General features: G+C 36.5%; 59 protein-coding genes (1 of these 59 running past the window's edge). 6 read left to right on the top strand and 53 right to left on the bottom strand.

Annotated elements, in window-relative coordinates; all coding sequences use genetic code 11:
* A protein-coding gene (locus G611_RS0108555; protein ID WP_036948773.1) for an amylo-alpha-1,6-glucosidase crosses the window boundary here: on the bottom strand, positions 1–621 show its start. Its footprint begins 1,485 nt before the window's first position; 621 of the gene's 2,106 nt are visible here — the first part of the coding sequence; the start codon lies at positions 619–621; the stop codon falls past the left edge of the window.
* Between the two features lie 156 nt (positions 622–777).
* The gene (locus G611_RS0108550; RefSeq protein ID WP_028243268.1) at positions 778–1,320 is read right to left on the bottom strand and encodes a glutathione peroxidase; all 543 of its coding nucleotides are present in this window, start codon (positions 1,318–1,320) and stop codon (positions 778–780) included.
* A gap of 185 nt (positions 1,321–1,505) precedes the next feature.
* Here G611_RS0108550 and G611_RS14425 point away from each other — a divergent pair, with 185 nt between their 5' ends.
* Entirely contained in the window at positions 1,506–2,639 is a 1,134-nt protein-coding gene (locus G611_RS14425; RefSeq protein ID WP_051195177.1) for a D-alanyl-D-alanine carboxypeptidase family protein, read from the top strand.
* Between the two features lie 47 nt (positions 2,640–2,686).
* Here the strand turns inward: G611_RS14425 and G611_RS0108540 are convergent, their stop codons facing one another.
* From G611_RS0108540 to G611_RS0108460, 17 genes are all read right to left on the bottom strand, one after another.
* The gene (locus G611_RS0108540; RefSeq protein ID WP_028243267.1) at positions 2,687–4,381 is read right to left on the bottom strand and encodes a phospho-sugar mutase; all 1,695 of its coding nucleotides are present in this window, start codon (positions 4,379–4,381) and stop codon (positions 2,687–2,689) included.
* A gap of 17 nt (positions 4,382–4,398) precedes the next feature.
* Positions 4,399–5,505: a cation diffusion facilitator family transporter gene (locus G611_RS0108535; protein WP_028243266.1), complete on the bottom strand. Its 1,107-nt coding sequence runs from the start codon at positions 5,503–5,505 to the stop codon at positions 4,399–4,401.
* Between the two features lie 6 nt (positions 5,506–5,511).
* Positions 5,512–5,856, bottom strand: coding sequence for a helix-turn-helix domain-containing protein (locus G611_RS0108530; protein ID WP_028243265.1), 345 nt, complete (start codon positions 5,854–5,856; stop codon positions 5,512–5,514).
* 76 nt (positions 5,857–5,932) lie between these two features.
* Positions 5,933–7,084, bottom strand: coding sequence for a GGDEF domain-containing protein (locus tag G611_RS0108525; protein ID WP_081657016.1), 1,152 nt, complete (start codon positions 7,082–7,084; stop codon positions 5,933–5,935).
* A gap of 128 nt (positions 7,085–7,212) precedes the next feature.
* Complete coding sequence (locus G611_RS0108520; protein ID WP_036948770.1) at positions 7,213–8,088, bottom strand: aldose 1-epimerase family protein; 876 nt, start codon at positions 8,086–8,088, stop codon at positions 7,213–7,215.
* Positions 8,089–8,477: 389 nt separating this feature from the next.
* Positions 8,478–10,337: a DNA helicase RecQ gene (gene recQ, locus G611_RS0108515; RefSeq protein WP_028243262.1), complete on the bottom strand. Its 1,860-nt coding sequence runs from the start codon at positions 10,335–10,337 to the stop codon at positions 8,478–8,480.
* Positions 10,338–10,349: 12 nt separating this feature from the next.
* Positions 10,350–11,147, bottom strand: coding sequence for a hypothetical protein (locus tag G611_RS15360; protein WP_051195175.1), 798 nt, complete (start codon positions 11,145–11,147; stop codon positions 10,350–10,352).
* Between the two features lie 619 nt (positions 11,148–11,766).
* Positions 11,767–13,077 carry a hypothetical protein gene (locus tag G611_RS0108505; protein ID WP_028243261.1) on the bottom strand — a complete coding sequence of 437 codons (1,311 nt, stop codon included), beginning with the start codon at positions 13,075–13,077 and terminating at the stop codon, positions 11,767–11,769.
* A 67-nt stretch (positions 13,078–13,144) separates the two neighbouring features.
* Complete coding sequence (locus tag G611_RS0108500; RefSeq protein ID WP_028243260.1) at positions 13,145–13,762, bottom strand: flavodoxin family protein; 618 nt, start codon at positions 13,760–13,762, stop codon at positions 13,145–13,147.
* Between the two features lie 24 nt (positions 13,763–13,786).
* On the bottom strand, positions 13,787–14,617 hold the full coding sequence (locus G611_RS0108495) for a deoxyribonuclease IV (protein ID WP_028243259.1): 831 nt from the start codon (positions 14,615–14,617) through the stop codon (positions 13,787–13,789).
* Between the two features lie 144 nt (positions 14,618–14,761).
* Complete coding sequence (locus tag G611_RS0108490) at positions 14,762–15,064, bottom strand: Dabb family protein (protein ID WP_028243258.1); 303 nt, start codon at positions 15,062–15,064, stop codon at positions 14,762–14,764.
* Between the two features lie 81 nt (positions 15,065–15,145).
* A complete protein-coding gene (locus G611_RS0108485) occupies positions 15,146–15,757 on the bottom strand; it encodes a sugar O-acetyltransferase (RefSeq protein WP_028243257.1) in 612 nt (203 codons plus the stop codon).
* A gap of 8 nt (positions 15,758–15,765) precedes the next feature.
* Entirely contained in the window at positions 15,766–16,608 is an 843-nt protein-coding gene (locus G611_RS0108480; protein WP_028243256.1) for an LD-carboxypeptidase, read from the bottom strand.
* Positions 16,609–16,620: 12 nt separating this feature from the next.
* Entirely contained in the window at positions 16,621–17,544 is a 924-nt protein-coding gene (locus G611_RS0108475) for a DMT family transporter (RefSeq protein ID WP_036948766.1), read from the bottom strand.
* Positions 17,545–17,591: 47 nt separating this feature from the next.
* Positions 17,592–18,140: a GNAT family N-acetyltransferase gene (locus G611_RS0108470; protein ID WP_028243254.1), complete on the bottom strand. Its 549-nt coding sequence runs from the start codon at positions 18,138–18,140 to the stop codon at positions 17,592–17,594.
* Positions 18,141–18,204: 64 nt separating this feature from the next.
* On the bottom strand, positions 18,205–18,981 hold the full coding sequence (locus G611_RS0108465; protein ID WP_028243253.1) for a methyltransferase: 777 nt from the start codon (positions 18,979–18,981) through the stop codon (positions 18,205–18,207).
* Positions 18,982–19,198: 217 nt separating this feature from the next.
* Positions 19,199–19,552: an arsenate reductase family protein gene (locus G611_RS0108460; protein ID WP_028243252.1), complete on the bottom strand. Its 354-nt coding sequence runs from the start codon at positions 19,550–19,552 to the stop codon at positions 19,199–19,201.
* Between the two features lie 157 nt (positions 19,553–19,709).
* On the opposite strand from G611_RS0108460, the gene G611_RS14415 reads away from it, so the two are divergent.
* A complete protein-coding gene (locus G611_RS14415) occupies positions 19,710–20,327 on the top strand; it encodes an HAD family hydrolase (protein WP_051195174.1) in 618 nt (205 codons plus the stop codon).
* Between the two features lie 15 nt (positions 20,328–20,342).
* Positions 20,343–21,164, top strand: coding sequence for a peptidoglycan editing factor PgeF (gene pgeF, locus G611_RS0108450; RefSeq protein ID WP_028243251.1), 822 nt, complete (start codon positions 20,343–20,345; stop codon positions 21,162–21,164).
* Between the two features lie 612 nt (positions 21,165–21,776).
* Here the strand turns inward: pgeF and G611_RS0108445 are convergent.
* The 12 genes from G611_RS0108445 to G611_RS0108385 all read right to left on the bottom strand — a co-directional run bounded on the left by G611_RS0108445 (position 21,777) and on the right by G611_RS0108385 (position 32,025).
* On the bottom strand, positions 21,777–22,562 hold the full coding sequence (locus G611_RS0108445; protein WP_028243250.1) for a class I SAM-dependent methyltransferase: 786 nt from the start codon (positions 22,560–22,562) through the stop codon (positions 21,777–21,779).
* A 12-nt stretch (positions 22,563–22,574) separates the two neighbouring features.
* Positions 22,575–23,756 (bottom strand): MerR family transcriptional regulator, encoded by a 1,182-nt coding sequence (locus G611_RS0108440; protein WP_028243249.1) that lies wholly within the window; start codon positions 23,754–23,756, stop codon positions 22,575–22,577.
* A gap of 78 nt (positions 23,757–23,834) precedes the next feature.
* Positions 23,835–24,341 (bottom strand): AI-2E family transporter, encoded by a 507-nt coding sequence (locus G611_RS14410; protein WP_028243248.1) that lies wholly within the window; start codon positions 24,339–24,341, stop codon positions 23,835–23,837.
* Complete coding sequence (locus G611_RS0108430; RefSeq protein ID WP_028243247.1) at positions 24,322–24,951, bottom strand: methylated-DNA--[protein]-cysteine S-methyltransferase; 630 nt, start codon at positions 24,949–24,951, stop codon at positions 24,322–24,324. Before G611_RS0108430 ends, G611_RS14410 begins: the two co-directional genes overlap by 20 nt.
* A gap of 11 nt (positions 24,952–24,962) precedes the next feature.
* Positions 24,963–25,643: a methyltransferase family protein gene (locus tag G611_RS0108425; RefSeq protein ID WP_036948763.1), complete on the bottom strand. Its 681-nt coding sequence runs from the start codon at positions 25,641–25,643 to the stop codon at positions 24,963–24,965.
* Between the two features lie 39 nt (positions 25,644–25,682).
* The gene (locus tag G611_RS0108420; RefSeq protein ID WP_028243245.1) at positions 25,683–26,561 is read right to left on the bottom strand and encodes an SPL family radical SAM protein; all 879 of its coding nucleotides are present in this window, start codon (positions 26,559–26,561) and stop codon (positions 25,683–25,685) included.
* Positions 26,562–27,047 carry a GNAT family N-acetyltransferase gene (locus G611_RS0108415; RefSeq protein WP_036948802.1) on the bottom strand — a complete coding sequence of 162 codons (486 nt, stop codon included), beginning with the start codon at positions 27,045–27,047 and terminating at the stop codon, positions 26,562–26,564. It lies immediately after the preceding gene.
* A 388-nt stretch (positions 27,048–27,435) separates the two neighbouring features.
* On the bottom strand, positions 27,436–28,248 hold the full coding sequence (locus tag G611_RS14405) for a hypothetical protein (RefSeq protein ID WP_051195173.1): 813 nt from the start codon (positions 28,246–28,248) through the stop codon (positions 27,436–27,438).
* Between the two features lie 65 nt (positions 28,249–28,313).
* Positions 28,314–28,967: a dihydrofolate reductase family protein gene (locus G611_RS0108400; RefSeq protein WP_036948796.1), complete on the bottom strand. Its 654-nt coding sequence runs from the start codon at positions 28,965–28,967 to the stop codon at positions 28,314–28,316.
* Positions 28,968–29,079: 112 nt separating this feature from the next.
* Positions 29,080–29,562: a GNAT family N-acetyltransferase gene (locus tag G611_RS0108395; protein WP_028243241.1), complete on the bottom strand. Its 483-nt coding sequence runs from the start codon at positions 29,560–29,562 to the stop codon at positions 29,080–29,082.
* Positions 29,563–29,703: 141 nt separating this feature from the next.
* Positions 29,704–30,501, bottom strand: a complete 798-nt coding sequence (locus tag G611_RS0108390; RefSeq protein ID WP_155942273.1) for a hypothetical protein — start codon at positions 30,499–30,501, stop codon at positions 29,704–29,706.
* A gap of 531 nt (positions 30,502–31,032) precedes the next feature.
* Positions 31,033–32,025: an HD domain-containing phosphohydrolase gene (locus G611_RS0108385; protein ID WP_036948761.1), complete on the bottom strand. Its 993-nt coding sequence runs from the start codon at positions 32,023–32,025 to the stop codon at positions 31,033–31,035.
* A 96-nt stretch (positions 32,026–32,121) separates the two neighbouring features.
* Here G611_RS0108385 and G611_RS0108380 point away from each other — a divergent pair, with 96 nt between their 5' ends.
* Positions 32,122–32,703: an Hpt domain-containing protein gene (locus tag G611_RS0108380; protein WP_028243238.1), complete on the top strand. Its 582-nt coding sequence runs from the start codon at positions 32,122–32,124 to the stop codon at positions 32,701–32,703.
* A gap of 6 nt (positions 32,704–32,709) precedes the next feature.
* Here G611_RS0108380 and G611_RS0108375 read toward each other — a convergent pair whose 3' ends face one another.
* The 16 genes from G611_RS0108375 to G611_RS0108300 form a co-directional block, all read right to left on the bottom strand.
* The gene (locus G611_RS0108375) at positions 32,710–34,059 is read right to left on the bottom strand and encodes an ABC transporter substrate-binding protein (RefSeq protein WP_028243237.1); all 1,350 of its coding nucleotides are present in this window, start codon (positions 34,057–34,059) and stop codon (positions 32,710–32,712) included.
* Positions 34,052–36,466, bottom strand: a complete 2,415-nt coding sequence (locus G611_RS15355) for a response regulator (RefSeq protein WP_028243236.1) — start codon at positions 36,464–36,466, stop codon at positions 34,052–34,054. The genes G611_RS0108375 and G611_RS15355 overlap by 8 nt, the downstream gene beginning before the upstream one ends.
* A 577-nt stretch (positions 36,467–37,043) precedes the next feature.
* Complete coding sequence (locus tag G611_RS15900) at positions 37,044–37,847, bottom strand: helix-turn-helix domain-containing protein (protein WP_207636291.1); 804 nt, start codon at positions 37,845–37,847, stop codon at positions 37,044–37,046.
* A gap of 22 nt (positions 37,848–37,869) precedes the next feature.
* A complete protein-coding gene (locus tag G611_RS14390; RefSeq protein ID WP_051195172.1) occupies positions 37,870–38,694 on the bottom strand; it encodes a hypothetical protein in 825 nt (274 codons plus the stop codon).
* Positions 38,695–38,708: 14 nt separating this feature from the next.
* Positions 38,709–39,644: a YqaJ viral recombinase family protein gene (locus G611_RS0108355; RefSeq protein WP_028243235.1), complete on the bottom strand. Its 936-nt coding sequence runs from the start codon at positions 39,642–39,644 to the stop codon at positions 38,709–38,711.
* Positions 39,645–39,647: 3 nt separating this feature from the next.
* Positions 39,648–40,511, bottom strand: a complete 864-nt coding sequence (locus G611_RS14385) for an ArdC-like ssDNA-binding domain-containing protein (protein WP_051195171.1) — start codon at positions 40,509–40,511, stop codon at positions 39,648–39,650.
* Between the two features lie 229 nt (positions 40,512–40,740).
* Positions 40,741–41,448 carry a DUF5688 family protein gene (locus G611_RS0108345; RefSeq protein ID WP_028243234.1) on the bottom strand — a complete coding sequence of 236 codons (708 nt, stop codon included), beginning with the start codon at positions 41,446–41,448 and terminating at the stop codon, positions 40,741–40,743.
* Between the two features lie 348 nt (positions 41,449–41,796).
* Positions 41,797–42,612, bottom strand: a complete 816-nt coding sequence (locus G611_RS0108340; protein WP_028243233.1) for a hypothetical protein — start codon at positions 42,610–42,612, stop codon at positions 41,797–41,799.
* 90 nt (positions 42,613–42,702) lie between these two features.
* The gene (locus G611_RS0108335) at positions 42,703–44,403 is read right to left on the bottom strand and encodes a J domain-containing protein (protein ID WP_028243232.1); all 1,701 of its coding nucleotides are present in this window, start codon (positions 44,401–44,403) and stop codon (positions 42,703–42,705) included.
* 17 nt (positions 44,404–44,420) lie between these two features.
* On the bottom strand, positions 44,421–46,145 hold the full coding sequence (locus G611_RS0108330; protein WP_028243231.1) for an Hsp70 family protein: 1,725 nt from the start codon (positions 46,143–46,145) through the stop codon (positions 44,421–44,423).
* Between the two features lie 14 nt (positions 46,146–46,159).
* Positions 46,160–46,699, bottom strand: coding sequence for a nucleotide exchange factor GrpE (locus G611_RS0108325; protein ID WP_028243230.1), 540 nt, complete (start codon positions 46,697–46,699; stop codon positions 46,160–46,162).
* 6 nt (positions 46,700–46,705) lie between these two features.
* Entirely contained in the window at positions 46,706–47,050 is a 345-nt protein-coding gene (locus tag G611_RS0108320; RefSeq protein ID WP_028243229.1) for a hypothetical protein, read from the bottom strand.
* Complete coding sequence (locus tag G611_RS14375) at positions 47,051–47,827, bottom strand: M48 family metallopeptidase (protein ID WP_051195170.1); 777 nt, start codon at positions 47,825–47,827, stop codon at positions 47,051–47,053.
* 12 nt (positions 47,828–47,839) lie between these two features.
* The gene (locus tag G611_RS0108310) at positions 47,840–48,478 is read right to left on the bottom strand and encodes a tetratricopeptide repeat protein (protein WP_028243228.1); all 639 of its coding nucleotides are present in this window, start codon (positions 48,476–48,478) and stop codon (positions 47,840–47,842) included.
* Entirely contained in the window at positions 48,475–49,539 is a 1,065-nt protein-coding gene (locus G611_RS14370; RefSeq protein WP_051195169.1) for an ATP-binding protein, read from the bottom strand. Before G611_RS14370 ends, G611_RS0108310 begins: the two co-directional genes overlap by 4 nt.
* A 20-nt stretch (positions 49,540–49,559) precedes the next feature.
* Positions 49,560–49,796, bottom strand: coding sequence for a hypothetical protein (locus G611_RS0108300; protein WP_028243227.1), 237 nt, complete (start codon positions 49,794–49,796; stop codon positions 49,560–49,562).
* Positions 49,797–49,934: 138 nt separating this feature from the next.
* On the opposite strand from G611_RS0108300, the gene G611_RS0108295 reads away from it, so the two are divergent.
* Positions 49,935–50,363, top strand: coding sequence for a helix-turn-helix transcriptional regulator (locus tag G611_RS0108295; RefSeq protein WP_028243226.1), 429 nt, complete (start codon positions 49,935–49,937; stop codon positions 50,361–50,363).
* A gap of 79 nt (positions 50,364–50,442) precedes the next feature.
* Here G611_RS0108295 and G611_RS0108290 read toward each other — a convergent pair whose 3' ends face one another.
* Positions 50,443–50,724 carry a type II toxin-antitoxin system YafQ family toxin gene (locus tag G611_RS0108290; RefSeq protein WP_028243225.1) on the bottom strand — a complete coding sequence of 94 codons (282 nt, stop codon included), beginning with the start codon at positions 50,722–50,724 and terminating at the stop codon, positions 50,443–50,445.
* Positions 50,721–51,017 carry a type II toxin-antitoxin system RelB/DinJ family antitoxin gene (locus G611_RS0108285; protein ID WP_028243224.1) on the bottom strand — a complete coding sequence of 99 codons (297 nt, stop codon included), beginning with the start codon at positions 51,015–51,017 and terminating at the stop codon, positions 50,721–50,723. Before G611_RS0108285 ends, G611_RS0108290 begins: the two co-directional genes overlap by 4 nt.
* Positions 51,018–51,309: 292 nt before the next feature.
* Here G611_RS0108285 and G611_RS0108280 point away from each other — a divergent pair, with 292 nt between their 5' ends.
* Positions 51,310–52,545 carry a hypothetical protein gene (locus G611_RS0108280; RefSeq protein WP_028243223.1) on the top strand — a complete coding sequence of 412 codons (1,236 nt, stop codon included), beginning with the start codon at positions 51,310–51,312 and terminating at the stop codon, positions 52,543–52,545.
* A gap of 27 nt (positions 52,546–52,572) precedes the next feature.
* On the opposite strand, the gene G611_RS0108275 is transcribed toward G611_RS0108280, so the two are convergent.
* Genes G611_RS0108275 through G611_RS0108260 form a run of 4 tightly spaced genes read right to left on the bottom strand, consistent with a single transcriptional unit; the run spans position 52,573 to position 57,370 of the window.
* On the bottom strand, positions 52,573–53,982 hold the full coding sequence (locus G611_RS0108275; RefSeq protein ID WP_196801554.1) for a TniQ family protein: 1,410 nt from the start codon (positions 53,980–53,982) through the stop codon (positions 52,573–52,575).
* On the bottom strand, positions 53,982–55,211 hold the full coding sequence (locus G611_RS0108270; protein WP_028243221.1) for a TniB family NTP-binding protein: 1,230 nt from the start codon (positions 55,209–55,211) through the stop codon (positions 53,982–53,984). The genes G611_RS0108275 and G611_RS0108270 overlap by 1 nt, the downstream gene beginning before the upstream one ends.
* Entirely contained in the window at positions 55,204–57,036 is a 1,833-nt protein-coding gene (locus G611_RS0108265; RefSeq protein WP_028243220.1) for an integrase catalytic domain-containing protein, read from the bottom strand. The genes G611_RS0108270 and G611_RS0108265 overlap by 8 nt, the downstream gene beginning before the upstream one ends.
* The gene (locus tag G611_RS0108260; RefSeq protein ID WP_028243219.1) at positions 57,023–57,370 is read right to left on the bottom strand and encodes a hypothetical protein; all 348 of its coding nucleotides are present in this window, start codon (positions 57,368–57,370) and stop codon (positions 57,023–57,025) included. Before G611_RS0108260 ends, G611_RS0108265 begins: the two co-directional genes overlap by 14 nt.
* Positions 57,371–57,671 lie beyond the last annotated feature (301 nt).

The raw sequence follows: 57,671 nt of genomic DNA, 5'->3' as shown, positions 1-57,671 counted from the left end.
TTCACATCCTGCAGCAATAAGGGATATTCTAACCTTTGAATTGCTAACAGGTGTGTAGTAAAAGCCTACATTGCCTGCATCTTCATTTCTGTATTCCTTGAAGATTTCCACTGGAAGCTCCCAGCGCAAATCATCTATTGTCATATGTTCACCATGGTCACGATAATTCATAAGAGGTGTTATAACCACACCTGCTGCTGGACCATTGTTTTCTAACGTATATGCGATAGTACATTGATTCTTTCCCTGTACCAATGAAATTGTCTTAGTAAGTCGCATTCCACCTGCTTCGTATACGTATGTGATGTTGCCATCGTATTTAAAGCTTTTCAAATGCATGTTGCCCTGATTAAATTCGCTTGTATATGGCCCCTTGTGCTGAGCAGTAGTTAAATCGTATATACGGCTTCCACACACTAATCTTTCATTTGTTTTTGAAAATACAAGAAATCGTTCCACTGGCGGATGTAGACTTGCAATTAGATATCCATGATGCATTCTGGAATGTGCTCCGATTATAGAAGAACCAGCATATCCTCCGATTCCATTTGTAAGCACCCATTCCTTACTTAAACTAGTTTTATAATTATTTAACTTGTCAAAAACAATCTCAAAACCCATTTTTATTCTCCATCTTTATTCTTCACTATTTCCTATTATACACAATATGTCTAAATTATAAAAACTAATAAAGAAAAAACTTGCCACTATTTCTTACAATAAAAAGGGGATTAGGCCATAAGCCTAATCCCAAATATAGGAGTAAAATATAATGAATTAAATAAGAGAAGCAACGCAGTCCTCAACATCCTTCATGCTGGCTGTTGGCTCGAATCTGGCAACCACGTTACCCTGACGGTCAACGATGAATTTTGTGAAGTTCCATTTGATTTCTGAGTTGTTCTTATAGTCTTTGTCTATCTTCTTAAGCATTGCGCTCATAGCAAGAGCCTTAGGTCCCTTACCAAAGCCTTCGAAGGTCTTCTGTGACTTAAGATACTTGAAAAGTTCAATAGCTGTATCACCGTTTACATCAGCCTTCTTCATCTGTGGGAACTGTGTATTGTAGTGAAGTGAGCAGAACTCGTGAATCTCCTCATCTGTTCCAGGTGTCTGTCCCGCAAACTGGTTACATGGAACATCTACAATCTCAAGACCCTTGTCATGATATGCTTCGTAGATGCTTTCGATATCCTTGTACTGAGGTGTGAAGCCGCAGCCTGTAGCTGTGTTAACAACCATGACTACCTTGCCTTCATAATCCTTCATAGCCTGCTGCTCGCCATTTGTTTTCTCTACTGTTAAATCATAAAATCCCATCTCAATTCCTCCTTGATAATTTACTTAATAATTTATAATTCAATTGTGTGCAATCTATTTTATATTTTGATTGTACGCAATTGAATTTTGTTTGTCAATACCTAATTTTTATTTTTTTATATTTTTTTTGGACTTACTATTTGATAAAATCTTAAGTGAATCAATTTAGGGGGAGGGGGTTCTTAATGAAATCAATATTTATTCGGCGAATTCTTGTTAATTCTATGATGGTATTTTCCGTCACATCAGCTCTGTTATTATCATCTACAACTGCAAAGGCCGCTGCTTATTCTGTCACACCAGAATCAGGGGTACTGCTATCCTGCGTAGGAACCGAGGTTTTTTCGGATGCAGACCCAGCCACTTATGTTACTACCATTAAATCAAACACACCTGTTAATGTTATTGGTCGTACAACTAATGGATTTTGGCAGGTAGATGTAAATGGCACGCCTTATTATATTTCTCAGCAGGCATTGTCCACATCGCCAAACACCACTGCCTACAAGCTAACATCCTTTGACGCAAAGGCAGCGCTGGTGGCAAACGCTTCAAATGGAAAGCTGATATACACTCAGGGTGCTTTGGACAAACTGGAGCCAGCCAGCACCACCAAAATAATGACTGCTCTTTTAGTAATTGAAGCTATCGAATCGGGCCAGATATCCCTTGAAACACCAGTAATGGTTTCAAACACTGCTCTTGCATCTTTGCCATCAGATGCCAGTCACGTTAAGCCAAGACTTGCTGCGGGAGAAGTTTTAAACGTAGACCAGCTGCTTACAGCCATGATGGTTAGCTCGGACTGTCAGGCTTGCAATGTTTTAGCTGAACTTGTTGCAGGCTCTGTTCCAAACTTTGTTGCTATGATGAATACCAAGGCTGCTGCAATAGGTTGCGTAGACACTAATTTCACAAATCCATCTGGTTATCCTGATGAAAAAATGTATACAAATGCTTATTCACTATATGCCATTACACTTAATGCAATAGCTCATCCATTGTTTAACCAGTATTTTAATAAGGGGACCGCAGTGCTTCCTGCAACAAACCTTTGTGCAACACCTAGAGTCCTGACAAACACCGATTCTCTTATGGACGTAACTAGCAGCTACTATAATCCTACTGTAATCGGCGGCAAAACAGGTTCTGCAAATCGTGCAGGACAATGTCTAGTATCTGTAGCCCAGGCACAAGGCAAAACAGTTATATCTGTTGTTCTTGGAGCTACCAACCGAACCATGTTTGACGGTTATAGAGTATCCATGCGCTATGCAGAAACCAATCGACTAATTAACTTAGGCTTCGCAAATTACTAAAAATAAAAGCACTTACAGACAAATGCCTGTAAGTGCTATTTTTTTGCTTATTCTACAGAATTGATTAATGCGAAAATCTCTTCTTTGATAGCTTTGTTTGTTGCAAGTGCGTTCTCGCGTGAATCACGGTTTGAATAGAAGTAGAACTTAATCTTAGGTTCTGTTCCTGAAGGTCTGATTGCAAACCATGAGCCGTTGTCTAAGAATAGGCGGATTGCATTCTGTGCTGGGATATCTTCATATCCGTTAATGTAATCAATAACCTTTTCAACCTTTGCGCCAGCAACCTCTGTTGGAAGGTTCTCTCTGAACCACTTCATCATACGCTGAATACGCTGTGCCCCAGGAATTCCCTCTAAAATGATGTTTGGCTCGTCCTCTGCGAAGAAACCGTACTTAGCGTAGATTTCCTGAAGAACATCCCAAAGTGTCTTTCCCTGCTTGCGATAATATGCAGCTGCCTCAGCAACCATCATACCTGCTGAAATACCATCCTTGTCACGGATGTCTTCGCAGATAGCATATCCAACTGACTCCTCATATCCGAAGAGATATGTGTAACCATTCTCGTGAAGATATGGGATTTTTCCACAAATGTTCTTAAATCCTGTAAGAGTTTCAAACATTTCCACACCATAAGCCTTTGCCATGATTGTAGAAAGTGTAGATGTAACGATAGACTTAACCATTGCACCCTTAGCAGGAAGTGTGCCAGCATCCTTGTGTCCTTCAAGTACATAGTTTACAAGAAGGTAGCCTGTCTGGTTACCGTTAAGAGGTACGTAGTTACCCTCGCTATCGCGAATCTCAATAGCAAATCTGTCTGAATCTGGGTCAGTAGCCATAAGAAGCTCTGCACCAAACTTGCGTCCATATTCCTCAGAAAGCTTGAATGCCTTAGGGTCCTCTGGATTAGGATATCCTACAGTCTTAAAATCTGGGTCTGGATTCTCCTGCTCAGGTACGATTGTCCAGTTAGAGAAGCCTCTGTCTGTAAGCATCTGTCTAAATGGGATAGAACCGCAGCCGTTAAGTGGTGTGTAAACAAGAGGAATGCTAAGGTCAAGCTCGTCTCCTTCGTGAATTGCAAGAGACTCAATCTTATCTAAGTATTCTCTGTCATATTCTGCACCAAGAACTGTGATTTTGCCAGCCTTTACGCACTCATCAAAATCAGCCTTCTTAACGCCATTCCACATATCAACTGCGTTAATGCAATCTGTCATACCATCTGCGATTTCAGATGAAACCTGGCATCCGTCATCCCAGTATGCCTTGTAGCCGTTGTATTCCTTTGGATTGTGGCTGGCTGTGATGTTGATACCTGAAACTGTTCCAAGTCTTCTAATCATGTATGCAAGCTCAGGTGTTGGTCTTAAATCTGGGAACACATAAACCTTAATTCCATTTGCTGCAAAAATGCCTGCTGCAAGCTGTGAGAATTCCTTTGAGAAATGTCTTGGATCGTGAGCGATTACAACACCCTTATCCATGGCATCCTGTCCCTTTGAAACGATGAAATCAGCAACACCCTGTGTAGCCTTTCCAACTGTAAAGAAATTCATACGGTTAGTACCAGCACCAACCTTACCACGTAAGCCTGCTGTACCAAATGAAAGGTCCTGATAAAATCTATCTTCTATATCCTTTTCGTCGTTTTTAATTGCCTCAAGCTCTGCCTTTAATGGGTCATTGCTCTCAAGCTTTTCAAGCCATTCGTTGTATCTTGCTTTGTAGTCCATTACTACCTCCTAAAACTTTAATCTGATAAATCAATATCCATGTTAATATGGAATGTATATTGTGGATATTCTTTTTTGAACTCATCAACAATTGTGTTAAATAGCGACTTTCTATTTTTAGCATCAAAGCTGATAACTAAATCAAAGCTAACTATCTGTTCTACATTATCATAATAAAATCCATGGATTTGTTTAACATACTCATGCTTTTTGGCAAACTTAGAAAATTCTTTTCTAAGCTTGTCTGCTTCGGAATCCTTTTTGTTTTTGCAATAAATGCCGATTCCCTCAAGACCTACTCCAGTTTCTTCCAATACCTTGAAAGCAATTGCTCGCTGAAGTTGGTCAAGTTGGGACATATTCATGTCTTCATCAACTTCTATATGAACCGAGCCAACATAACGCTCTGGTCCGTAATTATGAAGGCTTAAATCGTAAGCACCAAGTACCTCGTCAAAGCCCACTATTACTCTTTTTACATCGTGGCTTAGCTGCATTTCAATTCTTTCGCCCAAAATATGGGAAATTGTATCAGTAATCATTTCATAACCAGATTTGATAATGACTATGGAAATGATAGCACCAAGCCATGCCTCTAAACTAAGTCCCGAAACCAAAAAGATAATAGCAGCAAGAAGTGTTGATGCTGAAATAATAGAATCAAGTTTAGCATCCTCACCAGAGGCAACTAACGAATCTGAATTAACCTCAGTTCCAACCTTTTTGACATAGGTTCCAAGAATAATCTTTACGATAACTGCAACTGCCACAATAATAAGGCTGGTTAAATTGTATTCAGGAGTCACTGGGTTAAAAATCTTTTTAACAGATTCAACCAATGATGTAATACCTGCATAAGAAACGATGATTGCTATCATGGCAGCACTGATATATTCAACTCTTCCATGACCTAATGGATGCTTTTTATCTGGCTCCTTGCCAGCAATCTTTGTTCCTATTATCGTAATTACGGATGACAAGGCATCGCTTAAGTTGTTAACGGCATCAAGTACGATAGCAATAGAGCCTGTTACCGTTCCAACAAAAGCTTTGAAACCTGCCAGTAAAACGTTAGCGCCGATACCAATAATACTTGTCTGAATTATCTTTTTACCACGTTCCATAACAAACTATTTTTTGTTCTTAAGATTCTTAACGTAAGTCTTAAGCTCCTCCTTTGTTTTCTTATTAAGCTTCTCCATTTTCTTAAGCACATCGTATTCTGCGGTGCCTTCGCTTGCGATAAGAAAATCTATCTCTCCTGCCCCCTTAGAAGGAATAGTATCCTGCAAGACCTCAAATGGTGAAACGTCTAAAACATCACAGATTGACATAATCTTGTCTGCTGAAGGATTGGTCTTTTTTCTTTTCCAATCACTGATTGTGCTTTGAGCAATCCCTGTACGTTCAGCCAATTCAAGCTGTGTAACCCCTTTTTCTTCCATTAACATGAAAATTCTCTCACTAATAATCATAAACTGCACCCCCTCCATATTTGCATCAATATTGCATATACGATAATTATACCTAACTTTAACTCATGTCACAAGTTCAGTCATACTTTAAGCTTTTGTTATGATGTTTTTGCTTTTCTATATACATCAATCTATCGATGGTCTGCTGGAATTCCATAAGATCAAGACCGCTTCCATGATTGTATTCTTCATAACCACAGCTTACACCCACATTCTTTGGCCAGTTATATCTTCTTTTAGCCTTCGTTATGCTACCCTTGAAGGTTTCTACCTTTTTGGAAACCTCAGCTTTAGTCATGTCTTCCACTACAACACAGAATTCATCTCCACCAAATCGGCCAATATAACTGTCAGCACCAAAAATATCCACCAAATTATCTGCGACCACTTTAATAGCCTTATCGCCTGCAGCATGGCCCAAGCTGTCATTGATATCTTTGAAATTATCAATATCTATCATTACTGCGCAAAAATCTTTTCCTAAAGCTATCGAATTCTTTACCATCTGTTGCAGCTTAATATCAAGTCCGCGCCTATTAAGCACGCCTGAAAGATAATCAATATTAACATCCTTGCTTTGGTAGAAGAAAAACAGTATCAGGCATCCTAAAGATATACCGGCATAGGTAGTATCAAGATTGGCTAAAAATACCTGTAGTACAGAACCAACAAATGACAGCCCCGGCAAGAATAGTATCATCTGCTTATATTCGCTCTCAAAATTATTTCTAAAGACAACCGCATATACCAATAAAAGGCAAATAAAAATCATCAAAAAAATTGCCCTTTGATAAAACAGGCTTCCGCGGTAGTAAATACCATCCTCAAAATAAAAGAACCACCTCTTTTTCCATATAGCTGCAATAGCTACTAATACAATATTTGTAATTGCAAAAAGCTCAAAAGATATTCTAAAGATTACTCTGGCCCTTTTATTTCCATCATCCATCCAACCATCCATATAGTAGATTGCATACAAGATATCTAATGGGTCTAATAAGAAAATCAAAAAGTATCCAATTTGAGCCAGGAATAAATATTTATTGGGGTATTGTTCTCCAATTCGTCCGATGGACTCTGAAAGTAACAAAATAAGGGTGCATTTAAGAATAGCAGAATAGTTCTTGCCTTTTTGCAACCTGGAAGATTTATTCTGAAATATTAATAGTAGTATTAAAAGTATTGATGTGAAGAAATTAAGCGTTACCCAGCTTTCGACTTCTATCATAAGCTTCCCTCAATCTACATACTAATTTTGTGAACAATAATACATTTTAAAGCATATCATAAAAAATGTTCAAAATTGTGAAAAGGCGCAGGAAATATTGAATTTCTTGCGCCTTTGTTATTAGTTTATTAGCAAACTGTTATTTCGTAAACACTATTGAATTCATCCTTTGGATTTAGGCTGTTACCGTACTCTCTCTCCTCAAGCATCTGGTTGAAGCCTACTCTATCACATCTTCCATACCATGGCTCGATGCATACAAATGGTGCATGCTTGCCCACTGGTGACCAAACACCAAATAATGGAGTTGGGCATGTAACTTTGACAAATGGCTTCTTATCGCTATCAAGTATTGTAACCATATCAGCCTGCTTATCTTCTATTACAAGGGCATCCTTGGAAAATACCTCATCAGACATCTTTAAGACACCATCCTCTAGTTTGTATATATCCTGCCCATCTGAAAGACATCCGCTGCCATCGTTTGCAATAACATTTGCAGTAATTGCCTCTACAGGCTTGCCAGCCTTTTCGAATAATAAATAATCTGTATCCAGGCTGCAGTTAAATGCAGGGTGAGCTCCAATTGAAAAATGAATTCTTCTATAATCAGTATTTTCCACCTTCCAGCATACCTTAACTGTAGAATCCTCTAATATATAGCTGATTGTAAGCTTGAAATCGAATGGATACTTCTCGTGAGTCTCCTCATTTGAGGTCAACTCATAGGTAAGCTTGTTATCCTCTTTTGCAACAAATGTGAAATCCATATCTCTTGCAAATCCATGCTGGCCCATCTCATATATGTTGCCCTCATAAATTGACTTTTTCTGATAGTAGCAGCCTACCACTGGAAACAACACTGGCGATGTTCTTCCCCAAAACGCAGCATCCGCCTGCCACATCATCTCTCTATCATCGCTTTTACGCACTAATGACTTTATCTCAGCTCCATGATCTGAAACAGTTAGCTTTAGCTTCTGGTTTTCAATTATTTGGTTCATTTTGCGCTCCTTCTTTATCTTCCTCTTGTCTGTCATCCTAATGTATTATACCAAACATTAGATGTTATGGCATATTTCATCTTAAATCTGGAAGTTTGTCCCAGCATTTTGGTTAATGTTACGGTAAATCTGTTAAATTCCCTATTTTTAACGTATCACATTTTTTTCTATTCTCGTCTACATACATAAAATCTAGAATAGCATCACATTTTTCCGTAAATTCTTATATATCCAGATTATTGCTGTTACATAAGAATTATAAGCTTTATTTGTTTTACCGTAGTATTCAATTTGGTCAAAGCAAATCACTACGGCATTTTTCTTTAGGGAAGGCTTTTTTATGTATTTTTTAGTCCTTAATGTTTTTGCTCTTACGGTAAATCTATTAATTAGCAGTCATTTTCATGTAAATTCATATTCTTAGAGCTGTTTCTGCTATATTCAACTATTGCGCCTATGAACTCATCTCCATATTTTTCTGCTTTCGCTTGGCCAACACCTGATACATCCAGGAACTCATCTATTGTCTTTGGACATTTATTAACCATATCAACTAAAGTCTTATCGCTAAATACGATATAAGGAGGCATCCCCTCTTCTTTTGCTAATCTCAACCTAAGTTTTCTAAGCAATTCAAATAAAGTCTCATCTTTCTTATCTTTCTTATCTTTAATATTATTGCTAGGAGCTTTTTTCTTAACACTTTTGCACTGCTTTACATTATATGGCTCTGCTTGCTTCAATCTATCAATATTTCCCATTCGAAGAACACTATATTTACTATCTGTTTGAACTAGCAGGCCGTCACAAATCATTTGATTAATTAAAGTTCGCAGATTAACTTCTGTTTCATCCTTAAGCTGCCCATAAGACTTGTAATTTACAGTTCCAATATCTATTAGTTTTGAGCTTCTTGCGCCTCTAAGAGTTTTTATTACAACATTTATTCCGTAGCTTCCCTTTGTTTCGGCAACACAATTAATAACCCATTTTGCCTGTTCTTTCATATCAGCAACTTTGTATTCTCTACTGCAATTGCCACATTTATTGCAATCCCCTTTTTTATTTTCACCAAAGTAGGTCAAAATATAGTCTCTTAAACAACTTGTTGTTTGACAATATTCAATCATAGATTTTAATCTCAACGAGTCATTATGCTTTACAAGCTCTACATCTTCGGGTGATACATTACTAAAATCCTTATTTTCAAGCAAAAACTTATTTATCACTATATCCTGGGATGAAAACAACAATGTACACTCAGCTTCTTCACCATCTCTACCAGCTCGTCCTGCTTCCTGATAGTAGTTTTCAATGCTTTGTGGCATATTATAATGAATTACAAATCTAACATTAGATTTATCTATTCCCATTCCAAAAGCATTAGTTGCAACAATAATATCTTTTCTATCATAAATAAAGTCATCTTGATTCTTTTTTCTATTGCTATTGCTTAAACCAGCATGATACATAGTTGCATTAATGTCCGCCTTTATTAAAGCTTCGTATATTTTTTCTACATTTTTTCTTGTTGCGCAATATATAATGCCAGCCTGATTTTGGTGTTGAAGTATGTAATCAACAACGTATTTCTCTTTTTTTGTAGTTGCTTCCACTCGATAATATAGATTAGTTCTATCATAGCCTGTACTGGTTATTTGCGGATTTATTAATTCTAATCTTTCAATAATGTCATTTTTAACAGCAGCAGTTGCCGTGGCTGTAAATGCACTTAATACTGGTCTTTTTGGTAATCTTTTTACAAATTCTGAAATTCTAAGATAGCTTGGTCTAAAATCCTGGCCCCATTGTGAAAGACAATGGGCTTCATCTACTGTAACCATAGAAATGTTTAACGACCTGCAATATTCCCAAAATTTTACGTTATCTAACCTTTCTGGTGAAACATACATTATTTTGTATTTTCCAGCTGAAACATCTGCGAAAACTTTAGCTATTTCCAAATCTGTCAGAGAAGAATTTATATAGCAGGCTTCTATCTGAGCGCTTTTTAGCGCCTTCACCTGATCTTGCATAAGTGATATTAATGGCGAAATCACAATTGTAATACCATCAAACATTAATGCTGGTATTTGATAACATATCGATTTACCTGCTCCCGTAGGCATAATTGCCAAACAATCATTTCCTTCTAAAATAGTATTGATGACAGCTTCTTGTCCTTCTCTAAAATCATCATAGCCATAATACTTCTTTAAAATACTTATAGGTTCATTTATATTATTCATTATTTCTCCCAACTAAACACAATATTCCTTTATTTTCTTTTCTATTTCTTCTATGTCCAATGGTCGCTCCATTGATTCCATTGAAAAGACAATGTTATTTCCTATGGTATAACCTGCCCTCTCATATTCTCTTAGCTTATTGAAGTTTTTACTTGCATACTCACCATCATCAATCATACCTAGATGTTCCCAATATATAGTCTTCTTTTTTCGAACATTCAATATTGCAAAATCTGGATAGATGACATTATCCTCTGAAAGCTTCAATTCAGGTTCATATACATAATCTAAACCATATTCATTAAAATAATCCGCTATAATCATTTCTGATTTGGATCTAACATATTCTCCTCGTCGAGTTTTAAAGTTTCCCTTCTCGTAAAATTTATTTTGATCTCCATGCATTTCACTTTGCCATCTGGAAATGAACATATCGTCTGTTTCCACAATGGGAACTATCACATTTCTTTTCTCTTCATTGTAGTTTTCATAAATATTGTTAATAGCTTTGACATCATAATTTTTAGCGAATGTTTTTATTGATTTTTCAAGCTTCAATAAAAGTCTATTTTCTTTTTCTTCGTAATCACGTTGCAAATATTTGGTGTAATTCTTTACATCCTTCTTAGCTAAATATTTTCGTTCACCATTAATTGCTTCATAATATTGATAGGTTCCATTACATTTAGAAATATATATATGTTTTTTAGGAACATCTTTATATTTAATCATATTTTTATTTGATTTTTTAAGCAGAGCTTGAATTTCTCCAAGCTGCTCTATTAATAGACTACTAATATCTTCAATCATCGAAATATCTCCTTGCTTTTCTTAACTATTAAAAAATAAACTATTTAACATACCTATTTGGGGCGATAAATTACGGAAATCAGAATTACCACATTGGTTTTACCGTACATTGCTACATCAGCTGCTATATAGATATACATTAAACTTTTCGTATACACTATTTTTCATGTAATAACTGATGCGTAACCACTATTGCAGATTTCATTTATTACCAATTATTAATTTGTGTGGATTATAGTTCGCGATATTTACCTAATAACTTTCAATATCGTCAACTTTTATGTAATAGGAATTATAAGATTGAAAAAATCTTACGGAAAATTAGACAATAATTTGCGTTCTTATGTACTAAATTCACAGACATACATTAATAACGCTCTATTAATATACTTTTATGTATTCGTTTAGTCAAGGTATCTGTTATATTTATATTGTATTTTTGATTAAACACGTTTTCTCATAACACTGCATAACTGTATTCCCAGAAATCTAGCTTTACCACCTAAAAAACACAGCGAGACCACCAACTATTGCATTCACAGTAATCCTAAGCTTCAAATTTCATAGAATTACTGGTGCAAACAGAGGTAGTCTCGATGCATTTATTTCTTTATAAAATTTACCAATGTGTTTTGTGCTCATCAATAACTTCATCGGTCTCCAGGTTGACTAGGTAGAAGCCCATTAGCTTGGCTTCGGATTGGCCTAGGGAATTGCCGTTTTCATCTAGAGGCTCTGCTTCTAGGACAAGCTCAATGCAGCTATTGCCGCTGTCGTCGTCCTTTGTGCCGTTGTCATAAAGGATGTATACGTAGTCATCGTCCTGGGCCACTGTGCCCTTGACGTAACCCTTGGCTGTGTAGCCTAATTCCACGGAGAAATCATCGATGACACCGTCCTTCTGCAAATAGTTGCACAGCACAATCATTTTATTCATAATATCCAGCTCTGATGGATAAGAATCATCGTAGTAATCATCCTCAGAATAATCACTGTAGTCATCATCGCTGTAGTCATCATAGCTGTCGCTATAATCATAATACTCATCAGTTTCGTAATCGTCACTGACTTCGGTTTCATCACTGCTTAGTCCGTACCTGAGAGCATCATTTGAGAAAACAACAGCAATCGCTATAACTATAGCAATTATCAGTCTTAATGGTTTATTTATCGGAGCCTGCAGGTCTAAGGATTTATTTCTTTTTACAAACATGCAGATAGAAATAACAATGCTCATAAGAATAATGCCAAAACCTATTGCCTGCAAAAAACCAAATAATAAAATGGTTGTTTTAGAAAATCCATAGGCAATAAGCATTGTGTAATCGATACAAGCCGCCATTAAAGCTATTATTACAATTACATATACAAATAAAAGTCTAACGCCCTGTGGCTTTCTCTTTTCAGCCAAAAGCTTTTCCCTGTCTATTGAAGCTTCCTCAGAATCCAGCCATTCCTGCAGTATTTTAAGAGCGTTGGGCTGATAGTTGCCTGTAACCTGGCTAAGAGCTTCGCGGCATTTAGCTTTGTCTCCCATCAAGGCACAGTTCATAGCCATGTGAACGAGATGCCTGTTTTTTAAGAATTTAGTTTTAAGCTTTGCTTTGTAATAAATGAAGTAGTTAAAATCAAATTTTTCCTGGTCGCTAAAATCATTATGCTTTTTAGAAAAATGATAATTAATGAGCGCCAAAATTCCACTACTTAAAACTAGGATTTCTAGTGCTATGTAAACATAAGCCGCTTTAACCAGATAGAGGCCAAAGAAATCTTTCTTTATAAACCAATAATAAACTAAAAACAAGCAAGCTAAGCAATACAGCAAAACAATTCTTCTGCTTAAGAGATATTTCTTTGCAAGCTCAACGCCCCTGCTATCTGGTTTATATTCATCAATATTTATCGATTCATCATCAAACATATTATTCATTTTATGTGTTCACCATATTTTCTTAATAGTAATTTTATTTAGTAACCCCTGATGTCACATCATTTTATTATTTAACAAAATTAGTAAAAATATGCTCTTCCTTTTCTGGTAAACCAAACTGCTCTTTTCCAAGAGCGATACTCTTCATTAAGAAAGACATGTTTCTAGCTAAAACTCTAAGTGTCTGTAGTCCCTCTTCATCAGAAGCTGCCTCTCCTGGAAGTCTACCATGAACGCTATTCCAGTACTGGCTGGATGCTACAGGCATGCCAGAAATTGTAAAGTATTTGTTTAATTCATCGTATGTAGCTGAAAGACCGCCTCTACGTGCCACTACCACGCTGGCTCCCACCTTCATTGTCTTGTCAAAGCCTGTGCTGTAGAACAATCTATCAAGGCAAGCGATAAGTGTTGCATTGGCTGAAGCATAATAAACCGGTGATGCTACAACCAAACCATCTGCCTCTTCGAATTTAGGGGCAAGCTCATTTACAACATCATCAAAAACGCATTTTCCCTTTGTAGCACATGAGCCGCAGGCAATGCAGCCCCTAACATCCTTATTTCCAATCTGAACAACCTCAGCCTCAATTCCTTGCTCCTCAAAGATTTTGGTCATTTCATTTAATGCAACTGATGTATTTCCGTCCTTACGTGGACTACCGTTAATAATTAATACCTTCATTTGACTCCTCCTACTATGTGTTAACTAGCTCATCCAGCTGTTAACAATTGCGATTTCTTCCATGTATCCCTTATCATCGTTTGGTGTTTCCAGAATGAATGGAAGATTCTGTGTAACTGGATGCATGGCAATTCTTTTCATTGCATCCATTCCGATGTAGCCCTGCCCCAGCTTTTCGTGGCGGTCCTTTGCGGCACCGCATTCGTTTTTGCTATCATTGAAATGGATTGCCTTAAGTCTGTCCAAGCCGATTATCTTATCGAACTTGGTCAGCACACCGTCTAAATCATTGACGATGTCATAGCCTCCATCCCAGATATGGCAGGTGTCCAGACAAACACCAAGCTTGTCATTTAATGTGGTGCGGTCAATTATTTCTCGAAGCTCCTCAAAGGTCTTTCCCACCTCTGAGCCCTTGCCCGCCATGGTTTCAAGAAGGACTGTGGTGTTCATATCCTCCCATAGAGATTGATTAAGTCCATCTGCAATCTGCTGAATTCCAGTCTCTGTTCCCTGGCCAGTGTGGGAGCCTGGATGGAAATTATAGTACTGATGTGGAACCTGCTCCATACGCTGCAAATCCTGCTGAAGCATATCTAGGGCATTCGCTCTAGTCTCTGGCTTTGCCGAGCAAAGATTCATCGTGTAGCTTGCGTGTGCCACAAGTGTTCCAAACTTTTCTTTTTCAAGGATTGCCTGAAGCTTTTCAACATCAGCAGGCTCAATATCCTTCGCTTTTCCACCTCTTGGATTTCTTGTAAACCATGCAAAGGTATTTCCACCAAATTCTGTCATCTGGCGTCCCATTGCTTCGTAACCATTTGTCACTGATAAGTGACAGCCTATATATATCATGTATTACCTCGTTATTAAATTATGACTTCTTGCTGACCCAACAATGAAATTGTCAGCAAGAATCCTGCTTTGCAGGACATGAAAATAGATAAATCTATTTTCATGGTATTTACGATTCATGTTTTTCTGATGAAAAACATGAATCTATACTTCAAAGTCTAAACAGCTTCTGATTTTTGTGTAAGGTCTAACCTTTCCATCTGCTACTGCAACATGGTCTGGGTGAACTGCGTAGCCCTTTAAAGCCTCTTCATTTTCAAAAGTAGAATCAAGCATCAAATCAGCATTTGAGCTGGCAAGTCCGTTGATGTTAACCTTGATATCGACCATTCCAGGAATCTTTCCTGCAAGACCTTCTAATCCTTCTTTAATGCCTTGCTTTACCTGCTCCTTTTCCTCTGCTGAAAGCTCGTCCTTAAGTGTCCATAAAATAATGTGTTTTACCATGACAATTCTCCTTTTATCTATATACAATAGTTTCTAACCATCTTTGGGATGTCCATGAATAGAATTATATTGCAAATCCTTCTACTTGTAATCTTCTACATCAAATTTTCTATCTTTAAAATAATAATCTCTGTCGTCCTCAGTGATTTCTCTCACTATCCTGCAAGGATTTCCTACCGCAATTACGTTATCTGGAAGATCTTTGGTTACCACGCTTCCTCCACCGATGACTACGTTATTTCCAATTGTTACCCCTGGCATGATGCAGGTGTTTCCGCCAATCCATACATTATCACCAATAGTGATGTCAATTCCATATTCGTAGCCTGTATTGCGGGAATCAGGATGAATAGGATGCCCTGCAGTGTAAATAGCAACGTTTGGTGCTATCTGGGCGTTGTCACCAATTTTGACCTTGCCAACATCAAGTATAACCAGATTATAGTTGGCAAAGAAGTTTTCGCCCACTTCTATGTTGTAGCCATAGTCGCAGTGAAAAGGTGATTCTATACATACTGTGTTTCCAGTTTTGCCAAGAATTTCCTTGATTAATTTGTCCTTTCCAGCTGTGTCGCCTGGATCCATATTATTGTACTTGAAAATCCTCTTTTTGTTTTCCAATCGCTCCTCGCTAAGCCCATCCAGACAAGCCTTGTATGGAAGATTAGCAAGCATTCTCTCCTTTTGGTTCATATTGCACCTCATTCTTTCTCTAGCCTTATTTCTCCGCCGATGACAATTGCCTTAGAGTCAAACCCATGTCCAATTTCTCTTGTTGAGGCAACTGGTAAATCCTCACTAATGTGCATTTTTAATAAATCATAAACTGTCAATTGAAGATTTTCCTTTTCATAATTTGTAAATGTGCCAAGTAACACTCCTTCCACTTCATCAAATACTCCAATCTGCTCAAGCTGAGCAAAAAGGGTAGCTATCTGGCCCGAGCCTCCTCCGTATGATTCCAGTAACAATACTTTTCCTTTCATATCTGGCCAATACTTTGTACCTGCAAGCTTAGTGAAGCATCTGATATTTCCTCCAACCACAACGCCTTCCATTGAGTTTCCCTGAAGGAATTTGTAATTCAAGTTAAACAGCTTGGAGGCATCACCATTTAAATATTCCTGAAATCTATCTTTAAGCAGCGCATCATCAGAATAAACCATATTTTTCACCTGATATAATACCGATGATTTTCCAGTCATTGCATATATCCCGTTTAGGATGGTAGTTAAATCACTATAGCCCCAAAATGTCTTATTGGACTGTGCTATCAGATCAAAATTAAGATATTTCAGAACCCCATTAGCTAAATCGCCACCTGAAATATCATAAATAGCTTCTATAGAATCATCCTTATAAAAACTCATTAAATCAGCGGCTCTCTCTTCATCTGTCCCACTAAATTCATCAATCTCTGACACAATATGAGGGGCTCTAACCGTTTCAACCCCCATGCTATCAAGGACTTCTTCTAACTCATCTATTTGATATGCCCACTCCTTACTATGTCCATTTGAGCAAGCTGATAATCCCACTTTCATTTTCTAATTCTCCTAATTTTTCGCCCTATTAACAATAAATATTCCAAGACTCACAAGCACTAGCGCCACCAAGTACTTTAAAGTAATTGTCTGCCACTCTGACAGGAATATTGCTGAAAGGATTGCTCCAAAAATTGGATTCGTAAATCCGTATATGGTGACTGATGATACTGGATTGTACTTTAGTAGCACGCCCCAGATGGAATAAGCCACTGATGATATCAAAGCCATATAGATAATGAGTGGAATGCCGGCAGGGGATGTCATGTGAAGTCTGCCACCAGCCAGTATTCCTACGATTATCATTATAAGACCGCCAATAATAAACTGATATCCGCTGAGCGTGACAGGATTTTCCCTGAGAGAATATTCCTTAATAAGTACTGATGAAATAGCATAGGATACTGAAGCTATAAGGATAAAGCCTTCGCCATTTATTGCAAAGCCTGCGCCCATGTCTCCGCCAGCTAAGCTAACCAATATCACACCTGCAGCTCCCAGCACGCAGCCTACCATCTTATTGGTAGTGAGTTTTTCCTGTTTCCTCACAAGGGAAGCCATCAGGATTGCGAAGAAAGTGCTCATGCCATTAATAATGGATGATTTCACTCCTGATGAGTGCGCAAGTCCCATGTAGAAAAAGAAATATTGAAGGACAGTCTGGAAGATGCTGAGCTTGCAAACCATTCCCCAGGAATCCTTTTTGGGAAACAATACCTTTTCCTGAAGAAGGCTACCGAAAATGATTGCCAATATCCCTGCCAGGAAAAATCTGATTCCTGCAAAAAGGATCTGGGACATGCTATCGCCGGAGCCTATTTCAAATAATCTATATCCTATTTTAATGCTTGGAAATGCGCTACCCCACAGCAGGCAGCAAAGTATTGCCAGGCCGCATACTACAATTTTGTTTTTTAATATCGTTTTATTTTCCATCAAATATCTCTACTTACTTTAAAATTGGGCTTTGCTAGCCCTACAGATTAGTTGTTAAGCTGTTCCCAATCCTCTTTTGTCATAAGATTTACCACATTTGTCCTAATCTCATCTAAGAGTGGCACCTTTACATTTTCATCTGTTCTATTATACTTGAATCCAAGCTTTTCTTGAACACGTTTTGACTTTTCATTTCCTTCAAAATATCCACACCAAACCTTTGAAACATTCAAATCCTCAAAGGCTCTTTTTAAGAGAAGTGCGCAGGCCTCAGGCATAATGCCCTGCCCCCAGTAAGGCTTTCCCAGCCAATAACCTAGCTCGCACTCATCCTTATTTTCATAATGAAACGTCAAATCAGCGGTGCCGATTGGCTCCCCTGTCTTCTTTAAGCAAATGGCATAATTTTCAGGATTCGTAAATACGTTATTTATCACGTTGATGCTTTCTTCTATTGTCTTATGAGCAGGCCATCCGCAAGGACTTCCAACCTCTTTTTCTTTTGCCATGCTAAATAAAACCTCCGCATCATCCTCTCTCCAATGGCGAAAGCCTAATCTTTCTGTCTCAAATAAATAGCTTGTTTTTGTGCTCACGTCGTCATCCTCCTGCTCGTAAATATGTTAAACAATGGGCAGGTGCTTGTGTACACCTGCCCTATTACAATCGTCTTTTCTTTGCAACAATAAGATATCTGTGAATGGTTCCTTCTACAAAGCCATCTCTGTCGATTATTTCCTGCATTTTTAAAAGCTTATCAAAGCATTTTTCAACAGAGAACCCTGGGAACTCCCACTCAATGATGTGAGCGAACCACACAAATGCTCCTATATCGTAAAAACGAATTGGTCTGTAAACCTCTTCAGCTCTTAAGATTTCAAATCCCTCGTCCTGGAATTTCTTCTGCTGGATAGCAAGCTCTAATTCTGGAAATGGCTTTGGAAAATCTGGAAGTACCATTTCAACAAGGTCTCTATCATTATTTGCTCCTACCTGCTCAGTTATGAACAAGCCTCCTTGGCGTAGCAGGCGACCTGCTTCCTTTGCATCAAAATCACCATGTCGATTGATAAGCATATCAAAGTATTCATCTGCAAATGGAACATTTTTAGCATCATCGCAAGCCCTAAAATCTATTCCAAGAGGAAGTAATGTCTCCTTGCAGAGCTCTACATTTGGTGGATATCCTTCTGTTGCTGCTGTATTTTCGTATGGGTGCTTCAGTGAAAGTAGAAACTCGCCGCCACCTGTGTCAAAGTCCATAAGTTGTATGTTGTCAGTCAAGTTTTCTCTGATAATGGCCTCATAGTCCCAAGGCAAATCCTCTTCCTCCTCATATCTGCCATGGATATGAGAAAAATCCCATCCGTGAATATGGGCAATTTTCTCCTCAGCTTCCCATTCTTTTCTTAATTCATTTATTCTATTTGTGTTCATATCTGCTCCTTTTCAAATACTTTTTAGTCGTTTCCCATTTTTATATTTGTAGGCGCAGTTATTTGACAGCAATTATAATCCTAATTAACCTCGGTACAACCTGCTGTCAGCATTATAACTGCACCGAGTAATTGTCTCGTTTTTTCATTATTACCTCACTTTGTCGGTTTTGAGTTTTAATGATTATAACCAAAACTATAACTATAAGCAATACTAATTATTTAAGATTTTCCTGCCAATCAGCTTCCTTAAAGCCCAACAATACAAAGCTGTCTCCTATGACAAGTGGGCGCTTTACAAGCATTCCATCTGAAGCTAATAGATTCAGCTGCTCATCCTCGCTCATATCAGGAAGCTTCTTTGAAAGCTCCATCCCTCTGTAAAGCTGACCGCTTGTATTAAAGAATTTCTTAAGAGGTTGACCACTCTTTTCATAAGCTGACTTTATAGTAGCTTTGTCTGGGTTGCTCCCCTTAATATCTATGAGCTCATATTTGATTTTATTATCATCAAGCCACTTCAGTGCCTTTTTGCAGGTTGTGCATCTTTCGTAACAATAAACTTTAATCATAATCCTTGCCCTCCTAATAGCTTTAGTATACTAAACCTTATAATTGTTGCATAGCATTAAACAGAACTCTTCCATTGCATTTGTTTTTCCCAGCTGATTTTGCTAGACTTACAAATGGATTTTCTAAAAATAATCCCATAAGAAAAGAGGTTACGAAATGATTAAAACTATTATTTTTGATATTGGTGGAGTTCTCATTGGCTATGACTGGACTGCCTATATGATGAAGGAGTTCAATGGCGATGAAAAGCTGGTTGAAAGAATAAAAGAAAACGTATTTGGAAATCACAAGTGGGATGAGGTTGACAGAGGTGTTTTAACTAACGATGAATTGCTTGCATCCTTCACAAAAGATGCTCCCGACATTAAGAATGAAATCACTCATTTCTGGGAGACCTGCGGCAATGCTTTGTGGCAGTTTGATTTTACAAAAGACTGGATTAAGGAGCTTAAGGCTCGCGGCTATCAGGTGCTCTTCCTTTCGAACTGGTCATATCATCTTAAGGAGCAGGCGGCAAAGCAGCTGGATTTCTTGCCATTATTAGATGGTGGTGTATTCTCCTGCGAGGAAAAGCTTATCAAGCCTGACCATGCCATCTACCAGCGCATTTTAGAAAAGTACAATTTAAATCCTAGCGAGTGTGTATTTATCGATGATTCTGAGCGAAATGTCATCGGTGCTAGAGAATGCGGCCTCTACGCCGTACATGCCAAGGACAGAAACCATGATATTGCAGTTGCAGGATTAGAAGAACTTTTACAACAGGAAGCTTAGGGAGCAATAGTACTTATGAATTTAGAGACTCGAAATAATGTATCTTTTTTAACTTTTAATTCATTTAAGACTGCTGGGGTTAAGCACGGCTTTTCCACTAGAATCGGCGGTGTTAGTGAAGGCGTGTTTGACTCGCTAAATCTTGGCTTTAACCGCGGCGATTCAGATGAGAACGTGCGCGAAAACTATCACAGAATTGCCTCTGCCCTTGATATTAATTATGAGCGCATGTGTCTGTCAAAGCAGACTCACACTACAAACGTAATCATTGTGGATGAGAAGGATGCTGGAAATGGATTAACCAAGCCTTTACCATACGATGATGTGGACGGATTAATCACAAATGTAAAAGACATGCCACTAGTTACCTTTTATGCTGACTGCGTTCCCCTATTCTTCTATGATCCTGTACAGGAAGTGGTGGCCTTGTCCCATTCAGGATGGCGTGGTACTGTAGGAAAAATCGGAAAAGTAACCATTGAAAAAATGCACGAAGCATTCGGCTGCGAGCCTTCTGATATTTTATGTGGAATTGCACCTAGTATCTGCAAGGATTGCTATGAAGTTAGTGCTGATGTGGCTGAAGAATTTATAAAAGCCTTTGGCGAATCTCATAAGTCAGAGCTGCTTCGCCCATCCATCTTTAATCCAGACGACAAAGACAAATATATGCTGGATTTGTGGGCAGCCTGCCGCTTAGTATTCCTAGAGGCTTGCATACCAGATGAACATATCGAAATTACGGATTACTGCACCCGCTGCAATCCTAAACTTTTCTATTCTCATAGGATTATGGGTGCTAATAGAGGAGGCCTGGCTGCGTTTATATCTTTATAAATATCGATTATACCTAATCTATGGTATATTTCTATTAATTAAGATTAGGCTAAAGAACATCTTTCAAGTCATTATGCATCCCTAATAGGCATTTTATGTTTTTGGGATGCATGAAAAAATTCTCATTTTGAAGTCATGCATCCCATATGCACTTTTTTCTATTTTGGGATGCATGAATTTCATTGTTTTGGCAATTTTCCTGCTAATTATTCACTAAGTAACAGCACTAAATAATTAACAATGCATCCCATAAAGCACAATTGCCAATTTGGGATGCATTTACCATTTGTACAATGCATCCCTAAAACAATGTTTTCTCAAATGGGATGCATAGTTAAAATTTTATAATCATCCCCAAATTACATTTCCTACATTTGGGATGCATTTGTTAATTATTATACCCCAGCTTATTAGTGGAAATTCGTACACTACATATACATTGCGAATTCAATATCTCTGCTGCTATATTCATCAAACTCAGGCATATGAAGTGATTTAAAGCAGGCTCTCCATTAACATCTTTAAGTAAAGCAGTGTTTTTATAAAACAATTACAAAATCACTGTATGTAGTCTTCTTATCCAAACTAACTCCTTCCATATTTCTACTATTCTCAGCTAGCAATGAACATGCCATATTCCTTAGGCAAGTCCACCACCCCATCTATTGCGTGATACTTTATTATCTCCCTTATTTTTTCAAGCGGAACTTCATTTAGCATCTTCAGTGATGACAGGCTGCTTAGATATGTTACCAAATCATCAATGTCTGTTATGTGAAGAGAGTCATCGTATAATCTTGCCTCTATATCTGAGAAAACAGTTTGCAGCTTACTCTTTCCATTTTGCATAGTGAAATTATAGTTAGGCGTGAAAGATTCCCCTCCTAGCTTAAACCACTTGGCAATTTCCTCCATAAAATTATTCTCTCCTAGTGTGGCGCAGTAGAATCTCCCGTCACCCTTAAGAACTCTGCGCACCTCACTGAGTCCTTTACCTAAATCTGGAACATGATAGAGCATGGAATTGGCAATTATTATGTCAAAGGAGCCATCCTCAAATGGTAAATCCTGAATATCTGCAAGCTGATATTTTACGTTACTTGACTTGCCAAGATTGGCTTCGGCAGTTTCAAGCATCCCCTGTAATAAATCTGTCAGGACCAGACTATCAAGCTCTGCTATTATATCGTCATGCCCTATCCAAAGGCTTCCTGTGCCACATCCAATCTCTAAAACCTTCATTCCTTTGCTAAAATCAAAATTAGAAAAAATCCAATTACCGTATCCCAGCTTATTGGTAGAATACTTGTCGTGAAAGGATATCCTTGTATCCAAACCCGCTGATGTTTTGTACTGCTCTTTCACTGCGGCAGCATCATTTGAACTCCCTATCTGCATAACATCCCCCTATTATTTGAAACAATGATAAAACACACTATCCATATCCACAGTAACTGGTCCATCCTTAAGAACTACTCTATCAAAGTATTCCTCGATTTTATTCCTGTTATCTTCTAGATACCTTTTCCCTTCCGGATATTTCTTAAGCATTCTATCGAAGAGGGCCTCAGCACTTTCAAATATGAGCGGACCTGGCAATGATATTTTTTCAAATCTCTCAAAATGCTCTGAGAGAAGTGCCTCAAACTCTACATCCATCTGTCTTCTCTCTGCGCGCTTTTTCAAAGCAAACTGCTTATCTACCCCCACTTCATCTAATACCTTTTCCCAGTAATCATATTCTTTTGCAGCTTCGCCATAGTGATTAACCGAAAACATCCCACCTTTTGCAAGAACCTGAGCCACATTTGCGATAAAAGTCTTTTCATCATTTAGATACGATAAAAGGTAATGAGCAATAATCTTAGAATACTTCTTTGCCTTAATCTTTTCCCAAGTCTCGCTCTTTTCAAGGTTGCTAAAAATCACTTGAATATCAGACCCTTTTGGAAGTGAAGCTCGATTTTCATTAAGATATTCATATAAATCATCAGCCCAATTTCCATGTATGTCGTAGCCTTCAACGCTGAAATTTGAAGGGATGCGCTTCCAATTCTTTCTCCACAAAAGACCATAGCTACAGCCAAGATCAAGGACCGTATCCGATTCCTTGAAAGACATAGAATTGAAAATTTTCTCGTACCACTCTATTCCGTCAGCAGCGTGATCTGCGGCATACCATCTGCGTTCGTCTGCGCCTTGGCTCATTTCCATCTTCTTGATAATGTCCGCGATATCATCCCAGTCAGGATTCTCGTCTAATCTGGCAAGTGCAGATTTGATACACCCAGCTGATTTTTCAAGCTCATATATTTTCTGATTCATCATTTCAAGCTGATTTTCAAGTATCTCCTTGATGGAACTCAAATCATCATTTTCCAGATTAGTCTTAATCTCTTCCAAACTAAATCCAATGTGCTTGAGTGCTATGATTTTTTCTAAAATAATAAGTGAGCTCTTGTCATAAAGCTTGTAATTTCCTTCGGAAATATCAACAGGCTTTAGAAGTCCTTTCTCATCGTATATACGAAGTGCCTTAGGTGATACCCCTGCCTGCTTTGCAATTTCTCCTGATGTCATTTTTTCTTTCATAATGCCCTCCATTTCTTAAGTGTTTTCTTGTTGAGTCTTATGTTAAGGGCTGCCCCAAGGGCAAGGTCAACACCTTTTTTAATCTTTCTTGAAATCTTCCTTATGTTTGTATGGCAAGTAAACATTTTTTATCAAATATTTCACTATTGCAACTACAGGTACCACAAAAATGATTCCTAAAACACCAAACACTCCGCCACCGACAATCATAGCAATCAGCATCCATACGCCTGAGATTCCAAAGCTATCTCCAAATAGTTTTGGCTTAATAATAAGGCCATCGATTGTTTGGAGGACAACTGTAAATGTCAACAGCCACAGCGCCTGCTTAATATCATAAAAGGCTAGAACCACACCACCAATTATTGCACCAATAACAGGTCCTACACTTGGAATCAGATTTGTAATTCCCATCAAAATAGAAATCCCTATCTTCCATGGCATTTCCATATAGAGCATAAAAAGATAGTTTACAACTCCAATAATGATGCCATCGATGATGGAGTATTTTAAATACTTTATGATAATCCCGATAATATTTTTTATATGTGTAATAAATTTTTCCTTATTCGATTTCCATTCCATATTTAGTCAAATCTACCTTCCCGTTTTCAACAACGATTCCATCAGCTTCCAACAGCTCCTTCTGGGCCCAGGCGCCGCCAAACACGTACTCGCCAGCAAGCTCGCCTTTAGAATTTACCACTCGATAGCAAGGAATGTTTTCAAAATCGGGATTCTTGTGAAGGGCATTTCCTACAGCACGGCTCATTTTAGGATTGCCCGCCATAGTGGCCACCTGACCGTAGGTAGCAACCTTTCCCTGAGGAATGTGTTTCACTGCTTCGTATATACGTTTTGTAGGAGAATCTGTCACCAAATCATAGCTTTCTGCAATCATACGTTTCACATCCTCATCTGGGATGCTACCGTCCAAAATCACAGTGTTCCAATGCTCCTTGTTCTGGTGATAACCAGGAATTACGGCTTCGTAGGTGCGTCTCCAGAAATCACGCCACTCCGGGTCACATTTCAGATTTAGACAAATCTGCCCATCCTTTTCGTAGGACCAAAGGAAAGCCTTTTTGCTGGGCTTCACCCTAATCAGCTGCCAGTTTGGATCGTGAAATGGCGCCTCCTGATAGGTATATGGAAATGTAAGACCGTAGCTTAACGCTTCTTCTCTAGTTTTCATTAATCCCCCTTTTACCACACAAATGGAATAATCCTATATTTTACCTTCTCTTTGTACAGCTTGTATCCATCAAGCCCCTCTTCTAGGACCTTTTCCTCATTTCTAATGCGCTTTGCAATTATTGGAATATATAAGAGCATTATCAGAAATGAAACAATAGAGCCGAGAATAATTGGCATAGAAAGGAACAAAAAAATTGTTGCCATATACATAGGATGGCGCACGATTCCATAAAGCCCTGTGTCTACCACCTTTTGGCCTTCCTGCACTTCTATTGTTCTTGAAAGATATTCATTTTCCCTAAGCACCTCAGCGTACAGCACATACGCAATTAGGAAAAACACTGTGCCTACAATCGTTACCCAAGCTGGTAGCACAATCCAAGCGAATCTGAAATTTAAACCTGCCACTACAAATGAAGCTAAAAACATCAGTCCGCTGAACAAAACCACCTCTTTTTGCTCCATCTGCTCTTCCTTTGCGTTTAATCGCTTTCGCAAAAGAGAAGGATTTTTCTTCATCAATATAAGCCCCGCCACAAACATAGGGATAAAAAGTACTCCCATAAAAAGCCAAGCCTGCCAAAATGCAAAGCTTCCTGCCGCTGGAAATAGCAATAATCCTACTAATATTACGCCTGCGAAAAATTTAATTAGTGCTGAACAAAAAAGCTTCTGCGTATTTATTTCCATTTTATCCCTCCAATGATTGCCAACTAACTCCTCATTTGATTATAGCAAATCCAGCGTCAGCTGTTCATATCTCTCAGGCAAATCATTCATAAATCTGAAGCAATCATTAGGCTTATAAAGGATGTTATGAGCTTTACAGGTATCCTCAAAAAGTCGCATAAGCTTTGAATTATTAGGGCTAGGTACATTATATGAGTTGTCATAAGTTTTAATGTATTTTTCTTTTAGTCCTGGAAAATTTTTATCCAATGCCTCATAAAAATATTCCCTGTCACCTTCCCTCAGGGTCACGCCCATATCAAAACATATAATGCCCTTCACACCCACTCGGATGCATTCTTCAAGTATCGCATTTACGTTTTCTTCTGTATCGTTTATAAAAGGAAGAATTGGTGTCAGCCAAACCACTGTAGGAATACCATGTTTTTGCATCTCCTCTAGCACCTGTATTCTGCGCTTTGTGTTGCAGACATTTGGTTCTATAATAGCGCACAAGTCATCGTCGTAAGTGGTCAATGTCATCTGCACTACAGCCTTGGCCTTCTGATTGATTTCATCCAGCAAATCAATATCTCTAAGAATCCTGTCCGACTTGGTCTGAATAGCGATGCCAAATTCATATCTTGAAATGATTTCTAAGCACTGTCTTGTAAGCTTTAGCTGCTCTTCACAGGGCATATACGGGTCAGACATGGAGCCTGTGCCAATCATACATTTCTTTCTTTTGGATTTAAGGGCGGCTTCCAAAAGCTCTGGGGCATTGCTCTTCACCTCAATATCCTCAAAGGCATGGGTAAACTGATAGCATTTGCTTCTGCTATCACAATAAATGCAGCCGTGGGTGCAGCCACGATATATGTTCATGCCGCATCGGCCATTATTTGAAGTTAATATCCCCTTCGCATTTACGAAATGCATTTACCCCTCCATTTTCTTTATGTACAGTGGCATATCATACTCATCTTTTCCATTCTCTATAAATCCAAGAGATTTCCAGAATCGTACCGAATCTTCTTTCGTACTGTTGATTTCATAGTAAACCGCACCATCCTGCTTTGTATATTGCTCCAAAGCTTTAAAACATTCATGGCCCAATCCCTTATTTCTGAATTCCGGGAACACCCAAAAATCCAGAATAAAACACTTACCATCTTCACTTGAATATGTGTTATATTGTGCGGCACCTATCTTCTTTTCTTCACTCACAAAGTAAATCATATGATGCTTATCAACAGCTCGCTCCATATGTTCCTTTATGATTCCACGATATTCTTCTCCTGAAAAATAATCTATGTCTTCTTCGTCACTTATGATGTCGTCATCAACGAGATACTTAATATGGATTTTCCAAAAATCATCTATCTTGCTGACCGGTATTTCTTCAATACGTATTTTATCACTCATTTGCATGTCTCCTCCCAATATTTCTCCTTTAATTCCGTTTCAAAGTCATCCCTCTGAGCATTTTTTTACTTTTGGGATGCATGAAAAATTTTTTATTTTTTCGCTATGCATCCCATTTGCACTTTTTATGCTTTTGGGTTGCATACATTTCATGTATTTATCAAGAAAGTTTCTGATTTCCCCTCTACAAAACCACTTAAGCACCGCAGGAATCATCCCTATTAGCTTTTTTTCGCATATGGGATGCATCTACTAATTCGACTATGCATCCCAAACAAGGTTTTTAAACAAATGGGTTGCATTCCTAAAATATCACAATCATCCTGAAACTTAAAAAACCTCATTTAGGTTGCATTTTAACAAAATCAAACTAATCCTAGATACATTTTCAATGTTCTCGGCTTTTCACAAACTCGTATACCTTTTCTGACCATCCCCATATGTCCGTACAATCATTGTCTAAATAAAATGTCCTACTCTCCAAATCATATGGAATGATTGCTTCAAACACTGCTCTTTCAGCCGATGAAATAATAATAGTATCAATCCAATCAGACAATTTTACTTCTTCCTTAATCTTTAGTGGTAATACGCCCTCAAATGTTGCATTTGGATGTTTTACAATTTCATCATACCGAAAGAAAAATCTTACTCCTGGTGTAAAGTATGTGCTTAAATCTTCTTCTGTAGGAAAATGTTTCAGCTTCCTCTCCATAACCAATCGGTCCCCGGCCTGACAGTTTCCCCATGCAAACATTACATAATCAAAATAATCTTCTGGGTCATTTGCTGCATTACTGCTTTCTGCTTTTAATACCGATGCCGAAACACCTCTCCATTTGGTAGGTGCTTGTAAAGCCCCACATTCAAAAATCTTTACAGCATTTTCAATAGGTGCCGTATGGCAAACGAAATCCGTCATACATCCTTTATACCTTGGGCAGGCTACACATTCTGTAATCTTTTTTGGAACTGCTACACGCTCGCCCGCCTCGTAAATTGACCTATAATTATCAATAGCTCTGACTATGGAATCAGTTGCTTCTATAGTGCACTCCCTGCCATTCCTTTGCTCATAACTTTCAAAATCCAATATGGTTTGAATTTCCCATTCTGTAATATAAGGGTAGTTGGCGAGCTTTTTGTAAAAGACACCATCCCAACACTCAGTACAATCAAATTCTCCTATGTTAATCAACATTTAAAACCTCAATTTTTCTACTGGCTTGTTTGTTCTAACCAATAATGTCCTTGTGTTTTTCAACCTCATGAAACCACCTTATATCTAAGCCTAATATATGAATTTTTAAGCACATCGCATCCAATGAAACTTAACACACCCAATTTATCAAGTTCATCTTCTTTTACTATAGAACTTCCATCTATCAGTGTAGATGTCTCTTTTCCACCAATCAGTACTGGCGCTACAACAATATCAACATAATCAAACAGTTTTTGGCGAAGGAACATTCCATTAACAGTTCCTCCACTTTGGATTGTAATTCGCTCACATCCATATTTTTCTCTAAGTTCTATCAGCGCATCTTCAAGAGATAATGAGTCCTGATAGATGATTTGAAGGTTCTCTTCGCTGACATCGAAAGCCGGATGATCCTTATTTGTTGTTATCAATACAAACTCTTTTGACTTCGCGCAAAAATACTTTACCCCATGTTCTGTCAAATGATTGTTATCTAATAGCACAAATGAAACAGGTGTCTTCTCAGGCATGGACTTTTCATTAACCCCCATTTTCGCCTGAACCCTTCCTGTATTAAATGACCATAAATCAGTTGTCTGCTCTATCTCATAATACTGAGGCAGTCCCTCTTTCAAGCCTGTGATGTTAGGAAAGTCCTTATCCACATCTAAATCATCAGATGCCCCCGGACTAATCTTGCCATCAACCGACATTAGCATAAACAAAGTAGTAATTGGCCTACCCTCCAAAACATTTTTCTCCTTTCTTCAAATCCATTCTGCTGCTAACTCATATCTTGCGTTTTAATAAGCCCACTATCCCTGATATCCATTACAATTCCATCTCATAGCAAAGCATTGGCTGCTCATATATCTCGCACTCGCCAACCTTGTTAAATGGAAAGGCAGCATAACATTTAAGTGCTTTTAAATTATGTCTATTTACCAAGAAATGCAGGCTTTTGTAGCTTCTGTCTTTAAGCTCTTCCAAGCCTTTTTCTATCATTTCTTTTGCTAAGCCCTTACTTTGACAATCAGGGCTAACTGCAAGACGTGAAAGTTCTCCGCCAGGTTGTAATTCAGATGTCCAACACTTTAAATTATTAATCTCTTCATCGTCATCAACAGATATTGCAGCAATTATCTTGCCCTCTTCTCGCATTACAAGTAACGCATCTCTAGATAAATCAAAATCGATTGTTTCCATTGAAGGATAGTCTTCATTCCATGGGCAATATTTTCTACCCAGCTGGGATTTATATAGTTTAAGAATTTCGTCTTTGTCTTTTGTTGTAGCTTTTTCGATTACTCGCATATAGTTTTCCCTTTCAATAAACTCTCCGCCTGTCCTAACGACATTCTAACAAATAGCACCTATCTAAACAACAAAAGTATTATGTTGTCCACCAATATTATGCTTCCTCCGATTTAAAATAAAAAAGCTGTAGCATCAAAACTACAGCAAAAACTCTTTTATTTTTTCTTCAACTAGCTTTACATCAATTGGTGAATCAGCCGACTCCATAGTCGTAATCAGATCTCTACCAAGTATGTAACCATTTTTCTCATAATCCTGTACCTTCTTAAAGTTCTTCGTAGCATACTCTATATCTGAAACAATTCCTAGGTGTTCCCAATAAATTGTCTTACGTGTCCTAACATTAAGGGCTACAAAATCAGGATATATGGTGTTATATCCTAATTCAAGCATAGGCTCGTATTGATATGGTACATTATACTTTGACAATGCATCGGCAATAATCTTCTCTGATTTAGAACGAACCATCTCACCTTTGTTTGCACGATATATTCCTTCTTCTGGATATGAATTCTGCTGGCCTGGATGTTGTTCTAACCAATTTTGAATATACACATCAATTGGCTCTATTATAGGAACTACCAAACTCCTTCTCGCCGCAGACAATTTCTCATATAAATCATCAATCTCGGCTATATCATAATTTGCAATAAATTTACTTAGTTTCTTTCTTAATTCAACTAATTTCTTATCTACTGCGATAGCATAATCCCTCTGAATCAATCTATTAACAAGCTTTGCTTTTGCAAAGCCAGCATATTCTCGCTTCCCAGTTTCTTTATCTACCAAATAATATTGATGACTGCCACGCGCAGTAGATGCTTTTACTCCAAACTCTGGTAGATTCTTTAGTTTTGCCAGGTTCTTCCCATTTTCTTTTATCAAACCATCCAGTTCTTTCAACTGAGCCTCTAGCTCTTTCCTATAATTTCTCAATATTTCCTTTAATTCCTTTCTAAAATCATCCCTATCAGCGTTTTTTGTTTTTTGGGATGATTGAAAAATATTTTATTTTCTCACTATGCATCCCATATGCACTTTTTGTGCTTTTGGGATGCATGTTTTTCAAGTGTTTACCAGAAAAACCTCTTATCCCCCCTCTACAACATTGCTCAAGTATCGCAGAAATCATCCCAATTAGCACGTTTTTCCAAATGGGATGATTCAGCTTATTCGGCTATACATCCCAAATATGTTTTTCCTGCGAATGGGATGCATACTTAAAATCTTAGAATCATCCCTCAGTAGAAAAAATCCCCTTTGGGTTGCATTAATCAAAAAAACACACCAGAAAAATAAAAAATCACAATGGGATAACTATGGCGAAATGAACTACCCTGCCATAAAGTGATAAAAATAGATTATTTTTCATTACTCAGATGATAATATAACGTTCGACGTGGCATTTGTCAACTAGAAAATTTCCTAACTAAAAAACAATATACTCCCCCACTGGCTATCTTTATATTATGTAATCCCTTCATCAATCATTTCTAACATTATATCCGCAAACCTAGGGTCAAACTGGGAGCCCTTGCCCTTTTCTATCTCTCCGCGGACCACTTCAACTGGCAGAGCGCCCCTGTAGCTACGGTTACTGGTCATGGCATCATAAGCATCGGCAACTGCGATGATTCGGGCTTCCTCAGATATATCATCGCCAGATAGCCCCTCCGGATAACCTTTTCCATCATACCTTTCGTGATGCCATTTTGCGCCTGCTGCAAGTTCCGGCATCTCCTTTATATTTCCAAGAATCTTTCCACCAATACCAGGGTGCTTTTTTATCTTGGCAAACTCCTCGTCTGTAAGCCTTCCAGGCTTATTTATAACCTCATCAGGCACTCCGATTTTTCCAACATCATGAAGAAGCCCCATCATGAAAATCTGCTCCTGCTGCTTTTCATCATAGCCATATCTTCGCGCAATCTCCTTTGAATAAACTGCGACACGTCCGGAATGACCTTTTGTGTAATTGTCCTTGGCATCGATAGCATCAGCAAGACTCTCGACGACATGGATAAACAAATTCTCATTTTCCTTTGTTTTTTCTTCCACCATGGTCTCTAAATCTTTCTGAAGTCGGACAAGCTCAACGGCGTGCTTCACTCTAAGCACTAGCACGCTAGGCACAAATGGCTTTCTTATAAAATCCATTGCTCCAAGAGAAAGTCCTTTAGTTTCGGTGTCCTCATCTTCATTAGCAGTCAAAAAAATCACAGGGGTATCCCGCCAATTGCTCTCACACTTTCTCAGCTCCTCAACCACCTCAAAGCCATCCATTTCGGGCATACTGATATCCATAAGGATAAGATCTGGTGCCGTATTTTCCATGGTGTACTCTAAAAGCGCCTTTCCAGATTTCAAAACCACCACCTTAAATCCCGCACTTGTAAGGGTATTCCAGGCTCTTTTTAAAATTATAGGGTCATCATCTACAATTAAAATCTGTGAAATCATGTTAACCTCCACTGGATAAGCCACACATATCATAAGTTATACCAGTTTATTCAACTTTTCAATAGTGGTATACTCACAATATGGAGGGGCTTATTTATGAATATTTATATACCTGGCGTTGATGTTGAAAAAGCTATCAAAAATTCTGGTTCTGAGGAGCTTTTCCTTGAGCTATTGGCAGATGTCTACAAGCTGATGGATGGAAAAATCAATCTTGTAGAATCCTACCTTTCACAAGAAGACCTGCCAAACTATACTGTTGAGGTCCATTCCCTGAAAACCACCTGCCGCATGATTGGCGCCATGGAGCTTGGGGAAGAATTCTTTGCCCTTGAACAGCTAGGCAAAGATAACAACTTAGAGCAAATCAAAAAACTTACGCCAGATGTTTTAAACTCCTTCAAAGCTCTAAAGCCTTGCCTTGAGCCTTTTGCCATCAATGATGAAACCGTAAAACACAGCTTTGACAAGAAGGCTGTTTCATCCCTTTTAAACAAGCTCATTGCTGCAATAAATGACTTTGATTTAGCCACCGCAGAAAATGCTACCAAGCAGCTTTTTGCTTATGACTGGGATGATAGCCTATTAAGGGACCTGGAAAAATTAAATAAGCTGGTTTCAAATCTGGATTACGATGAGGCCAAGGAGCAAGCCCTGAAAATACTAGGCACTCTCTAATCCTTATTAATCCGTAGGAATTGAACCGTATTTTTCCACCGCCTCATCCACTGTCATATCTCCATTAATAACAGCGTAGGCTGCCGCTCTGTACTGTTTTACTGCGGTATCAAGTATTTCTATATCCCTAAAATTAACAGTTCTTTCTTCTGGGAAATCCGAAAGAGAGGCATAAACTTCGTCCAAAGAATAGTCCTTGGTAGGTGTTATCAATCTCTTTTCTGCTGCCATCAATCCAAGCTCTTTTTCGCTTGTTAAGAATCGCATGAATTCATTTGTCATATCCATATTTGCACTGTTTTTGTTTGCACTAAACAGGATAGAAACTGAATCCATGTAGTAACCACCATCATCACCGGATGGAGCTATGTAAAACTCATATTTGAAAGGCTTTTCGATGAAGGCTTCTGACTGGCTCTCACGCTTTTTTGTTCCTGATACAACATCTCCGGAGCAAAGCATCATTGGAACATCGCCCTCAAAAAATCTTAAGATGACAGCGTTGTAGTCGTCCTCTATTTCCTCAGTGCATTTATCAACATCTATACAACCGTTATCAACCAGCTCCTTCAACCTTGTAAGGGATGGTCGCATGGCCTCACCAGCGGCTGGCACAAGATTATTCAAATCTGCCTCCACGCTTCTATCATCCTTCACTGTTTTTGCGAACATTGGATATGAAAACGCATATCCGATACCCGGTGTAGTTGTGGTATTTGCGCCCATAACTGGAGATTCATAGCCTGCTGCCTTCAGCCGTTCGCATACAGCCTTCAATTCCGCAAATGTGGTCGGAACCTCAAGGCCTTCCTTTTCAAAAATATCCATATTCACAAGCATTCCATAGGAAGTGGCAAATACAGGCAGTGTGCGGATTTCTCCATCATCCATCTCCCATTTAACGCTAGGACGGATGCAGTCTAAATTGATTTCAAGCTCAGTGGCAGACAAAACCTCGGCCCCATCAAACAATGAACTAAACTGCTCATCACCATACATCCATGGCTGTATGACATAAATATCTGGTGGCTCCTGCCCTGCCAAAGCCAGGCTGATAGTATTTCTGTAATCATCAAGATATTTGTACTCAATCTCACCGTTTGGATAGTAATCATAGAATCTATCGATGGTGCTCTCCAAGGATTCAAAGTTGGAATAAGTGCCAGCAACTGACAGCTTATACTCTGTGTCTGATGAATATTTTGGAGCGAAAGCATCTGTTATCTTTTCCTGTTGAATACCTATATCTTCACTTTGATTTGGTACTTCAGCATCAGTCTGCCCGCAGCCCACCAAACCAAGCATTAGCATGGCGGCAAATGTGGTGGAAATCATTGTCTTTATTTGTTTATTCATGCTGGCTCCTTTCCATATCTGCTAAATCAGTATAAATACGATAATCCATGACAATTAAATCTACTTCATGTTTATGTAAAAATGAAGTGGCTTGCTCCATGGATTTGGCAACCGCAACATCGTATCTTTCCGACAGCGTTGAGGTAGCCTTTCTCAGGAAATCAATATCCTCATTAACCACAAGAATTCGCTGCTTCCTTTCAGGCTCAATATCCTCTGTCCTGGTCACTAAATCCGAATCAAGATATTTAATCAGCATCTCCTCCAACAATGCTGTATCAATAGGCTTAGTTAAATAGTCGTCAAAGCCTGCATTTATATACTTTTCACGCATTCCTATCACAGCGTTGGCGGTAAGGCAGATGATTGGCGTATTTTGATTTGGCGTATCAGCACAGGCTTTCATATCTTTTAATGTATCGATTCCATCCTTGTTAGGCATCATGTGATCAAGGAAAATCACATCATAGTGATTGCGCTTATATAAATCGATGCAAGCATCGCCGCTTAATGCGGTATCAATCTGAATTCTTGTATCTCTTAAAAGATTTACAAATACCTTCAGGTTGATTTCGTTGTCATCCACCACCAAAATCTTTGCATCAGGCGCTACAAACTGGACCTTGTACTGCTCCTTCTCCAAAAGAAAATGCTTATAAGCCACATTGTACTCACCAACTGGCTCCTGATTTACCACCTTCTGCTTCAAGTCAAAGTAAAACTCTGAGCCTTTGCCATATTCACTTTCCACATTTATAGTGCTTCCCATCATGCTAAGAAAGCTCTGGGCAATCGCCATTCCAAGGCCTGTTCCTTCTATATTTCGATTAATCTTTTCATCTATTCTTTCAAAAGCAACAAACAGCTTATCCAAATCCTCCTGCCTGATTCCAATTCCCGTATCCTTTACGCTAACGTGAAGATTAACATAATCAGGCTCATCCTCACATTTGTTGCTCTTAATCGAAAATACTACGCCACCTTCGTTTGTGTATTTAACAGCATTTGAAAGTATGTTTATAATTACCTGCTTAATTCTGATTTCATCGCCACGTAAGCATCGTGGAATGTTCTCATCAATTTCCAGGTTGAATTCCAGATTCTTTTCATCGGCCTTTCTTTGAACCATATTTACAATATCATTTAGAAGTGATGCGAAATTATAGTCCACTTCAATGATTTCCATCTTTCCCGCTTCAATCTTTGAAAAATCAAGAATATCATTTATGATTCCAAGCAAGGTCTTTCCAGACGCCCTGATGTTTTCGGCATACATGCGAATTTCCTCATTGTTACTATCTCTTAGAATCATTTCATTCATTCCAATGATTGCATTCATTGGAGTTCTGATATCATGTGACATGGTGGACAGGAAATATGATTTTGCCTCATTTGCCTGGTTTGAGGCCTCGGCCGCCGCTGTAAGCTTCCTGTTAAAATTAAGTAGAATTATCAAATTAAAATGAAGTAGAATCAAAAGTCCTACAACAACAACTCCAAGAATCAGCCAGTCTATGGACCTATTCAGCATTAGCTCACTGGCCGGAATATAGGAAACAAGGAACCATGATTCCAAACCACTTAAAGGAGTATAAGCTATCACACAATCCTCGTCCTTGTAATTATAGATATGCATAGAACCTACATCTGTATGAATTGTATCTATCACCTGGTTATATTCCTGAGCGGACATAGGATTATATGATTTAAAGTATTCAAAGAAATTGCTATTTTTGAGAGATTTTCCATGAATCATGTAATCCCCATCCCAATCAACCAGGGCAATCTCCACATTTTCATATTCACCCTTCAAAAACACCAGCTTCTGCTCAAGTCGGCTTACAGGCACAACACGCATAAGGAGCCCTGAACGTAAAGCTCCTGTTTCATTATCCAAAACCTTTACATTATTCAAAAAAGCTATGGATTGAACGCCGTTTAAAGGATTTGTATATGCCCTAGTCAGATTTACAACACCCTCAACATTACTAATCTCTAAGTCGTCAAAAATTTTTATATTGGAATAATTAACCGAGTAATCCGACGAATCGGTAGACCTAGCGGTAGTGGAAATGCCCGCCATGGAATCATCATCTATGAAAATAAGATGCCCTGAGATTTCAGGAGAAATTTTTGCTTTTCTAATATACGAAATAGCCTCATCAACAGTCATTGGAGCACCTGCCTCCGCCGAACCATTAATATAGTTTGCCCAAATGTCGCACAGATGCTGTTCATCCTCAAGATAATTGACAACAATCTGCTCCGTAGTGGTTGTCATTTTCTCAAAAGACGCAAGTGAAGACTGATTTGATTCAACCGCTCTATCATTGGCATATTTCACAATGATAAGCAGAATCAAACCTGCTATCAAAATATTAATGATGATAACGTATCGTTTCTTCAACAACTAATCCCCGCTAACGCCAAATAGTTATACAATATAATATATTACATTTTACCATTTAACTATTTTTATATTGTTAAAAAAGTATGATACAAATTGGATAACAGCACTTTCTTCTATATGACGCTATATTTTCTTTTAAAAAGAAAAAACCCGGAATCATTACAAATGCAATGTTCCGGGATTCTAATAATATGTCTAAAGGTAATATGATTTATCCTCTAAAGGGCAATATCATTTATCCTTTTACCTTATTAATCCAAATCATCTATATAAGACCAGAAGAAGAATACAAGAAGACCAATTTATTCTCTTATAGGTATTATCAACATAATGATTTTCCAAGGTCTTTTTGATACGAGAAAATAAAAGAAGACCTTTGATGAGCGTATAATACGGCTCATGCCAAAGGTCTTCTTTTATTTTATATTCAATTAATACTGGATAACAGAATTTGCCCCCGAAGGGATAATTTCCGTTGCCCGTTAACATAGTATCGTAGACCTTGTGCCACCCATTATAATATCTTCATCCCTAAGCTTCAAGGTAAAACTACTGAAACACTAGTTATATTAATTTATTCCACTATTTGATTTGCAGTCTCTAAGGATAATTTAGAAATAGACTCTAATGTTTTCATATTCACTGCCATACAGCACCATATAACATCAGATAATTTAAAATTGGCTTCTTTATCTGTAACTGAATTAATAATATCTTCTATTTCAACTCTATCTAATCTAAGTTCTCTTAAAAGCCTATCTGTATATTTATGAATTGCTACCTGCTCAATATCTTCTACAAAAGAGTTATTTCTAATGATTCTAAGAATCTCCTCCTCAGATAGTACATTTCTTGGTTTAGAAGATTTCCTTATCAACTCACTATCAAACAATGACTTAGAATTAATTCCATAAAACATACAAAGCTTATCAAGATTTTTATTAGATATACCTTTGCCAGTTTCAGCTTTAGATAATGTCCTAATTGATATTCCTAACTGCCTAGTAACATACGCTTGACTCCAGCCTTTCTTGATGCGAACCCTTTTCAAATTAGTTGCTAAAATACTTTCTGTATTCACCACGATTAATACCTCCTTAGCATAGAAATAACTATAGAAATTAAATTTACAAATACTGATTTCGCAAAATTTCACTATAGTATAGTTATATACCAATATTATTTTTATTCTGATATCTTGATTGTTACAAAATTTATTTACATACTCCTTATTTAACCTATATTTCCTAGTACCCCCTCTGGCAAGAATATCTCTTCTATTAATGTAAAAAGATATAGAAATTTTTACAGGAAGCCAAAACCTAAATGACCATATTATTTCATCTAAGAATTGACTTCCTGCACTTCTTTCTGCCAAATAGAACAACAGGAATTACATATTATGATTTGATGTACTTCTCAATGATTTCAGAAATCTGAAAAGCTGAAAGTTTATTATAGTCTTCAACACCATAATTTGATTTCAAATATTTATTCATGACTTCTGCTGATGTATTATTCTGTGCCATCAATGATTCTAAATACTTAATCTGCTTCGTACTTGCTGGCTTAACAGTAGAGCTACTATATGATTGTTCTTTGTCTTGTCCAATACTCAAATCTTCCATATCCTGAGTGAATCTTGCACTCAGGTTTCCAACATTAAGTATTCCATCTACAAGAGCTCTCTTCTTTGCCATTTTAAGAACAACATTTTGAACTGAGAAACCATTTTGCTTAGCATACTTGCTTTCTTTGGTATTTGCAGTTGCAATTCCTTCGCCTTTAACTACTCCGTTATAATCAATCAGAAACACTTTGACCTCATAGCTAAAGAATCCTTGGGCATAGTCTTCAACACGATTAACTATTTCTGTTCTTGCAATAAGTCCTAAATAGTTCATAATCTTTTCAGCTCCAGACTTGAGTAATGTTGGTTTATTACAATGTGGAATTACACCATAGTCACTTCCTGAGACAAGAACTGTATCAATGAATCTATTCATCTCATCATCAAATAATTTAGCCTCTTCAACGGTTATATTTCTTACACTTGAAGCAGTTACAGGTCTAGTCTCTGGTTTAAACTCGCCACTTTCAGAACTAAACATAAGATTTTTAGGCACAAAACTATTTGCTGCATCTATAACTGCTGTATCTTGCTTTGGCTCTAGTGTATTCATCTTGCTTTCCAATAATTCTTTTAAATCTATTTTCTTATTCATATATAATCACTCCTTTACTTAACCATAAATCTTCTACTTTCACTGGTCTTGGTATACTTGTCATAAAGGTCTGGCTCATCAGCTTTTAATTCTTTAGAATCTAATCTTTCAGATATCACAGTTTTCCATGTAATACTATGGTTTGAGCAACTACAAACTTCATGATTTCCCATCAATTCTTTAAGATGGTTTGCTGCTTCTTGTTTCTTTGCTTTAGCATCACCCTCTTTAGCACTTGCCTCAAGGTACATATTTACATATTCTTCTGCTACTTCTGGCAAAGTGAATTCTTCTTTCAAACCACCAGAATATAAACCATCTAGCAGGTTCTTTGCTGCATCTGAACCATCTATTTCAGGTCTAATACCGTTTACTACCTTGTTCCAAAAGTTTTCCTCTACTTTTATGAGCATATTATGGATTGTTTCATCAGCATCTATTTCATATATTTTGAAGGTATTTCCTCCTATCAGTACAGCAACATACGCTTTCTTTAAGCCTGTAACCAAAAGATAATGTTGTACCTGTGTCTGATAGTAAGTTGGGACTTCTGATTCCCACTCATTTCGCTTGTACTCTGAGGCTGTTTTAATCTCAAGAATAGCTGGATTACCTTCATCATCAACAGTAACTCCATCTACATCAGCAAGCATAAATGAGTACCTAGGATGCTGTAGCATAGCCTTAACTTCAACAACCTTCTTATTAGTCACTTTGGCAAAATGATTTCTAACTACTGGTTCTAATATTGTTCCCCACATCATTGACTCATTATCAGTTGTAGAGTCTTCACTCTGTCCTGTTTTATCTAGCCATAGTTCAAGCTCTGACTTCCACTTATTAATTCCTAAAAGACTACTAACATCTGAACCACCGATACCTTTTCTTCGATATGCTAGCCATTCTACTTTTGACAGATTCTCTGTTTCTACTAATATATTTGCATTCATATTCTATTCCTCACTTTCACCTAAAATAGAAAAAGCAGAATCTGAAGACTCTGCTATCTCTGTGATAATTTTGTATGATATTTTTTGAACCGTATCTGCAATAATTCTTAGTTCATCCTTATCTTTTAACCAAGACTGGATGTAACTCATGCTGTATCTGCTGGTATCAAGTCCAAGTCTTGCAGACACAACAAAAGCACATGATTCAGCCACTAGTTCCCTTCTATTTCTACTGATACTCTCATCTGGATTCATTTCAAAATCAATTAGATGACTATACTCATGTAGAATAGTTTTAACTTTTTGTATATAATCCATATCTGCTCTAACTGAAATAACTTTTGTTTCCAAATTGAAACTGCCTTTAGATGCAGTTCCTGTCACCTCCTGCACAATATGCTTGCTTGATATTATTTTGTACAAACTTTCATAAATTTTCTTTTCCTCTGCACTATTACCTGCTAAACCAGTAACAAGAACTGGGAGCTTACTATCATCACCTTCAGTATCTGCAATGTCATAAACATACACAATCCTAAATCCTGTAAGAACCTTTCTCACCTCCTTTCTTTCTACATCTTCATCATCCTTAACTAATTCCTGCTTTCTAATATATGGTGCTAATATTGCAAGCCCTTTTGCACCCTTGCGAACAAACCTGCCTAAATCATTCCAAGATTTATAGCCCTTAACATACGATGCATTTCTATTCTGGAAATATATGAGCATTGTATTCCCAAATGAGTAGTTGTAGAATTTAGACTGAAAGTACAAATACTTAAGCCAGTCCTCATCAGTAGATATTGTCTCTAAACTCTCATCTATCTTCTTGAGGGCTGCTTTTATTTTTTCTTGATTCTTATTCATTGTTAAAATACCTCCTGACTATACTCTCCACACTCTTCATAGCATGGACAGTACACACAAAAATCATTGTCACACTCTCCAAACAGGAACCCATTATCAATCACTGGCATACAAGTATTTAGATACAGCGAACAATTTCTACAGATCCCCGGCATTTCTGGTGTAACCCTACATCCTTGCAACATACACATCTGTTATCACCTCCTGAAAATAAAAAAGCTCTCTGGAATTAAATAATTTCCAAAGAGTCACTTAGTGAATTATATTTATAAACATTATTGCTCAAAAAATCTTTCTCAGATATTTCGGTGGCATTTACATGCGCAACCATCTCTTGAAGTTCCTTAACATTACTATCAGCCTCTATGCAAGGCACAAATATAAGTTCATGGACTGAGCATGGAATTATAAAAAAGTCTCCACCTACTATTTGAGAAAACTTAGCTAGCAGTCCATCATACATCAATACAGCACTTCCGAATAACTTCTTACTGTTTGTCGCTACAAAGATTTTGGATTCTTTATTTGCCTGCATATCAAAAATATCGTAATCACATATTTTAGCTATATCCTCATTATTGACTTGGTCCAAATAAATAAGAATCTCCAGGAAAATATCATTTACAGATGCCCTCAATATTCTAGAAGAATTCTCTTTGGCTATTTCAAATAAAGCCTCTAAATCATCAACTTTCCATAAATCCATCAGTTTATTATCAACTACTACCACTGAATCAACTGACTCTGGATTAAGCACAACAAAGAATACCGCAGCTAAATCCTGAACGATAACATATGGCTTGTCCTTGAGATAATCTTTATTCCTGTCTAGATTTATCAGTCTAAAACACACCTGATTCTTAACTCTTTCAAAGTCACAAATTAAATCCACATCAAATCCTTTTACATTTGAATCATCAATTTTCAAAATACTCATACCTAAGCTCCTTTCAAAAATCAAAAACTACTAACTTGCCGCATTATTTGTTGTTTGAAAATATGCGTATCACTATAACAATCACTAGAATTGCTGTAATAAATGTTGCATCCATGAGCTCACCTCCTTTCTTTTCATAGCTCTATTCAGTTGTCTTTGCTTAAAAATAAGCATAAAAAAAGAACAGTTTAACGACTTGTTCAGGTCAATTTCTTTATTAAGTTTCTTATGATTACAGTTTTTTGAGAGGGTGGGGGTAATAACGATAAATTAAGTATTTATGTATAAGTAACTACCCCCCCCTTAAAAATTTTTTCATATTTTTTGTTCTATAATGGGCTCAAATAATTATTTTGCTGTAATTGTTATTGGTGCTTTCCACTGTGTTCCCTCGTAATTTGGATTAACGCCTACAGTAATACTGTATTGTAAATTAGGAATTAAATGTGAAATGTTAATCGTATCTCCAGCTATAGAATACAATTGATAATACTGGAAACCGACGCCTTCTACCTTTACACTATAGTTATTCTTAGCATCAAATTTCACTGTAGCACCTTTTGATTTTAAAGTGATACTGTAGCCTTCACCATTTACTACGTCTGCATTAGTCTCATTTGCCACCTGAGATGGTTGTTGGACTACACCTGTCTCTGAAGATGGAGCTATCTGATTTTGTTGTACCTCAGAAGTAGTATCTGTTATGGGTGTAGATTCATATGTTACAGGAACAGAATCTGGTACACCTAGACCTGGATAGAATATATAATCTCCTGTCATATCTAATTGACCTAGTCTAGATTTATCTCCTACCTCACCATTAATAATTCTTTTAGCGCAAATAGAATCTTTAGGTACAATTACATAATTACCCGATACGCATTGCATTCCAGGCATAGGAGTTCCATCATCAAATTTTAGAAATTCATATTCTTCTTCATATTGAGGAAACCAATCTCTATAATATTGTTGTGCTTCTTCAACATAACCACCTTTTAAAAGTTGTTCATAAAGCCAATAATCTGTACCATGTACAACATAAGGTCTATAATATTCATAATTTGAAGAATCTTCTAAATTATAAGCTTTAGATACACTTGAATTAGAAAATAACATAAATACAGTTGATAGTGCTAAAAATAAACTAAAAACTTTCTTTTGCATAATAAGCCCTCCTTGATATTGCTAAGAGTTTTCATCGCTTCACTAAACAATATTTACTCCTTCCCCTGTGAAGCTAATTTACATTGTACGTCAAAACAGACTACTGATTGAAGAAATAATCAGCAATAATGCAACAGCCACTATAATTCCAATTGCAACCTTTATAATAATTTTTGTATATCTATTAAAAGTCTTAATCACTAACACTATAGGTAAAGTCGGTGGAAATATAACAGTTGCCACTAATATTATTATCATTTCAAGAAAACCACTATAGAATGGTCGATTTTCGTATCCTTTTCTTGCATGAGGATAATCCACAATTGCTTTATTATTTGCCACTGAACGTGAAGAATCTGTTTGCCCTAACTCATCATCCCCCAACAACTCAACTACAGATTGCCCATCAAAAAGATACTCAGCAAGTAATTTGTAACAGTTAGGATACAATCTATCCAGCATCCTGATTTCTTCCCTTGTTTGGTTCAAGTTATTATCATCATAAAACTGATTAATAGCCTTGTTAAAATCATCTTCAATCGTTGCATACCTAATAACATCTTTGAACAGATACCTTCTAAGTATAGTTTTAATTGCACCTCCAAAATGAGAATCCTTAATAAACTGTGAATATTCTTTTAGTGCCTTATATTGTTGAGTAACTACACTATCAATAAAATCGTATGCTTCTTTTTCTTGTTCAACAAGCAACGGTGCATTTTCTTTGATGTAATTCAACGAGTCCATTACACTATCTGCATCGTTGATTAAATAATCCTCGATTTTTTGCCGCATCTTATCAGTTAGCGAATCTTCCTGCATTAATTCGATACATTCATGTCGCTTATTGTTTGCAATTACAACCTCAAACTGCTTTATCATACTGTACAGATTTTTTAGGTCTGGATTATCTGTACCTTTAGACAAATAAATCTGTTCTAAGTCATGATATGCTGCAATAGACTTATTTTCCAATGCATAGGCCATCCATATAAAAAGGTCACACAAAGCACGTAATGTCAACTCATCCGGCTGGTCTGCACTAACCACTACAGATATCTTGCTTTTTAATACCTGCTTAACTTTATCAAATGTTTTGTCCTGTAGATTTACTACTACTTCATACGCTTTGCATAGATAAAAGCATTTATGATTTTGAATATCACTTCTATCAATACAATCCTTAAGTATTTTTATAGCAGTTTTTGGCTTCTTCTTTTCATTACATAACAGAGATATTAATTTTTCTGTAATCTCGTATTTAGGGACAGCTACTTTATAAATCTGAAAATAGGCTTTTATAGCCCCATCAACATCATCATAAAGATAATAATTATTTCCTACATACTCATACCATTCGTAATGTTCTGGTACCTCCATTTTTCCGTCTAGTATTTGCCACATTTTATCTAAATATGGGACAACGTCATCATTTCCAATAGACCTTTCAATTTCAATTAATGTTTGATATTCTGATAAGTCTCTTTCATCATCGTGACCTAAATGCTTTTCACATACCTTTTTTAGCTTACATAAAGCCTCTTTTCTTTCCTCGAAATTTTTTACATTATCCAATTCTTCCATGACTATCGACTTCTCTATATCATAATCATAGTTCCTTCGTTTTTCCTCATCAGCAAGGACAGAATAAGCTTCATTTAATAACGAGGTTTTCTCCTCATTTCCTTGGTATTCTTTACGTTTTTTTACATAAGCTCGTTTTATTTCATCCTGTGTAGCTGCTCCACTTGAATTCAAACCAAGTATCTCGTAGAAATTCTCATTGCCCATAGATAGGCGCCCCTCACCTAGTATTCAAACAGCAACGCTGTTAAATTGTCATCATAGTAATCCATTTTGTCATAATCATTATTTATAACTGCTTCTTTTAATTTTTTTATTAAGGCATCTGCCTGTTTTTGAGCTTCTTCTGGAAGATTAGACCTACGGCTTTTATATAGCATTACAGTCGTTTGTATCTCACTAGCTTGAGTCCATGCACCACTCATAAAATCATCAATTTTTTCCTCGGATTTCGTTTTAGGCGCATCATAATTAAACATGTTAATAGTAGTTGATGCTTCTTTACCTGTACTAACTACAATAACTGATACTTCCAAAATGCCATTAATATTGTATTTAAATGTTACATCAACGCATTCCTCTCCTGCTTTATTTGCTGGGATGCCATTTACCTCCAACTCTCCTAATTTTATATTGTTTTCTACTAGATTATCCTCCCCTTGATATATTCCAACTATTACGCTCTCTTGATAATCACTCGTTGTATTGTAGCGATTCGTTCTTGAAAATGGCAAATGAGTATCTCTAAGAATAAGCCTGTCATAAAAACCATCCTTATAACCGTTAGCAGTATCTCTTACTACTTCTGTACCCAGAGAATGATTACATACATCAAATATTGCTATTGAATTATTTCCAACTATTTCATTTTTATTAATTCCAGCCTGAACAGCGGCTCCTAAAGCAACTGCCTCGTCTGGATTGACTTTACCTCTTATCTTATTACCAAAGATGTTTTTTAAATTTTCATATATTGCAGGAACTCTGCTTGAACCACCAATAGGAAGCACAATATCAATGTCAGCAGCAGTGAGTTTTGCCGCCTGCAAGGCTTCATTCACTGTGTCCATTGTTTGAGAAACATAATCTGAAATAAGCTCATCAAACCTACTTCTTGAGATTTCCATCTCAAAATTAATGATTTCACCATCTTTTTGTGCAAGAAATGGCAACTGAATATCTACAACCTGTATAGAACTTAACGCAATTTTTGTTTTCTCAGCTTCTGCTTTTATTCTTCCTAATATATTTAGTTTCTCATTTCCTTGGACATCATTATATAAATCAAAAGAGTAATTACTTTTTAATGCTGATATGATTTCTTCAACTATTTTTTCATCAAAGTCTTTACCACCAAGTCTATTAATACCACGGCTTGCCCTTACATCCAATGAACCCTCAATCATTTCTAGTACTGTTACATCAAAAGTTCCTCCACCAATATCATAAACTAGGACATTACCTTCTGTACCAAGGTTATTAATTCCAAAAGCTAACGCAGCAGCAGTAGGCTCATTGATAATTTGATTTACTATTAATCCAGCTTTTTCACCAGCTTCTTTTGTGGCTTGCCTTTGAGCATCATTAAAATTTGCAGGAACTGTTATAACCGCTTCTGTTATTTCCTCCTGTAGATACTGTTCGCCAACTCGCTTTAATTCTTTTAATATTTCCGATGATATCTGGGTAGGGGTAAACTTTTTTCCACCTAAAATAACAAGGTCGTTCGTCCCCATCTTCCTTTTAACTTCTACAACAGTTCTGTCACTTGCATTTAATATTTGGTCTTTGGCTTTTTCTCCGACAATAACGTTATAATTTTTATCTAAGCCAACAACAGAAGGTGTAATAGATGAATAGCCATTCTTTATCACTTCTGGTTCTCCATTATTTATATATGCAATTTCCGATGTGGTTGTACCTAAGTCAATACCGACTATTCTTCCCATCTTAGTTAACCCCTCTACTTTTTATTAACAACAACTTCTGTAGTTCGAATAACTAATCCATTTTCTAAATCTTTATAGCCCTTCTTATTAATCGCTAAAATAGTATCTTCTGCTATATCTTCCTTATGCCCTGTTTCTATACAGTTATGTATAGCAGGATTAAAGACATCTCCAACAGCTGTTGGGATTACTTCCAAGTCTATATCTGAAAGACTATCTAAAATGCCTTTTGATATCATACCAATACCTTCATTTAACGTATCATTCTCTAATTTCTCCACCTGATTAAGCAATACGTCAACATTATCAAGAATATCGATTACTGACAGTTTCATGTTCTTAATCTTCTTCTCCTGTACATCTAACTTATTCATAGACGCAGTCATTAAAAACTTCTTATTATTTTTGTCAATAAAATCTACCTTCTCTGCAAGCTCTTCGATTTTATGTAATATGGCATCATTCTTTTCAATCAATTCTTTTGCATCGAATGGTTCTTTATCTACTACCTGATTATCCGAGTTATCGTCCTTTTTATTAAATATGCTTCTCACGTCACTCTACTCCTCATATTTAAATTCTTGTATTATTGGCCCCTTCTCATCGATTTCCTTGATAATGTCTTCTTCAACTACAGAAATATCATCTAATCTTTTTTCTTCCATTTTTTCATAACCTTTACCAGTTATTTTATTTACATAAACATAAACGCGGTTTCTGATGCCTCTTGCTGTTTTATCTGCTATAGATACAACATGATGAAGACGTTTTCTTGCACCATATCCTAAAACTCGTTCCACCCTATCCGCCAAAATCGTTTCTATCCATTGCTTTATCCTATCCCAATATGCATATGCCAAAACTGTTAAAGCTGCCACAGCAGCTGCCGCTAATATTAAACTCATCTAAAACTCCTTTCGGACCTGCATTCCTCTTTTTGAAACCGAAAAAGCTATTAAACTTTCAACTCGCATCGGTGCATAAGGCATCATTTCATCTGCTTTCGTATAATTGTAAACAGTATCATCTAATCTTGTTATTTCTGATGCCTGTTCAACAAAAGCTCTCATATCCACCTGCTCTAGTAATGCTTTACTGTTTAGTACCATTGCTACAATTGCATTAATACTAGCACTTAAGTCTTTACAATAAAGATATGCAAAATTATCAGCTGTATAATTTTCTAATCTACACCAATGGTAAAACTTGTTTCTTGCAGCCTTACTAATAATTGTTCCAACAGTCGGAACAGCCGCATAAATTTCTGTTAGTTGATTCACTAAAGCTGTTTGATATGTGACCTCATCTTTAATCTTGTAAAACTCTCTAGCAAAAAGAAACTCTAACTCCTTTGGAGTGAAATCCCTTATTGTTTTTGCCGAAATCTCAATCCAGTATTCCCCCATACCATAGCTTTCAATTCCATAGAAAAAATCTTCGAAAACATATACAGCAGGTTTTTCCATATTTAACTTTACAGCAATACTATCAACTATGTTATTTACTTCTTGAAACTGCCGCTCTGACACCTTTAATGTTTTACCTAATAAATCTGGCTTCTTCATTTTTGCTTCAATTGATTTATATATGTCTGCTATGTCGCCTTCGATGCCTATTTCCTTCTTATAACTATTAAAGGCATCATCAGTCCCAACATGCTGATAATTTGATTTATTAATCATATAAGAAGTCCCCTATCCTAATATTTTCATTGCCTCCTCAACTCTGTCCGATTCAAAACGCATATCAAGAGTCTCATATACCTCTTTCAGCCAAGCTAGAAGTTCAATATCATTAACTCGTAGCTGAACGGCATGTTCCAAATGTGCCAAACCTTCTCTCGTTTTTCCAGCTTCTATTAGTATGTGACCATATATTTTATTTCCTAAGAAATAACCTGCTTCGATATTGCTGCTTCCAAAATATTCTGCAAATAATTTTTGCGAGCTATCAATCTTTCCAGCTTTATATTCATCTAAAGCCAGTATTAGTTTTTCAATCTTTAACCCCTTACCATCCGCTAATTTTTTACATAAAGGTAAAGCTGAAAAACTGTTTACAGCGTAATGTATTATTTTGACTTCAACAGCATTAATTTGATTGTTTAATGTGGCACTTCTTTTTATTTCATATTCAGTATCTACCTGTTTAGATGCATTCAATTCTATAAGAAGTCGTTCATGCTCTTTTTTTAGACGTTCAATTTGAGCACTTATATACCCCTCATCAAAAAACGGGCACTCATTAATAATGTCTTCATTTTCTACAGAGAGCTTTCCAATCATGTCCATCTGAAGCTTTCTGTATATATCTACAGCCTTCCCAATAATCATTTTTCTTCACCATTATCAACATCATATCGTGCAACAACATATTCGTATGCCTTTTGAAAATCCAATAACTCAACCTGCTCTTTGTTATCCTGTAATGCTATGAGTGCTGCATAATATATGATGTCCTTTATATCAGCTCCTGAAATCCCCTCAAACTTTTCTGCCAGTTCTTCCACACTAATATCTTTTAACGGCATTTTATGAAGATGCAGTTTCCATATTTTTAGTCTTGCATTGACATCTGGCAATTCAAATCTAATGCTGGCTAATATCCTCCTTTTAAATGCTGTATCATAGTTGGCAATAAGATTTGTTGTAAATACCACAATACCTTCAAATCTCTCCAGTTCCATAAGCATTACACTTCTAGTGATATTTACACCATAATCTGCTGCTTGAGTGATACTTGTAAGTCTTTTACTTAAAAAGGAATCCGCTTCATCAAAAACCAGAACAGCATCATTTTCTTTCGCTTCACGAAACACATTGGTAATATTCTTAGGCGTCTCCCCTACATACTTTGATTCTAATTCACTGTAATTAACCTGAATGAGCTTTCTATTAAGCTTATTTGCTATAGCCCTGGCACATTTTGACTTTCCGGTTCCTGGTGGTCCATAAAAGTTTAATACCAATGCTCTATTATCTAACCCAAACCCAGATAATTCCCATTCTTCTATAAGTTTTTTTTGATTGTTAATTGCAGCTAAAACAATATCTATCTGCTTTTTCACTTCATCTGAAAGAATAACCTCATCTATGGTTTCATCAGGTTCCATAACTTGGTACAGTTCTTTTTTAACATCTATTTCTTTTGTTTCATTACCATGGCTTATACTTACAACCGATGGAATATCATTGTATTTGGTACAGCTGTTAGCTAGCACCTTGGCTATGTCTTTGAACATGTCATCAACTATTGTTTTATCCAACAGTTCCTTCTGCCCTTTATAATCTCCATATTGCGCATCCTCAAGAATAATTGAGCAGTTCCTTCCCTTTATTTGAAACTGTTTTTCATAAAATCCTAAAGAGATGTTACTAATGTCATTCCTTCTCATTGTATGCTCCCCACATACCGCTAACGTCGCGGATTTCTTGCATAGTAACCCATAAATGTATCTACTCTTGTATCTCCATCGCCATCGCGCCAATATCCAGAAATATATTTTCCCTTTCTGAAGTGTGACTGTACGTAATGTGGACTGACATGATGAACCGGCAGTCCTTCGAAAACACTTTTTACTTTCCCATTAAATGTATTTATCGCTAATGGCTTATAACCAACAGCATCATTAATAGCATCTTGAATATTCATAATCCCTCCGCTACAAATTGTATATTCAATTATATGATTTCGCTACAATAGTATAACATCTTTCAGTTATAAACGCTACAAGGCGTTGCATTTATTCACAAAAAATTAACTAAAATGTTACTAAAGGAGAATAAGACTATGAATGAAGGTAATCGTCTAGCAACAAAACTCAAGGAGTTAAGAAAAGCACACTCGTACACTCAGGATTATGTAGCAGAAACATTAGGTATCGTTAGACAGACATATAGTCACTACGAAACTGGTAAAAGAACACCTAGTTCAGAAATGCTATATAAACTTGCTGGTTTATATGAAATATCAATTGACGATTTAATGTACCTCGTTATCAGTTTAGATAGAAATACTTATTTTGATGCTCCTGCACCATCTGAAGAATCTGTTGAAATTGAAAAATATCTTGAGTTTACCAATTCTCCTAGTAATGTCAATAAACTCAAGCATCTAAATAACTTAGAAAAGGAATTATTGTTCTATTTCGAAAGAATTAGCATAGAAGATAAAAAAGAAATTATAGAATTTACAAAAATTAAAGCTCGTAAGAAATGATGGCCAATGTGATACACTACAGCTAATGTGTAATTATGTTGGCTTTTTATATACAAAAAACCACCTCAAAAAGAGATGGTTATTCGTCAAATACATCACTATGTGTTCCTGTTCTAGTAGCAGTAAGAACTAATTCAGTTTCACTTTTGGTGTAAATTAAAAGCCAGTCTGACAAAATATGACATTCATTGAACCCTTCATAGTTACCATGCAGAGGATGGTCATAATACTTGGAATCTAACTCTTTGCCTTCAAGCAAAGTATTGATTATATCCTCAAGAAGCTTCATATCGTAGCCACGTTTTTTACACCTTTTATAGTCCTTCTTAAATTTGGTGGTAGGTTTTAAAGTATATTTCATTCTTCCTCATCAAGCTCAGCAAATAATTCTGTAGCCGAAGAATAGCTTTTTGCTTGTGCCTTTCCAGCAATGATGTCTCTTGCTTCCTGCATTGCATCTTCTGTCTCTTTATTATACTTTGGCATTCTGACATCAAAAGGTATACCACCAACCATTAGTGACTTTTCAAAAAATATATTTACTGCTTCTGCTAAAGTCATGCCCAAATTACCATATAAATCTTCAAGGCTTACCTTTTTCTGCTTGTTCATTCTCATGTTGAAGTTTGTATCTTTAATTGCTGTAGTTGCCATAAGCTATACCTCCTTCTAAGCATATGATACTCTCATTGTTTTACTTTTGCAATACATTGTTTTACATTTTTTTATACTTTAAACTGGAAGTGAAATAATATCACTCTCTATGATATATCGCCCCTAATATATTTTATAATATATCTTTACAAACTCGAAGTGTTTCTCCCCATTGCAAGCCAATAAAGCTTGATTTTTCAAGGTTTATTGGCATACCGTTTCCAAAAACCTCATCTTGAATACTATATAAAAGAGTGTCATAATATAATAAAGAGGAGGTGATATTTAACCTATGATTCACACTTTTGAATTGTCAAAAACTATAACCGCAAAAAACTTCTATGAGCTAAATAACTCATTGTCAGGTATACAAAGGATTAACAAATACAATAGTAGCTTCCATGTTACTTATATGTACAAAGAAAAAGGTCTCTCCAGAATTACGTTGTTAAAAACAAAGCGAGAAAGAATAGCCCCTGATTATCCAAATTCAATTTATTATTACAATATTTCTTTAATTATTAATCCTCTACAGATGTTTGGAGGAGATAAAAACTTTTCATCATGTACATACGATTTTTCATCATGTTTAGCATATAAGATTTTATCTCAAATTTATGATATTCTCCCATCATTAGAGATATTCCCTAACCTAAGAAATGTAAATGATATTGATTCCCAAAAGAAGTGGTACAATGCCAATACTTTTACAGTTAAAAGAATCGATTTTGCCTTTGATATTAAGAACAATTGTGATGTATATCTAGATATCATAAAAAGAGGATACTATATACCTAAATTAGAGTCTGCTACCTATTCTAATGATAATACTCAGAATAATAAAGATGACAAATTCGAGTATGATTCAGATGAGATTATCCCACCTACCCCCAAATATCTATATTATAAATGCAAATCTTATAATCTAAATATTTATAACAAGGCTTATGCTATGAGAAATAAAAAAACTTTACCTAAGGATTATGAGAAATATGATTTTTTAAGATTTGAATGCCAAGTTAAAAGAAGAAAACTATATTATATAAAGGAAAAATTAGGTCTTAATGGTCTAGACATACTAGACTTGGCAACTCCAGAAGTTGAACATTATTTCTTGTCCTCTTCTTTAAATGCTCGTCTTGGTACCGGTATTCACCTCACATTAGAGTCCGCAAGGAATATTATAGATGAGTGTCCTAATTTTAAACCTTCAAAACGAAAACGACTAAAAGATTTTATCTATTTTATTAACATACACGGCGGTATTGAAAAATCACTTGATTTAGTCAAACAAGGAAAAACTACCACCTATACTGAATCAACTTTTAATACCTATTTAAAAGATATAAAAAGTTTAGGCATAAGTCCAATTACTATTCCCAAGAGTAGAATAATACTAGATTCGAACAACAATCCCGTTATGGATAAAAAAATTGGGACTTATCTGGTTAACCTTTCTACAATCTACGAAGCTTATTATACTGCTATACAACAAGAACTGTCAGCTAATTACAATAATCTAATATGAGTGGAGCAAATGCCCCACTCTTTCTTTTTACAGTAACTCTAATATGAAGATATAAGTATCCTTATCGGCAATCTGTTCCAAGTCCTTTAAGCATGCTTCAAGGTTGTTTTTTCGTATATTAGTTAGTGTTCTAATCTTTTTCCAATTAATGATTTCATTACCATTTTTCAGCCTATTATAGGCCCATAGAACCTCTCTTGCCCAATAGTGTTCTTGTGTCTCATGCCATCTCATTATTTCTGCCTTACAGGTTGGAAGATAGTCAAATCGCTTATCAGGTAAGTTTAATGTTCTACATACAGCCTTTATCGTAACCTTTTTAGGGCGCTCATCCCCTTGACCGTACAGCTTTTTGGTACATTCTTTAACGGTTGGAAGAAGCTTTAAATCCACGTCCTCCCACCTAGCTCTATTTCTCCCAGTTTGTTTCGATAATTCATTAGATGATGAGTATGCCTTAATAACAGCTAATCCTATACGTATAACCACATCCTCAGGTTCATTTAGTTCTCTTGCAATTCTTTGAAATATGATTTTACTCTGTAGACTGCTTACATTTGGCAAAAACAATTCTTCTTCACTAACATCTTCAAATAACGCAAGTTGGCAAAAATACCTCATTGCAGCAATTCCACCACCAAAGATTTTTTTCATCGTATCAATATTCATCAAGCTATCAGGCATATCTCTATAAAATGAACAGTAGTCTTCGTAGATTTCTTCATTCTTTCGCATCCAACTGGAATCATAATGATACTTTTTCGTATCAAGCCTATCAGCTAATATCAAGCCAGTGTTATAGTCGCATTTTAGGTCATTTGGGCGATTAAAAACATGGACTATATAATCTGTAAGACTAATAATCAAATCGTCCTTACAGGGGTAAATTTTGGCTTCTTGAGGCACCTCATATTCTGCTGATATCAACATCGGTGATGATTTTTCTTTGCAAACTGAACTGTTAAAAAGCAGACAATAATGTTTATAACATATATCTACTCCATCAATTTGATGACATCTATGCCAATAAGTTTCACCATAATTTTCCCTGTCTTCTTTCGCACAAATTGGACACCACCTTAAATACTTATTTCTTATTTCCCTAACTGGAATATATAAATAATTGTTGTAATTCCCCTCTGTATGAACTAAGGCTTCAAATGCCTTTTTTCGTCTGTCTAACGGGATAAACCTAGAATATGCAGGAAACATGGTATGATTCTCAACCAGTTCCTCCATCGTTTGACTTTTAAGTAGATATCCTTTTACACATTCATTTATGGAATTAATAAATTCTGGAACAGGTCTAGTTCTGCAATTGCTATAAATGTCATGAGCAGCATCTATATACGCAGCATAACCAGAATAGGCATAATATCTTGCAAATAGACTATATATAAGCTCGTCAGGGTATAACTCAGGTAAGAATCCAATCATTAGCATTCCACCTCCTCTATGGTTATGTATTTACTGATTAGTTTAACAGCATCAACGCCCTGGTTTTTAGCCAGTAATACCATTTCTGGAAGTGTTTTATATTCTGCTGTTTCAATATAGTCACTTAAAGGTTCTGTTTTAACAAGAGCGCGTCTTGTTCTTGCATGTTTCACCCTATCGGTCATGATATAGCTGTGTAGCATTGTAATTCTCTTATCGTAGGCTTCTGATAACACTTCTATACTAAGTTGCTCCTTACCACTCAAAATAGCTATTTCATTAGCATCATGGATAATAGATACCAAGACTGATATTATTCCGCCAGTATGCTCATACAACCAACGGATTGTAACATCAGTTAGCTCAGTATATTTCCTAGTGTATTGGTATGAATAAAGAATCTCGCACAACTTCTTAAAATAATCATCATATGGTATTTGTCCATACCTCATTCCAAGCGTTCTTCTAGCTAGTTGCTGGGCTTTTTCGAAAAAGATTACGCTCTCTTCTGTACCTACCATACAAATTGAAACTCCTGAAATATTAATCAATTGCGTAATTAAATTAATAAGTGTTACACCATTCTTCTGACCTGACACATGCTGAATTTCATCTATTATCAACAGCCCAATATGATTTATACATACTTGCCCCACCGTCCCAATAAGTATATCTGTCGTTATACTAGTTCTTTGAGACCGCTTATAATAATCAGTTCCAATACAATCATCAACGGACTTAAGCACAGATAACAACATTCCTTTCGGTGACGCATCAAAAGGACATTGAACCTGTAAGCAAGGTATTATTTTAGAATTCTCAAACTCTATATATCTATGCGGTGATATTAACTCTATCGCCTTTTGTATAGCTGAAGATTTACCAATACCTGATGTTCCTATTATTGAAAATGAATCAGCACCACCTATAATCCCTCTATATGCACTTTGTTCATGTATTGATGAATAGTTAACATTCTTCTGTATAGTTGCCAATCTACTATTCTTTTTCTTTAATGATAAAGCCGTAGCAAGATAAAGCTTATTATATATTTCAATAGACATCACCGAAGGATAATATACCTTGTATATATCAGTTGATTGCATCAGCCTTGTTGCTTCATCTGCCTCTCTAATTCCTTCATTATAGTCAGGTAAATCCTGTAAAGAATTAATAAGCGAATCACCCGATAGTAATTCAGCAGGCATGTGAAATAAGTCTTTAGTCATGTAATCCTACCTCCTCTGCGAAACGTGTATGATTCTTTGCTTTCTCTTTATCTCTATGTTGACGTATATGCTTTATTTCGGGAACTCTCTCAGACTTGCAATCATTAACTACCACCTGTATATCATTAGCAAGGTCTATTTCTGCCTGTAACGATACTTTAGACTCTTCACTTATTAGTCGCCTAGTTTCTCCTTTGATTCTTCTTACTTGATTAAGATTTTTCCCGTCATATCTGGTTTCTATTAGTTTAAACCGAATGTAGTTTCCCTCTTCTACTAACCAAACATTTGATACCGAATCTTCATCAAAAGCTACAATCACTTCTCCACCTGTTAAATATTTTTCAGTATAGGAAGAATTATGATATCTCATTTGGTTAACGATAAGACCAAATCTAGTAAATCTGCCTGTTGTTCGTGGCAATAGACATAATGTTAGTTTTTCCTTTGAAACAGATATCCCACTGCAACATGTATTAGCCTTTTCATAATTCCAGATAGCATTTGCATAAGGCTTAACTCCATTTGCTAACATCTCCTCGGTAAATGGATAATTCTCCAAAACATGGCTGCCATTGTAATGTAATACACATCTAAGCACAATTTTTGAAAACTTATCTAATGTTAGAATGGCATCCTTTCGATAATCATGAGCACCTCTCTCTTGGTAATCAGTCTCAATAACACCATAGCCTTTAAGATATTTTTTGTATGAGGATTGAATGGTATCAAAGAACTTTTCAACTGGTCCTTTTAGCTCAGGTCTATATGCTGGAAGATTTACTATAGTAATCCCCAATTCAGATAGTTGTTCAAATGTACTTCCAACATATTCGGCTCCTTGGTCCGATACAATCCTAAAAGGTAACACTGATACATCCCATTCATCCTCTTGAATCTCAATGCCATATTTCTTACAATAATCAGCTTTATTGGTAATAATCATGTGGCACATTTCTCTGAGACTATATACACCACCTTCCCAACCTAACGAATATCCATAACAAATTCCCGAAAAAGTATCAACACATGCTGTTAATATAGGTCTTCCAATCACTTGACCATGCTCATTTGCAAGATATATGTCACAAACGGTTGAATCTACCATGCCTGTTCCAATTGTATTAGCGAAACTATGAACTCCATCGCCAACACAAGGACGATTGTTTCTCTGGTATGAGGTCAGTCCATTTCTAGATATATAATAATTCTGCATTTTCCTAGTCTTACGATAAAAATATCTGTATTGATAGAAAGATGGATATTTATCAAATAACAAACCATCACTATTACAGTATTTTTCTTTTAGCATCATTGTATATGCTGTTCTCAAAGAGTTTTTCTTATGGGTATAAAAATACTTATTTAAAGACCATCTCATATTTTTCTCATCTTCAGATAGATTTTTTGTTAAATGTTTTTTCTTTCTAGGTAATAGAGCATTTATGCTTTGAAAAACAAGGTACTCACATAAGTAGGAACGCAATGTTTGCTTAGATAAGCCTGATTCTAATGCCATAGCACTTATTATTTCATTCCTTCTTTGCTTACAGCCAATGAATGGTACAATGCCAGATATATTAAAATACCTTTGATACATAACCTTTTTTCTATCTGCCTCTACCTCATTAATATCCTCAATGGTATAGCCTAATTCTTCAAATAAGGTTTCTTCATCAATCAAAGAGAACCTGTCTAATTCTGAAATAAGCTTCCATGTAGGCATAGTCTTTTTCACACAATCAATAACTAGAGCTCTTTCATCTTGTATTTGAAGAATTCTATATATATTGGTGTGGTTTCTATATACTTCATTTTTCTGCATTTATAATAATCCCCCAATCCAAGACTCCTCTATGTCTCCAATACTCCCTTGAAGCTTCCAAAAGCTTATAATTCATTGGTTTTGTTAATCGGCTTCTATAAACGCACTCTCTAACCATTATTGAGCCATCTTGCTTAGTACAAACAAAATCACTTGTATAATCTCCTTCTTTCAAACCTTCCAAATAAACGTTGCATCGGAATTCCTTAATATCTTCTGATTGAGACAATACTTCTGCGTATACTTCCTGTAACGCATCATAAGTTCGACAGACATCTTGGCATTTAGGAAGCGTTTTCTTTGTGCATCTCCCCTTATAATTCCTTTTTCTCACTAACTGAGACCTCCTTTTCCGTTGACAACACCTTTTCCTTAACGGCTCCCAAATCCTTCCCAAATATATCCCAAATATCTCCCAAATCCGTATTATTTTCACACCTCCCATCTACGGAGATATTTCTCTGACTTTACTTATTCCGCTATACAAGACTCCATTTCATGAATCCTATTTATCCCAAAAACAAATGATTTAAGAACTACTATGTCTAAAGGTAATATGATTTATCCTCTAAAGGGCAATATCATTTATCCTTTTACCTTATTAATCCAAATCATCTATATAAGACCAGAAGAAG

The sequence above is a fragment of the Pseudobutyrivibrio ruminis AD2017 genome (assembly GCF_000424305.1).
Classification (GTDB): domain Bacteria; phylum Bacillota; class Clostridia; order Lachnospirales; family Lachnospiraceae; genus Pseudobutyrivibrio; species Pseudobutyrivibrio ruminis_B.
This window is presented reverse-complemented; position numbering and strand designations above follow the sequence as displayed.

Bases quoted from the DNA above. Each gene is read 5' to 3' on its own strand.
- G611_RS0108520 (WP_036948770.1), bottom strand. From the start codon at position 8,088: ATGAACCAAATAATTGAAAACCAGAAGCTAAAGCTAACTGTTTCAGAT.
- G611_RS0108285 (WP_028243224.1), bottom strand. From the start codon at position 51,017: ATGGCAACTACAGCAATTAAAGATACAAACTTCAACATGAGAATGAAC.
- G611_RS0108440 (WP_028243249.1), bottom strand. From the start codon at position 23,756: ATGAAAGAAAAAATGACATCAGGAGAAATTGCAAAGCAGGCAGGGGTA.
- G611_RS0108280 (WP_028243223.1), top strand. From the start codon at position 51,310: ATGATTCACACTTTTGAATTGTCAAAAACTATAACCGCAAAAAACTTC.
- G611_RS0108550 (WP_028243268.1), bottom strand. From the start codon at position 1,320: ATGGGATTTTATGATTTAACAGTAGAGAAAACAAATGGCGAGCAGCAG.
- pgeF (WP_028243251.1), top strand. From the start codon at position 20,343: ATGAATTTAGAGACTCGAAATAATGTATCTTTTTTAACTTTTAATTCA.
- G611_RS0108290 (WP_028243225.1), bottom strand. From the start codon at position 50,724: ATGAAATATACTTTAAAACCTACCACCAAATTTAAGAAGGACTATAAA.
- G611_RS0108495 (WP_028243259.1), bottom strand. From the start codon at position 14,617: ATGATATATATAGGCTGTCACTTATCAGTGACAAATGGTTACGAAGCA.
- G611_RS0108430 (WP_028243247.1), bottom strand. From the start codon at position 24,951: ATGAAAACTAGAGAAGAAGCGTTAAGCTACGGTCTTACATTTCCATAT.
- G611_RS0108395 (WP_028243241.1), bottom strand. From the start codon at position 29,562: ATGCGAGTAATCGAAAAAGCTACAACAAAAGACAAAGACGAAATTCTT.
- G611_RS0108330 (WP_028243231.1), bottom strand. From the start codon at position 46,145: ATGGGAAGAATAGTCGGTATTGACTTAGGTACAACCACATCGGAAATT.
- G611_RS0108265 (WP_028243220.1), bottom strand. From the start codon at position 57,036: ATGCAGAAAAATGAAGTATATAGAAACCACACCAATATATATAGAATT.
- G611_RS0108425 (WP_036948763.1), bottom strand. From the start codon at position 25,643: ATGGAAATAAATACGCAGAAGCTTTTTTGTTCAGCACTAATTAAATTT.
- G611_RS0108485 (WP_028243257.1), bottom strand. From the start codon at position 15,757: ATGAACCAAAAGGAGAGAATGCTTGCTAATCTTCCATACAAGGCTTGT.
- G611_RS0108525 (WP_081657016.1), bottom strand. From the start codon at position 7,084: ATGATAGAAGTCGAAAGCTGGGTAACGCTTAATTTCTTCACATCAATA.
- G611_RS0108445 (WP_028243250.1), bottom strand. From the start codon at position 22,562: ATGCAGATAGGGAGTTCAAATGATGCTGCCGCAGTGAAAGAGCAGTAC.
- G611_RS0108275 (WP_196801554.1), bottom strand. From the start codon at position 53,982: ATGATTGGATTCTTACCTGAGTTATACCCTGACGAGCTTATATATAGT.
- G611_RS14410 (WP_028243248.1), bottom strand. From the start codon at position 24,341: ATGGAATGGAAATCGAATAAGGAAAAATTTATTACACATATAAAAAAT.
- G611_RS0108345 (WP_028243234.1), bottom strand. From the start codon at position 41,448: ATGAGTATTTTGAAAATTGATGATTCAAATGTAAAAGGATTTGATGTG.
- G611_RS0108540 (WP_028243267.1), bottom strand. From the start codon at position 4,381: ATGGACTACAAAGCAAGATACAACGAATGGCTTGAAAAGCTTGAGAGC.
- G611_RS0108300 (WP_028243227.1), bottom strand. From the start codon at position 49,796: ATGAATATTCAAGATGCTATTAATGATGCTGTTGGTTATAAGCCATTA.
- G611_RS0108295 (WP_028243226.1), top strand. From the start codon at position 49,935: ATGAATGAAGGTAATCGTCTAGCAACAAAACTCAAGGAGTTAAGAAAA.
- G611_RS0108340 (WP_028243233.1), bottom strand. From the start codon at position 42,612: ATGCAAAAGAAAGTTTTTAGTTTATTTTTAGCACTATCAACTGTATTT.
- G611_RS0108505 (WP_028243261.1), bottom strand. From the start codon at position 13,077: ATGAATAATATGTTTGATGATGAATCGATAAATATTGATGAATATAAA.
- G611_RS0108320 (WP_028243229.1), bottom strand. From the start codon at position 47,050: ATGAGTTTAATATTAGCGGCAGCTGCTGTGGCAGCTTTAACAGTTTTG.
- G611_RS15360 (WP_051195175.1), bottom strand. From the start codon at position 11,147: ATGATTGAAGATATTAGTAGTCTATTAATAGAGCAGCTTGGAGAAATT.
- G611_RS0108375 (WP_028243237.1), bottom strand. From the start codon at position 34,059: ATGAATAAACAAATAAAGACAATGATTTCCACCACATTTGCCGCCATG.
- G611_RS14375 (WP_051195170.1), bottom strand. From the start codon at position 47,827: ATGATTAATAAATCAAATTATCAGCATGTTGGGACTGATGATGCCTTT.
- G611_RS0108415 (WP_036948802.1), bottom strand. From the start codon at position 27,047: ATGAGTGATAAAATACGTATTGAAGAAATACCGGTCAGCAAGATAGAT.
- G611_RS0108420 (WP_028243245.1), bottom strand. From the start codon at position 26,561: ATGCATTTCGTAAATGCGAAGGGGATATTAACTTCAAATAATGGCCGA.
- G611_RS14415 (WP_051195174.1), top strand. From the start codon at position 19,710: ATGATTAAAACTATTATTTTTGATATTGGTGGAGTTCTCATTGGCTAT.
- G611_RS0108335 (WP_028243232.1), bottom strand. From the start codon at position 44,403: ATGGGCAATGAGAATTTCTACGAGATACTTGGTTTGAATTCAAGTGGA.
- G611_RS0108500 (WP_028243260.1), bottom strand. From the start codon at position 13,762: ATGAAGGTATTAATTATTAACGGTAGTCCACGTAAGGACGGAAATACA.
- G611_RS0108480 (WP_028243256.1), bottom strand. From the start codon at position 16,608: ATGAAAGTGGGATTATCAGCTTGCTCAAATGGACATAGTAAGGAGTGG.
- G611_RS0108380 (WP_028243238.1), top strand. From the start codon at position 32,122: ATGAATATTTATATACCTGGCGTTGATGTTGAAAAAGCTATCAAAAAT.
- recQ (WP_028243262.1), bottom strand. From the start codon at position 10,337: ATGAATAATATAAATGAACCTATAAGTATTTTAAAGAAGTATTATGGC.
- G611_RS14425 (WP_051195177.1), top strand. From the start codon at position 1,506: ATGAAATCAATATTTATTCGGCGAATTCTTGTTAATTCTATGATGGTA.
- G611_RS0108400 (WP_036948796.1), bottom strand. From the start codon at position 28,967: ATGCTAATGTCGGTTGATGGCAAGATTAGTCCGGGGGCATCTGATGAT.
- G611_RS0108270 (WP_028243221.1), bottom strand. From the start codon at position 55,211: ATGACTAAAGACTTATTTCACATGCCTGCTGAATTACTATCGGGTGAT.
- G611_RS14405 (WP_051195173.1), bottom strand. From the start codon at position 28,248: ATGTTGATTAACATAGGAGAATTTGATTGTACTGAGTGTTGGGATGGT.
- G611_RS14390 (WP_051195172.1), bottom strand. From the start codon at position 38,694: ATGAATAAGAAAATAGATTTAAAAGAATTATTGGAAAGCAAGATGAAT.
- G611_RS0108310 (WP_028243228.1), bottom strand. From the start codon at position 48,478: ATGATTATTGGGAAGGCTGTAGATATATACAGAAAGCTTCAGATGGAC.
- G611_RS0108465 (WP_028243253.1), bottom strand. From the start codon at position 18,981: ATGAACACAAATAGAATAAATGAATTAAGAAAAGAATGGGAAGCTGAG.
- G611_RS14370 (WP_051195169.1), bottom strand. From the start codon at position 49,539: ATGAGAAGGAATGACATTAGTAACATCTCTTTAGGATTTTATGAAAAA.
- G611_RS0108355 (WP_028243235.1), bottom strand. From the start codon at position 39,644: ATGAATGCAAATATATTAGTAGAAACAGAGAATCTGTCAAAAGTAGAA.
- G611_RS0108475 (WP_036948766.1), bottom strand. From the start codon at position 17,544: ATGGAAAATAAAACGATATTAAAAAACAAAATTGTAGTATGCGGCCTG.
- G611_RS0108385 (WP_036948761.1), bottom strand. From the start codon at position 32,025: ATGATTTCACAGATTTTAATTGTAGATGATGACCCTATAATTTTAAAA.
- G611_RS0108530 (WP_028243265.1), bottom strand. From the start codon at position 5,856: ATGATTATTAGTGAGAGAATTTTCATGTTAATGGAAGAAAAAGGGGTT.
- G611_RS0108535 (WP_028243266.1), bottom strand. From the start codon at position 5,505: ATGGAACGTGGTAAAAAGATAATTCAGACAAGTATTATTGGTATCGGC.
- G611_RS14385 (WP_051195171.1), bottom strand. From the start codon at position 40,511: ATGAATAAGAATCAAGAAAAAATAAAAGCAGCCCTCAAGAAGATAGAT.
- G611_RS0108490 (WP_028243258.1), bottom strand. From the start codon at position 15,064: ATGGTAAAACACATTATTTTATGGACACTTAAGGACGAGCTTTCAGCA.
- G611_RS0108460 (WP_028243252.1), bottom strand. From the start codon at position 19,552: ATGATTAAAGTTTATTGTTACGAAAGATGCACAACCTGCAAAAAGGCA.